General features: G+C 37.5%; 60 protein-coding genes (2 of these 60 only partly in view). 23 read left to right on the forward strand and 37 right to left on the reverse strand.

Features of this window, described 5'->3' with window-relative positions; all coding sequences use genetic code 11:
- The 5 genes from thrC to BUA97_RS13575 form a co-directional block, all read right to left on the reverse strand.
- Positions 1 to 1,192, reverse strand: partial view of a threonine synthase gene (gene thrC / locus BUA97_RS13555; RefSeq protein ID WP_072999135.1) — the 5' portion only. The gene continues 143 nt to the left of window position 1, outside the view; 1,192 of the gene's 1,335 nt are visible here — the first part of the coding sequence; it begins with the start codon at positions 1,190 to 1,192; its stop codon lies beyond the left edge, outside the window.
- A gap of 166 nt (positions 1,193 to 1,358) precedes the next feature.
- On the reverse strand, positions 1,359 to 2,285 hold the full coding sequence (locus BUA97_RS13560; protein WP_072999137.1) for a homoserine kinase: 927 nt from the start codon (positions 2,283 to 2,285) through the stop codon (positions 1,359 to 1,361).
- 67 nt (positions 2,286 to 2,352) lie between these two features.
- Positions 2,353 to 4,794, reverse strand: a complete 2,442-nt coding sequence (gene thrA, locus BUA97_RS13565; protein WP_072999139.1) for a bifunctional aspartate kinase/homoserine dehydrogenase I — start codon at positions 4,792 to 4,794, stop codon at positions 2,353 to 2,355.
- Between the two features lie 247 nt (positions 4,795 to 5,041).
- Positions 5,042 to 5,848 (reverse strand): AraC family transcriptional regulator, encoded by an 807-nt coding sequence (locus BUA97_RS13570; protein WP_072999142.1) that lies wholly within the window; start codon positions 5,846 to 5,848, stop codon positions 5,042 to 5,044.
- A 27-nt stretch (positions 5,849 to 5,875) separates the two neighbouring features.
- A complete protein-coding gene (locus tag BUA97_RS13575) occupies positions 5,876 to 6,865 on the reverse strand; it encodes an SDR family NAD(P)-dependent oxidoreductase (RefSeq protein ID WP_072999144.1) in 990 nt (329 codons plus the stop codon).
- Positions 6,866 to 7,195: 330 nt separating this feature from the next.
- On the opposite strand from BUA97_RS13575, the gene BUA97_RS13580 reads away from it, so the two are divergent.
- The 8 genes from BUA97_RS13580 (at position 7,196) to BUA97_RS13615 (ending at position 13,314) form a co-directional block, all read left to right on the forward strand.
- Positions 7,196 to 7,537 carry a PadR family transcriptional regulator gene (locus BUA97_RS13580; RefSeq protein ID WP_072999146.1) on the forward strand — a complete coding sequence of 114 codons (342 nt, stop codon included), beginning with the start codon at positions 7,196 to 7,198 and terminating at the stop codon, positions 7,535 to 7,537.
- Positions 7,538 to 7,541: 4 nt separating this feature from the next.
- Entirely contained in the window at positions 7,542 to 9,263 is a 1,722-nt protein-coding gene (locus BUA97_RS13585; RefSeq protein WP_072999149.1) for a PspC domain-containing protein, read from the forward strand.
- Positions 9,264 to 9,390: 127 nt separating this feature from the next.
- Positions 9,391 to 9,870, forward strand: coding sequence for a DoxX family membrane protein (locus BUA97_RS13590; RefSeq protein WP_245795929.1), 480 nt, complete (start codon positions 9,391 to 9,393; stop codon positions 9,868 to 9,870).
- 57 nt (positions 9,871 to 9,927) lie between these two features.
- Complete coding sequence (locus BUA97_RS17165) at positions 9,928 to 10,152, forward strand: hypothetical protein (protein ID WP_072999154.1); 225 nt, start codon at positions 9,928 to 9,930, stop codon at positions 10,150 to 10,152.
- A 53-nt stretch (positions 10,153 to 10,205) separates the two neighbouring features.
- Positions 10,206 to 11,036, forward strand: a complete 831-nt coding sequence (locus tag BUA97_RS13600; RefSeq protein WP_072999157.1) for a GLPGLI family protein — start codon at positions 10,206 to 10,208, stop codon at positions 11,034 to 11,036.
- 248 nt (positions 11,037 to 11,284) lie between these two features.
- Positions 11,285 to 11,860, forward strand: a complete 576-nt coding sequence (locus BUA97_RS13605) for a 1-acyl-sn-glycerol-3-phosphate acyltransferase (protein WP_072999427.1) — start codon at positions 11,285 to 11,287, stop codon at positions 11,858 to 11,860.
- 28 nt (positions 11,861 to 11,888) lie between these two features.
- Positions 11,889 to 12,320: a PaaI family thioesterase gene (locus BUA97_RS13610; RefSeq protein WP_072999159.1), complete on the forward strand. Its 432-nt coding sequence runs from the start codon at positions 11,889 to 11,891 to the stop codon at positions 12,318 to 12,320.
- Positions 12,321 to 12,336: 16 nt separating this feature from the next.
- Positions 12,337 to 13,314: a chorismate-binding protein gene (locus BUA97_RS13615; protein WP_072999162.1), complete on the forward strand. Its 978-nt coding sequence runs from the start codon at positions 12,337 to 12,339 to the stop codon at positions 13,312 to 13,314.
- 59 nt (positions 13,315 to 13,373) lie between these two features.
- On the opposite strand, the gene BUA97_RS13620 is transcribed toward BUA97_RS13615, so the two are convergent.
- The 19 genes from BUA97_RS13620 to BUA97_RS13710 all read right to left on the reverse strand — a co-directional run bounded on the left by BUA97_RS13620 (position 13,374) and on the right by BUA97_RS13710 (position 29,474).
- On the reverse strand, positions 13,374 to 13,937 hold the full coding sequence (locus BUA97_RS13620) for a hypothetical protein (protein ID WP_072999165.1): 564 nt from the start codon (positions 13,935 to 13,937) through the stop codon (positions 13,374 to 13,376).
- Between the two features lie 43 nt (positions 13,938 to 13,980).
- Positions 13,981 to 15,360, reverse strand: a complete 1,380-nt coding sequence (locus BUA97_RS13625) for a nucleoside permease (RefSeq protein WP_072999167.1) — start codon at positions 15,358 to 15,360, stop codon at positions 13,981 to 13,983.
- 25 nt (positions 15,361 to 15,385) lie between these two features.
- Positions 15,386 to 15,988, reverse strand: coding sequence for a bifunctional nuclease family protein (locus BUA97_RS13630; protein ID WP_072999170.1), 603 nt, complete (start codon positions 15,986 to 15,988; stop codon positions 15,386 to 15,388).
- Between the two features lie 177 nt (positions 15,989 to 16,165).
- Positions 16,166 to 17,113: an electron transfer flavoprotein subunit alpha/FixB family protein gene (locus tag BUA97_RS13635; protein WP_072999173.1), complete on the reverse strand. Its 948-nt coding sequence runs from the start codon at positions 17,111 to 17,113 to the stop codon at positions 16,166 to 16,168.
- Positions 17,114 to 17,138: 25 nt separating this feature from the next.
- Positions 17,139 to 17,885 (reverse strand): electron transfer flavoprotein subunit beta/FixA family protein, encoded by a 747-nt coding sequence (locus BUA97_RS13640; RefSeq protein ID WP_072999176.1) that lies wholly within the window; start codon positions 17,883 to 17,885, stop codon positions 17,139 to 17,141.
- Between the two features lie 268 nt (positions 17,886 to 18,153).
- Positions 18,154 to 18,855, reverse strand: coding sequence for an SDR family oxidoreductase (locus tag BUA97_RS13645; RefSeq protein WP_072999179.1), 702 nt, complete (start codon positions 18,853 to 18,855; stop codon positions 18,154 to 18,156).
- Between the two features lie 73 nt (positions 18,856 to 18,928).
- Entirely contained in the window at positions 18,929 to 19,930 is a 1,002-nt protein-coding gene (locus tag BUA97_RS13650; protein ID WP_072999181.1) for a T9SS type A sorting domain-containing protein, read from the reverse strand.
- Positions 19,931 to 20,017: 87 nt separating this feature from the next.
- Positions 20,018 to 21,394: a dipeptidase gene (locus BUA97_RS13655; protein ID WP_072999183.1), complete on the reverse strand. Its 1,377-nt coding sequence runs from the start codon at positions 21,392 to 21,394 to the stop codon at positions 20,018 to 20,020.
- 139 nt (positions 21,395 to 21,533) lie between these two features.
- Positions 21,534 to 21,788, reverse strand: a complete 255-nt coding sequence (locus BUA97_RS13660) for a hypothetical protein (protein ID WP_072999186.1) — start codon at positions 21,786 to 21,788, stop codon at positions 21,534 to 21,536.
- Between the two features lie 310 nt (positions 21,789 to 22,098).
- Complete coding sequence (clpP, locus tag BUA97_RS13665) at positions 22,099 to 22,776, reverse strand: ATP-dependent Clp endopeptidase proteolytic subunit ClpP (RefSeq protein ID WP_027382678.1); 678 nt, start codon at positions 22,774 to 22,776, stop codon at positions 22,099 to 22,101.
- Between the two features lie 127 nt (positions 22,777 to 22,903).
- Positions 22,904 to 23,473, reverse strand: coding sequence for a hypothetical protein (locus BUA97_RS13670; RefSeq protein ID WP_072999189.1), 570 nt, complete (start codon positions 23,471 to 23,473; stop codon positions 22,904 to 22,906).
- A 152-nt stretch (positions 23,474 to 23,625) separates the two neighbouring features.
- Entirely contained in the window at positions 23,626 to 24,498 is an 873-nt protein-coding gene (locus tag BUA97_RS13675) for a hypothetical protein (protein WP_072999191.1), read from the reverse strand.
- A 112-nt stretch (positions 24,499 to 24,610) separates the two neighbouring features.
- Entirely contained in the window at positions 24,611 to 25,063 is a 453-nt protein-coding gene (locus BUA97_RS13680; protein ID WP_072999194.1) for a hypothetical protein, read from the reverse strand.
- Positions 25,064 to 25,486: a hypothetical protein gene (locus BUA97_RS13685; RefSeq protein ID WP_072999196.1), complete on the reverse strand. Its 423-nt coding sequence runs from the start codon at positions 25,484 to 25,486 to the stop codon at positions 25,064 to 25,066.
- Positions 25,486 to 25,995: a hypothetical protein gene (locus tag BUA97_RS13690; RefSeq protein WP_072999198.1), complete on the reverse strand. Its 510-nt coding sequence runs from the start codon at positions 25,993 to 25,995 to the stop codon at positions 25,486 to 25,488. The genes BUA97_RS13685 and BUA97_RS13690 overlap by 1 nt, the downstream gene beginning before the upstream one ends.
- A 10-nt stretch (positions 25,996 to 26,005) precedes the next feature.
- Positions 26,006 to 26,497, reverse strand: coding sequence for a hypothetical protein (locus BUA97_RS13695; RefSeq protein WP_072999200.1), 492 nt, complete (start codon positions 26,495 to 26,497; stop codon positions 26,006 to 26,008).
- A gap of 97 nt (positions 26,498 to 26,594) precedes the next feature.
- Positions 26,595 to 27,458 carry a hypothetical protein gene (locus BUA97_RS13700; RefSeq protein ID WP_072999202.1) on the reverse strand — a complete coding sequence of 288 codons (864 nt, stop codon included), beginning with the start codon at positions 27,456 to 27,458 and terminating at the stop codon, positions 26,595 to 26,597.
- A gap of 20 nt (positions 27,459 to 27,478) precedes the next feature.
- Positions 27,479 to 27,880 (reverse strand): hypothetical protein, encoded by a 402-nt coding sequence (locus BUA97_RS13705; RefSeq protein ID WP_072999205.1) that lies wholly within the window; start codon positions 27,878 to 27,880, stop codon positions 27,479 to 27,481.
- 202 nt (positions 27,881 to 28,082) lie between these two features.
- Positions 28,083 to 29,474, reverse strand: coding sequence for an RCC1 domain-containing protein (locus BUA97_RS13710; protein WP_084081340.1), 1,392 nt, complete (start codon positions 29,472 to 29,474; stop codon positions 28,083 to 28,085).
- Positions 29,475 to 29,599: 125 nt separating this feature from the next.
- On the opposite strand from BUA97_RS13710, the gene BUA97_RS13715 reads away from it, so the two are divergent.
- Complete coding sequence (locus BUA97_RS13715) at positions 29,600 to 30,376, forward strand: VPA1269 family protein (RefSeq protein WP_084081341.1); 777 nt, start codon at positions 29,600 to 29,602, stop codon at positions 30,374 to 30,376.
- Here the strand turns inward: BUA97_RS13715 and dnaG are convergent, their stop codons facing one another.
- Positions 30,377 to 32,302 carry a DNA primase gene (gene dnaG, locus BUA97_RS13720; RefSeq protein WP_072999209.1) on the reverse strand — a complete coding sequence of 642 codons (1,926 nt, stop codon included), beginning with the start codon at positions 32,300 to 32,302 and terminating at the stop codon, positions 30,377 to 30,379. It abuts the gene before it with no gap.
- A gap of 119 nt (positions 32,303 to 32,421) precedes the next feature.
- Between dnaG and tsaE the strand changes: the two genes are divergently transcribed.
- The 7 genes from tsaE to BUA97_RS13755 all read left to right on the forward strand — a co-directional run bounded on the left by tsaE (position 32,422) and on the right by BUA97_RS13755 (position 39,406).
- Positions 32,422 to 32,829, forward strand: coding sequence for a tRNA (adenosine(37)-N6)-threonylcarbamoyltransferase complex ATPase subunit type 1 TsaE (tsaE, locus tag BUA97_RS13725; RefSeq protein WP_072999212.1), 408 nt, complete (start codon positions 32,422 to 32,424; stop codon positions 32,827 to 32,829).
- 58 nt (positions 32,830 to 32,887) lie between these two features.
- Positions 32,888 to 34,084, forward strand: a complete 1,197-nt coding sequence (locus BUA97_RS13730) for an alanine dehydrogenase (RefSeq protein WP_072999214.1) — start codon at positions 32,888 to 32,890, stop codon at positions 34,082 to 34,084.
- 9 nt (positions 34,085 to 34,093) lie between these two features.
- A complete protein-coding gene (locus BUA97_RS13735; protein WP_072999216.1) occupies positions 34,094 to 34,465 on the forward strand; it encodes a DUF4258 domain-containing protein in 372 nt (123 codons plus the stop codon).
- A 2-nt stretch (positions 34,466 to 34,467) separates the two neighbouring features.
- Positions 34,468 to 35,241 carry a histidine kinase gene (locus tag BUA97_RS13740; protein WP_072999219.1) on the forward strand — a complete coding sequence of 258 codons (774 nt, stop codon included), beginning with the start codon at positions 34,468 to 34,470 and terminating at the stop codon, positions 35,239 to 35,241.
- A complete protein-coding gene (locus tag BUA97_RS13745) occupies positions 35,216 to 35,917 on the forward strand; it encodes a LytR/AlgR family response regulator transcription factor (RefSeq protein WP_072999221.1) in 702 nt (233 codons plus the stop codon). The genes BUA97_RS13740 and BUA97_RS13745 overlap by 26 nt, the downstream gene beginning before the upstream one ends.
- 113 nt (positions 35,918 to 36,030) lie before the next feature.
- Complete coding sequence (locus tag BUA97_RS13750; protein ID WP_072999223.1) at positions 36,031 to 38,304, forward strand: cation:proton antiporter; 2,274 nt, start codon at positions 36,031 to 36,033, stop codon at positions 38,302 to 38,304.
- 256 nt (positions 38,305 to 38,560) lie between these two features.
- Positions 38,561 to 39,406, forward strand: coding sequence for a prephenate dehydrogenase (locus BUA97_RS13755; protein ID WP_072999225.1), 846 nt, complete (start codon positions 38,561 to 38,563; stop codon positions 39,404 to 39,406).
- A gap of 59 nt (positions 39,407 to 39,465) precedes the next feature.
- Here the strand turns inward: BUA97_RS13755 and purE are convergent, their stop codons facing one another.
- Positions 39,466 to 39,969 carry a 5-(carboxyamino)imidazole ribonucleotide mutase gene (gene purE / locus BUA97_RS13760; protein ID WP_072999227.1) on the reverse strand — a complete coding sequence of 168 codons (504 nt, stop codon included), beginning with the start codon at positions 39,967 to 39,969 and terminating at the stop codon, positions 39,466 to 39,468.
- A gap of 184 nt (positions 39,970 to 40,153) precedes the next feature.
- On the opposite strand from purE, the gene BUA97_RS13765 reads away from it, so the two are divergent.
- On the forward strand, positions 40,154 to 41,059 hold the full coding sequence (locus tag BUA97_RS13765; protein WP_072999229.1) for a DMT family transporter: 906 nt from the start codon (positions 40,154 to 40,156) through the stop codon (positions 41,057 to 41,059).
- Positions 41,060 to 41,141: 82 nt separating this feature from the next.
- Entirely contained in the window at positions 41,142 to 41,642 is a 501-nt protein-coding gene (locus BUA97_RS16930; RefSeq protein WP_084081342.1) for a hypothetical protein, read from the forward strand.
- Positions 41,643 to 41,682: 40 nt separating this feature from the next.
- Here BUA97_RS16930 and BUA97_RS13775 read toward each other — a convergent pair whose 3' ends face one another.
- The 3 genes from BUA97_RS13775 to BUA97_RS13785 are packed head-to-tail and all read right to left on the reverse strand — an operon-like array spanning position 41,683 to position 43,800.
- Positions 41,683 to 42,792 (reverse strand): 5-(carboxyamino)imidazole ribonucleotide synthase, encoded by a 1,110-nt coding sequence (locus BUA97_RS13775; protein ID WP_072999232.1) that lies wholly within the window; start codon positions 42,790 to 42,792, stop codon positions 41,683 to 41,685.
- Positions 42,793 to 42,820: 28 nt separating this feature from the next.
- Complete coding sequence (locus tag BUA97_RS13780; RefSeq protein ID WP_072999235.1) at positions 42,821 to 43,261, reverse strand: nuclear transport factor 2 family protein; 441 nt, start codon at positions 43,259 to 43,261, stop codon at positions 42,821 to 42,823.
- A 2-nt stretch (positions 43,262 to 43,263) separates the two neighbouring features.
- The gene (locus BUA97_RS13785) at positions 43,264 to 43,800 is read right to left on the reverse strand and encodes a DUF1543 domain-containing protein (RefSeq protein WP_072999237.1); all 537 of its coding nucleotides are present in this window, start codon (positions 43,798 to 43,800) and stop codon (positions 43,264 to 43,266) included.
- Between the two features lie 90 nt (positions 43,801 to 43,890).
- Between BUA97_RS13785 and BUA97_RS13790 the strand changes: the two genes are divergently transcribed.
- The gene (locus BUA97_RS13790; protein WP_072999239.1) at positions 43,891 to 44,721 is read left to right on the forward strand and encodes a sulfite exporter TauE/SafE family protein; all 831 of its coding nucleotides are present in this window, start codon (positions 43,891 to 43,893) and stop codon (positions 44,719 to 44,721) included.
- Positions 44,721 to 45,107 carry a DUF1634 domain-containing protein gene (locus tag BUA97_RS13795; protein ID WP_072999241.1) on the forward strand — a complete coding sequence of 129 codons (387 nt, stop codon included), beginning with the start codon at positions 44,721 to 44,723 and terminating at the stop codon, positions 45,105 to 45,107. The genes BUA97_RS13790 and BUA97_RS13795 overlap by 1 nt, the downstream gene beginning before the upstream one ends.
- Positions 45,108 to 45,115: 8 nt before the next feature.
- On the opposite strand, the gene gloA2 is transcribed toward BUA97_RS13795, so the two are convergent.
- The 6 genes from gloA2 to rpsA form a co-directional block, all read right to left on the reverse strand.
- Positions 45,116 to 45,493, reverse strand: a complete 378-nt coding sequence (gene gloA2, locus BUA97_RS13800; protein ID WP_072999244.1) for an SMU1112c/YaeR family gloxylase I-like metalloprotein — start codon at positions 45,491 to 45,493, stop codon at positions 45,116 to 45,118.
- A 5-nt stretch (positions 45,494 to 45,498) separates the two neighbouring features.
- Complete coding sequence (locus BUA97_RS13805; RefSeq protein ID WP_139258328.1) at positions 45,499 to 46,353, reverse strand: hypothetical protein; 855 nt, start codon at positions 46,351 to 46,353, stop codon at positions 45,499 to 45,501.
- Between the two features lie 108 nt (positions 46,354 to 46,461).
- Positions 46,462 to 47,328, reverse strand: coding sequence for a subclass B3 metallo-beta-lactamase (gene bla / locus BUA97_RS13810; protein WP_084081344.1), 867 nt, complete (start codon positions 47,326 to 47,328; stop codon positions 46,462 to 46,464).
- Positions 47,329 to 47,512: 184 nt separating this feature from the next.
- Positions 47,513 to 50,110, reverse strand: coding sequence for a T9SS-dependent M36 family metallopeptidase (locus BUA97_RS13815; RefSeq protein WP_072999252.1), 2,598 nt, complete (start codon positions 50,108 to 50,110; stop codon positions 47,513 to 47,515).
- 126 nt (positions 50,111 to 50,236) lie between these two features.
- Positions 50,237 to 50,995, reverse strand: a complete 759-nt coding sequence (locus tag BUA97_RS13820; protein WP_072999254.1) for a T9SS type A sorting domain-containing protein — start codon at positions 50,993 to 50,995, stop codon at positions 50,237 to 50,239.
- A gap of 80 nt (positions 50,996 to 51,075) precedes the next feature.
- Positions 51,076 to 52,872 (reverse strand): 30S ribosomal protein S1, encoded by a 1,797-nt coding sequence (rpsA, locus tag BUA97_RS13825; RefSeq protein WP_072999257.1) that lies wholly within the window; start codon positions 52,870 to 52,872, stop codon positions 51,076 to 51,078.
- A gap of 407 nt (positions 52,873 to 53,279) precedes the next feature.
- Between rpsA and BUA97_RS13830 the strand changes: the two genes are divergently transcribed.
- Positions 53,280 to 54,587 carry a DEAD/DEAH box helicase gene (locus tag BUA97_RS13830; protein WP_072999259.1) on the forward strand — a complete coding sequence of 436 codons (1,308 nt, stop codon included), beginning with the start codon at positions 53,280 to 53,282 and terminating at the stop codon, positions 54,585 to 54,587.
- Positions 54,588 to 54,624: 37 nt separating this feature from the next.
- Here the strand turns inward: BUA97_RS13830 and BUA97_RS13835 are convergent, their stop codons facing one another.
- A complete protein-coding gene (locus tag BUA97_RS13835) occupies positions 54,625 to 55,515 on the reverse strand; it encodes an SMP-30/gluconolactonase/LRE family protein (RefSeq protein WP_072999262.1) in 891 nt (296 codons plus the stop codon).
- An 80-nt stretch (positions 55,516 to 55,595) separates the two neighbouring features.
- On the opposite strand from BUA97_RS13835, the gene BUA97_RS13840 reads away from it, so the two are divergent.
- Together BUA97_RS13840 and BUA97_RS13845 are read left to right on the forward strand one after the other, a co-directional pair.
- On the forward strand, positions 55,596 to 55,928 hold the full coding sequence (locus BUA97_RS13840) for a MerR family transcriptional regulator (RefSeq protein ID WP_072999264.1): 333 nt from the start codon (positions 55,596 to 55,598) through the stop codon (positions 55,926 to 55,928).
- A gap of 72 nt (positions 55,929 to 56,000) precedes the next feature.
- The gene (locus BUA97_RS13845) at positions 56,001 to 57,341 is read left to right on the forward strand and encodes a helix-hairpin-helix domain-containing protein (RefSeq protein ID WP_072999265.1); all 1,341 of its coding nucleotides are present in this window, start codon (positions 56,001 to 56,003) and stop codon (positions 57,339 to 57,341) included.
- Here BUA97_RS13845 and rluF read toward each other — a convergent pair.
- Positions 57,338 to 57,671: the end of a 23S rRNA pseudouridine(2604) synthase RluF gene (gene rluF / locus BUA97_RS13850; RefSeq protein ID WP_072999266.1), read on the reverse strand. The gene runs 389 nt beyond the window's last position; the window shows 334 of its 723 coding nt (coding positions 390-723); its start codon lies off the right edge, out of view; it ends in the stop codon at positions 57,338 to 57,340. The two genes, BUA97_RS13845 and rluF, sit on opposite strands and share 4 nt — an antisense overlap.

A 57,671-nucleotide genomic window follows, 5' to 3' on the forward strand; every position in this document is an offset into this window, starting at 1 on the left:
CAAACTTTGCAGGATGAGCAGTTTCTAATAAAACCCCAACAAAATCTCCACTTACTTTGTCACTCTGAGCCAAGCCTGTCCTGAGCTTGCCGAAGGATCGAAGAGCCTCTAATCCCAAATAAGCAACCGCGCCGTGCGGATCAAGTATATAATTATATTCCTTCTTCACATTTTGCATTGCAATCTCAGTCTCTTTATCGGAAAAAGAATAAGATTCAATTTCTTTTCTGAACTCCGTAACATCATCATTGAACAAGCTTTTCATCCGTTCAAAATTACTAGGATTTCCAACGTCCATTGCATTACTGATGGTTTGTTTGGAAGGTTTTGCTTCGTAATTCCCTGTTACCAAGAACTTAGGAATCACATCATTTTCATTGGTCGATGCAATGAATTGATGAACTGGCAATCCCATTTTTTTTGCAAAAAGTCCAGCGGTAAGGTTTCCAAAATTCCCGCTTGGAACTGAGAATACAATTGGTTTTCCTAATTTTTGAAGTTGCGCAAAAGCCCAGAAATAATAAAACGATTGCGGAATCAGTCTGGCGATATTGATACTATTTGCAGATGTCAACGTGAATTTCTGATTCAATTCTTCATCGGACAAAATTTGTTTTGCCAAAGCCTGGCAATCGTCAAAAGTGCCGTCGATTTCCAGAGCTTTGATATTTCCGCCCCAAGTTGTCAACTGTTTTTCCTGCAACGGACTTACTTTTCCTTTAGGATAAAGAATAAAAACCTCGATTCCCGGAACATCAAAAAATCCTGACGCAACAGCACTTCCCGTATCGCCGGAAGTTGCGGCAATCACTTTCATAGGTTTTCCTTCTGAAAAATAAGACATCATTCTCGCCATAAATCTTGCGCCGACATCTTTGAAAGCCATCGTCGGACCGTGAAATAATTCCAGAGAATAAATATTCTCAGAGATTTTCACAGCCGGAATTTCAAAATTTAAAACCTCATTGATGATTTGTTTCAAATTATCGTCCGAAATGGAATCGCCGAGAAATTCCTTTGCTACACGGAAACCGATTTCCTGTAAAGTGAGATTCGGTAAATTTTCAAAAAAATCAGAATCCAATTTTGGAATATATTCTGGCATAAAAAGTCCGCCGTCATCGGCTAAACCTTTGAGAATTGCTGTTTTTATATCGGTTTCCTGTCGTTGTCTTGTTGATATATATTTCATTTGTTGATAGTTGATGGTGGATGGTTTTTAGCTTAAAATTTTAACACAAAGCACACTAAGGTTTTTTATTTTAAATTCTATAATTTTAAGTTCACAAGGATTTGACTTCGTCAAATATTATTTGTGATCTTTAAGAAAATCTTTGTGTCTTTTGTGGTTTAAATTTTCAAATAACTCTTGCGCCTTCGTCATTAATTTTCGTTACAAAGGATTCGCTTTCTATATTTTTTTGATTAAGTAATTTCTTGATTTTGAATGAAATTTCTTCCGCTGTTCCTTTGTTTTTGCACAATGCAAAAACGGAAGGACCGGAACCTGAAATCCCAAAACCAATCGCTCCGTTGTCCAAAGCGAGCTGTTTCATCTCATAAAAATACGGAATCAGCATCGCACGAACCGGCTCTATGATAACATCTTCCAGACTTCGGCTGACCAAATCCAGATCGTTGGTGCAGAATCCGGCAACCAAGCCTGCAACATTTCCCCACTGTTGAACAGCGGATTTCAAACTGATTCTATCCTTGATGATTTTCCTCGCCTCGCCTGTCGGAACATCCACGTGCGGATGAACGGAAACGACCGACAAATCTTTTGGATAAGGCAATTTCAGCGCATCCAAAGGTTCGTAACTTCTGACTAAAACCAAACCGCCCAAAAGTGCAGGCGCCACATTGTCGGCGTGAGCATTTCCACAAGCAATTCGTTCGCCTTCCATTGCTAGTGGCAACAATTCTTGTTTTGAGTAAGGTTTTCCCATCAATTCATTTATGGCGACCAAAGCAGCAACACTGCTCGCTGCGCTGGAGCCCATTCCACTGTTAAGAGGCATTTTTTTGTACAATTCAATATCAATTCCCTGGTTAGAATTTATTTTTTCGAGAAATAATCTGATCACGTGAGAAACCACATTTTTAGCAGGATCTTTGGGAAGTTTCCCGCCATCGCCTTCGATTTTTGTAATGATGATTTGATTGAAATCGTTCTTCCGCAGGATGATTTCATCACCCGGCTCTTTTATTGCGAAACCTAGAATATCATAACCGCAGACAACATTGGCAACTGTTGCAGGCGCAAAAACTTTTATAGAATCCATTTTTAATTATTAATTTTTAATGGTAAATTGTTAATTGATTCTTGTTAAAATTAATCATTAACAACTATTATTGTGCTGTAACTCTCACCAAATCTGCAAAGACTCCGGCAGCTGTTACTTCTGCACCTGCGCCCGGACCTTTTACAACCAAAGGTGTATTTCTGTATCTTGAAGTTGTGAATGAAATGATATTGTCGCTTCCAGACAATCCGAAAAAAGGATGATCCGAATTTACAATCTGAACTTCGATGTTGATTTTTCCGTGTTCCAAAACACCAATTAATCTCAGTTTTCTGCCAGAACTTTCTGCTTCGTTTTTGAAAGATGAGAAATAATGTTCGTGTTTTTCTAATTCTTCGTAAAAAGCAGGAATTGATTCTGCTTGGAGACAAGCTTCAGGAAGAAAATCCTTGATACTGACATCGGACATTTCCAATGGCAAGCCAATTTCTCGTCCAAGAATCAGCATTTTTCGGGAGAAATCCATTCCATTCAGATCATCTCTCGGGTCCGGTTCTGTATATCCTAATTCCTGCGCCGTTCTTACAACTTCGGCAAAAGTTTTTTCACCAACGTAATTATTAAAAATGTAAGAAATTGTTCCGGATAAAATAGCTTCGATTTTCAAAATTTCGTCACCTGAAATCCACAAATCATTTAAAGTTCTGATGATTGGAAGTCCTGCTCCAACATTGGTTTCATACAGGAAATTGACATTGTTCTTCTTCGCCAGTCTTTTGAATTTGCTGTATTGCTCAAACGATGAGGAATTTCCCTTTTTGTTGCAAGTGACAATCGAAATATTATTATTGAATAGATCAGGATAATGTTTCACAACGTCTTCACTGGAAGTATTATCGACGAAAACTAGATTCGGTAAATTTTTACTGGCAATTAATTTGATAAACGATTCCAAATCTGTTTTTTGAGAATTTTCATTTTCGATTTCTAAATTAAAAATGGATTCCGGATTATCAATTAGCTGCATCGTTCGGCTGTTGGAAATCCCAACCACATTGATTTTGATCTGATGATTTTCAGCCAAATTTTTCTTTTCCCTTTCCAGTTGCCTGAACAATTCCTTGCCAATATTTCCTGTTCCCGCAAACATTACATTGAAGGTTTTCACGTGCGAAAGTAAAAGTGAATCGTGAACAACATTTAGTGCTTTCGACAATTCATTTCGTTCAATGACGGCAGAAATATTAAGTTCAGACGAACCTTGTGCAATTGCGATAATATTGATCCCGTTTTTGCCCAAGGCACTGAAAAATTTACCACTAATCCCTCTTGTTTTCTTCATATTCTCGCCAACAACGGAAATGATACTTAGGTCGTTATCAAATTGCGGTTCATCGATTTTGTTGGAATCCAATTCAAATTCAAACTCTTCCCGGATGGCTTTTCCGGCCTTTTTCTCGTCATTAAAATTAACAACAAACGAAATACTATGCTCGGAACTGGCCTGTGTAATCAGGATGATATTCACGTCATATCTCGCCAGAGCATTGAATAATCTTCCGCTGAAACCCTTCATCCCAATCATCCCGTTTCCGGTGATATTGATGAGACAGGTTTTCTCGATGGAGACAATTCCTTTGATCAAACCTTTGGAAATTTCGGATTTCTGATGAATTAAAGTTCCTGGATTTTCCGGTTGAAAAGTATTTCTGATATATATCGGAATCTGATTTTCAATCGCCGGAATCATCGTTGGCGGATAAATCACTTTTGCCCCAAAATACGACATTTCCATCGCTTCCTGATAGCTGAGTTCGGGTTGAGAAAAAGCATTCTTTACCAATCTTGGGTCAGCCGTTAGAAAACCGTCAACATCTGTCCAGATCTGGATTTCATCCGCTTTTAACCCTGAAGCTAAAATCGCCGAAGTATAATCTGAACCGCCTCTACCTAGCGTTGTTGTATCTTGATTTTCATCTGATGCGATGAAACCTGTCACAACATAGATGTGATTACCGAGTGTCCAATTGTTTAGATTTTCGTTTGTTTTTTTGGAATCAACGTTAGCATTTCCGAAATGAGAATCGGTTTTGATTAATTCTCTTGCATCTTGGAAAACGGCAGGAAAACTTTCTGAATTGAGGAAAGCAGTGATGATTTTGCCGGACATTTGTTCGCCGTAAGACAATAATCTGTCTTTGATCCTGTCTGACAATTCGCCCAAATTTCTGATACTGAAAAGCAAATCTTCAATCTCATTGAAACTCACTTTCACCATCATCAATAACGGATTCTGGGCAGTTCTTGGCAATAATCCAGAGATAATCTGATAATGTTTCTCTTCTGCAGATTTCAGAATTCTTGAGAAATCATTTTGTTCTAAAGCTTGTTCTGAAGCTAGAAGAAGCATGTTGGTAATTCCTGACAAGGCAGAACAGACGACAATCAACGGTTCGTTTTGACTGAACTCCTTTTCTACAATTAGCTTTACATTTTGCAAAGCTTCCAAACTTCCGACTGAAGTTCCTCCGAATTTTAAAATTTTCATTGATTATATTTTAAAAACAAAAAAGCCTTTCTGAAATCAGAAAGGCTTTGTCATTATTGTTGTATTCAAATTCACAAACGCACCTTCCTGCAACCTACAGATGTTGTAGTTGTTGATGTAGAAGTGGTTGTTGTAAATGTGAAATTCATTATTATTTGTAAATCTTTAACGAATGTATGAAAACATTTCTTTACTGCAAATTTTTTGAACTATTTATTTTAATTAATTCGATTCAATTCAATAAATATTATGATTTAATCAAATGCGTTGGCGAATAACCGAACTGTTTTTTGAAAGCAAAAGAAAAATGTGAAAGATTCTCAAACCCGGTTTCATAATATACTTCGACAGGCTTTTTATTTTTCTCGACAAGTTCGTAATACGCCAATTCCAGACGTTTTTTTGTCAGCCATCTTTGTGGTGTGGAATTGAAAGCTTTATAAAAATCTCTTTTGAAAGTAGTCAAACTTCGGCCAGTCAAATATCCGAATTTTTCCAGAGACATATTGAACATAAAATTCTTTTCCATAAAAGCCACTAAGTCGATTTTTCCGGGTTCATCAAAGTTATTAAGAACAGAATCTATATTGACATCAATCGTTCTGAGGATATTGATCGCTTCATTTATTTTCAGAGAAGCAATATTTTCGGGGAAATTATTCTGCATTTCAAAATACGGAATCAGCGAAGCCAGGCAACTTTCCAATAACGGATGCTTCTCAAAACTGATGATTTTTTCTGTTTTTATTTTTGATTTAATCGAATTATCAGCATAAAATTCTCTAAGGCGTTTTGCTGATAAATGCATCGCAACCGCTTTGTGTGACATTCCGTCTTTCGGATAATTGATGATCGTTGCCAATTGATTTCGCGGAATCAGGAAAGTGCGGCCTGCACCGAAAACAAAGCGTTCGTCTGCCTGGATAATTTTGGTCTCACCGGAAATCAGCCAAACCAGCAAATGATCTTCAAATGCCGCTTCGGTTTTGAACAACTTACCTTCGTAACAGGAAAGCTTGATTTCCGGAGTGATATAATTAACTTTATAATCCATATTGCTCATATCACAAAGTTACAAATATCAATGGATGTCAAATGGAATTCCTGTCATTTCTTCACTTAGTTGCCATAATCTTTTGGCATTGGTTTCATCCAGAGAATAAGGTTTGATTCCGCCTATAGTTTTCACATCGGAACCCAAAGGTGCAATGTCGACATTCTCACAATAAATTCCTCCCAAATCATTTAGCAAAGGACTTGTTGCACACCAAACTGTTGTAGCTGCACCCTGGGGAATGGTTTTCAAAGATGCTGTAACTTCCGGCAACAACTGTCCTTCCGAATCAACGTAACCCAATTTTTGAAACAAATCCAACGGTGCTTCTCTCGACAAATCAGTTTCGCCGACTGCACCAGGACATAATGCATAACTTCTGACATTATATTCTTTTGCACGATTATCCAATTCCATCGAGAAAAGATTGACTGCGGTTTTCGATTGTCCGTAGCCGAGTAATGTTTCATATTCTCGATGGAGAAAATTCGGGTCTTCAAAATTGAAATCCGAAAACTGATGTCCGCCAGAAGAAACATTTACGATTCTGGCACCGTTTGCTTTTTTCAAAGCGGACCATAATCTTGCCGTTAACTGAAAATGGGCCAGATAATTTACAGCTAACTGGGATTCTAAACCACGATCATCTCTGCGAAGGGGCACCCACATTATGCCGGCGTTGTTGATTAATAGATGAAGTGGACGTTGGGATTTTAAAAACTTTTCTGCAAAAGTATCAACCGAATTTGGATTGGATAAATCTAATTCTTCCAATTCTACATTCGGGATTCCGGCGAGATTTTTTTTTGCTTTTTCGATGTCTCTTGCGGGAACGATGACTTTTGCACCAGCTCTTGATAATGTTTTAACTGTTTCCAATCCGATTCCTGAATTTCCGCCTGTCACGATAGCTACTTTTCTTTCGAGACTGATTCCTTTGATTACTTCTTCTGTTGTAGATCTTGCATTGAAGCCTGAGTTGATGGGTTTTTGTAATACACCTTGATAATTGTTCATTGCTTTAAATATTTATTGATACAAAATTATACTACAAAAACAGGATCAATTTTGTTTAAACGTCCGAATTAAGTTTGTTTAAAAGACCTATAAAAGATTTATTACTGATTATTTGAAATTTAGATTTTTTATTTGTAAAATTTTATAACTGGAAATCAGATAATTAACTATTATTTCTAAAATTATTTACTACTTTGTATTGCATAATACCATTCTATTTATATATCTTTGCAATGTAAAGTTAGAGAAGTATGTTCGGAGCTTAATAATAACTTAAAAAATAAAGCACGAGCAATAAACTTTAGAATTTAATTAAACCAAACAATTAATATGAATACGGAAAACACAAAAGCGCAAATGCGCAAAGGAATTCTGGAATTCTGTATTTTGAGCCTGATTCAGCAGCGCGAAATGTATGTTTCCGACCTGATAGAATCTCTCAAAAAAGGAAAACTGGATGTCGTGGAAGGCACTCTTTATCCTCTCCTCACAAGATTGAAAAACGGCGAGTTTCTCGCTTACAGATGGGAAGAATCTACAAGCGGACCGCCAAGAAAGTACTATCAGATTACTGATAAAGGAAGTCTTTTTCTTGCAGAATTGCAAACAACCTGGCAGGAACTGACAGACTCTGTGAACCAAATTACTACAAACTCTCACTCTCAAAATTAATACTATGAACAAGACATTATCAATAGCACTCGCTGGTTTCTCTTTTATGATAGATGAACAGGCTTACATCAAGCTTAGCGATTATCTGAATGCCTTGAGAAATTCTCTGGACGCACAGGAAGCAGACGAAGTTATGCACGATATTGAAATCCGAATGGTCGAGATTTTCAAGGAAACACTTTCCAAAAGAGAAGTAATCAACGATTCTGATGTAGAAAAAGTGATCGCTCAGATCGGAACGCCTGAACAGATTGATGAGCAGGAAGAAGCTTATTACTCAGAAGGAAAACAAAGTAAATCAAAGTCTTCTACAAGCTACAGCAGCTACAGCAGCAATTCTCAGAAACAACTGTTCCGTGACCCGGAAAGACAAAAGATTGCCGGTGTCTGTGCAGGTTTAGCAGCTTACTTCGGAATGGATATCACTTGGATGAGACTCATTTGGGTTGGCGCATTTTTGTTCCTTTGGATCGCTCCAGGATCCTCATTTTTAGTAGTCATTCTTTATTTCATTCTTTGGGCAGTTTTACCAAAAGCAGAATCAGCATCTGACTTTTTGAAGATGAAAGGAAAACCTTTAAACTTCGACAACTTAAAGGAAGAATCCAGCAAAATAGTACAGTTTGCCAATGAGACAACCACAAGAGCCGGTGAAATCTACACCGAAAACCGTCCGAAGATCGGTTCTGCAGGAGATTCCATTCTAAAAATCTTCAGATATTGTCTAGCTGTTTTGCTTGGATTATTGGCAGCGGGATGTTTCATCGGATTGTTCGCAATGACCTTTGCATACGGTTCTGACAAATTCGGGATGGACAATAACCTTGGATTCTATCTGGAAGAAAACAATCTTGGATATCTTTTGCTTGCTATTGCTGCTTTACCTACCATCATTTTTGGAGTAGCGTTCTTACTGCTATCGATCAAGCTGTTTTCGCCAAAAACCAAATTCAATTACATCGGACGCGTTTTGGGAACGTTGGGAATCATCTGGATTATTCTGGTCGGAATTTTCGCAGCAAGTGCTTCCAAGTTCAACTTTTCGTATAGTGGCGACAATCAGGATTATGAGAATATCTCCATCACAGCACCGAATGATACCATCTACCTGGATAGCAAGAAAGTGGCGATTCCTGAGAACTACAAAGCTTATTTTAATAATATTTATTCTGACAAATCCAGAATCTATAAAAGAGATTATGCGAGCGTAGAAATCACCAGAAGAGATGATATCAAAACCCCTTATCTGATTATTAAGAAAGAAGCAGATGGCTACAATCAGCCTCTTAAAATGAAAGTTCCTGTGGAAATCACAGGCAACAGAATCTTCTTTCCTAATTACTTTGAATATCCTTATGAATACAAATTCAGAGATTACAGATTGGATTATGAGCTGGTAGTTCCATCAACTATGAAAGTCATTAACGAAAAAGAATATGAAATTAATGTACGTGACAATTCTGATGACGATGATAATGATTTCAGCAGCAGCAATCATTCCGGAATAACAGTGGAGGAAAACAAAATTAAAATTAACGGAACGACTATCGAATATAATTCTGATGACAGCGATTCTGTTAAAATCAACGGAAAAAACTACTCCAAAGATTCTGCAGATGTAGTATTAGAAAGGATGAAAATTGACCAGCAGGTAAAAAAAAGCTTCAAAGATATGAACATCAATATCAAAGATGGTAAAAAAGAAATCCATATTAAAACTAACTAAAAATTGAGAGTGGATTAGTTGAAAAGCGGGTAAAAAAGTCTTCGGGCTTCCGCTTTTCTTCTAGTTCTTCCAAAGAAAAATTAAAACCATGTATTCGAGACTGAAAAGCAATAGCTTGCTAAATTTAATGATAATCGGCATTCGGTTTTTAGTTGGTTTTGCTTTTATTCCTTCAGGCCTCAAAAAACTTCTTGGAGAAAGATTCACAGCAATTGGAACGGATAATCCCATAGGCTATTTCTTCGAAGCAATGTACAGGACTGGCGACTATTGGGTTTTTCTCGGATTCTGTCAATTACTCACAGCGTTTTTGTTATTCACTCAGAGATTCGCAACATTAGGAGCAATGATGTTTTTCGGGATCACTCTCAATATTTGCGTCATCACGATCAGCATGCATTTTACAGGAACCTGGGTTATTACTTCCTTGATGCTTTTTGCCGGAGTAATCTTGCTAGCCTGGGACTGGGACAAATTGAAACCGATATTAGAAATTAGAACTGAGATCCAGAAACAGTACAACAGCGTTTCGATATATTGGCAGATCACAGGATTAATCCTTTTCATAATATTGATTACAGGTTCAATTCTTCTGAAAGCAAATTAAACTAATATGAAAATCTTTACTTTTTTATTTTTGCCAGCTTGCAATTTTTTTCGACCTATGCCTCGTACAATAAAAACATCGAACAGCCGGATAGAAATGAACAGGAATCTGCATCTAGGTATCAATTTTAAAGAATGGTGGAAAGGATATGACAATCTGAGGATTCAGCATTATTCTGACATGATCAAGGATAGTGACAACAGCATGACAGTGCCTTTGCCAAAAATATTTTCACGGAAATTATTACCAGAATCCTGGATTACTTGCAAAACTCATTGTTGAAGATTATCAAAGCTATAAGAAATAAACACTGAATCATAAAATAAATTATTAATATGAAAATCTATACTTTTTTACTCTTGATATTGCTCACCACTTTATCAAAAGCACAAACGCACCGCTTTATTTACGAATACAAATTCAAGCCGGATTCAACATCTGCAAACTACAGAAATGTGAATATGGCACTGGACATCAACCCGAAAGATGTTAAGTTCTATCATTACGAAAACATCATCAATGACTCGCTGAATAAAAAAGGCGGCAGGAACTACAACTGGAACGGAACACCAGCTATAAAAAGAAATAAAAATTCTTACCTGAATACCAACTACGAAATGATGATGGATTACTTTTCCTACACCACCACAGACAAGATGGACTGGAAACTGGAAAATGAAACCAAAACCTCCGGAAAATATACACTGCAGAAAGCAACTACGGACTTTGGCGGAAGACATTGGACAGCATGGTTTTGTAAAGACATCAGTATCTCCGAAGGACCATACAAATTCCGTGGATTGCCGGGACTGATTTTCGAGCTGAGTGACAGCAAAGACAATTTTATTTTTAAACTGGTAAAAAGTCAGAAGCTTGAGAAAACTTATGATACATCAGACTTTCTCGAAGTTTTCGGAGGGAAAAAACCTTTGAACCTGAAAATTGCCGATCTTCATAAAATGATGCTTCAGTTTTATAATGATCCTATGAAAGAGCTGAGAGAAAAATTCGATGATGTGCCGCCCGGAACGTTCCAGGTTGGCGGGACAAAAATAACGAGCAAAGACCAGTTCAAAGAAATGGCGAAAGTTATGCAGAATTTCATTGCAAAGAATTACAATCCTTTGGATCTAACCAACGCAGTGATATATCCGCAGATTAATTGATATTTTAATAAAAATTTAACCTTTAAATTATAAAGAAGGCAAAATTATTATTAAATTTATTATAGAAATAAAATCTAACCACCAAAATCTCCGACAATGATACAATTAGTTATCGAAATCGCCATCAAGATTGTAGATTTCATCAGCAACCTCTTCTAGACTGTCAAAGAATATTTTTTATATTTCTTAAAAAATAAACATATTTTGTAAATTTGTAAAGTATAACCGTTATGGTTGTACTTTTTTTTATGAAAAAACTCTTTGCAAAACTTATTCTAAAAATAATCGGATGGAAGGTTGTTCTCCAGGGCAATGTTGATAATCTAGACAGATGCATACTTGTAGTTGCTCCACACACCCATAACAGCGAATATCTTCTTGGAAATCTTGCCTATTGGTCTTTGGGAAAAAAGTTAAAAATAATCATCAAAGATGCTCATACCAAAAATCCTTTCTACGGCTGGATTGTAAAGGCAATTGGCGGAATCGGGATTGACCGTTCTCAGAAGAATAACCTTGTCAATTTTGTGGCGAATGAATTTAAGAAAGATGATTTCAGTCTCGTGATTACTCCGGAAGGTACGAGAAGCCGCGTAGAAAAATGGCGAAAAGGCTTCTACAATATGGCTTTGGCAGCAAAAGTCCCGATTGTTTTAGCCGGTGGCGATTACAAACGGAAAACCATTAATCTGGGTTATCAAATCCCTTATGAAAAACTGGAAACTCATTCGTATGAAGAAATCATGCAGGAAATTCAGGATTTTTATATAAAATTTGATATCACTCCGAAAATTCCTGAGAACTGGAATCCCCAGATTTACTAGTTGATAGTTGCAAAATTAATTTTACGAAATGGACGACACTAGAAAAAAAGAAATATTAGAGCAGTTGAATAAAGCCAATAAAAACACTTTGGGTGAAACTTTAGAAATCGTATACACTGATGTTTCCGATGATTTTCTGACAGCAACGATGCCTGTAAACTCAAGAGTCCATCAGCCTTATGGTATTCTTCATGGTGGTGCAAGCTGTGTTCTGGCTGAGACCCTGGGTTCCTGTCTTTCGCTGATCAATGTGGATATCAATAAAGTTGTACCCGTGGGGACTAACATCAACAGCAATCATCTCCGTGCAAAACGTGAGGGTGTTGTAACCGGAACAGCAACCTTCATCAGAAAAGGCAATACAATGCACGTTTCTCAGATCGAGATTCGGGACGAGAAAGGAAATCTTATCAACCATACGACAATGACGAACAATATTGTTCCGGTCGGGAAAGTTTAATCTACCTCGAAAATCAATGCTCATTTTCAGACTACCCGATTCAGATATTTTCCATACATTGGATCATTCCCAGCAAAAACCTGTTTCTTTCGTAAGCTTCGATACCAAAACGGTTTTGGATTTCAAAGGAAATATCAGAGAAATATCAAAACAAGATATTGATAGCCAAAATATTTCACCAAAAAGCAAAAGCCAGCTGATAGAAATAGCGAAAGAAACACCGGAATCCTATGCTCTGAAAATCGCCCAGGCCAAAGAATTCATCGAAAAAAATGAGTTAAAAAAACTGGTGCTTTCCAGACGGAAACTCCTGATGTATCTGGACATCACTTCTGAAAAGAAATTATCTTTAACAAAGAGTTTCCTGAAATTCTGTGACAGTTATCCTTCTGCTTTCTGTTATCTCTTTGAGAAAAATGGAGAGATCTGGATGGGCGGGTTTTCAGAAGTTTTAGGCAAATTTGATAAAAGAAATAATTCTTTCGAAACAATGAGTCTTGCAGGAACGCTTCCTCTCGCTGAGAGCTGGACTGATAAAGAAATCGAGGAACAAAAGGCTGTGACAGATTATATACAGTCTATTCTCAGAAAATTTTCTTCCAATCTGAAAGTTTCCTCTACAAAAGATTTGATTTCTGGAAATATCAAACACCTAAAAACTGATTTTTCTGCAGAGATCAGCCCGGAAAGCCTTGACAAAATAATATCCGAACTGCACCCTACACCAGCTGTATGTGGATTTCCAAAAGAACTTTGTGCACAGGGAATTAAAAGCATAGAACACTTTAACCGTGAATTTTACGCCGGTTACATTAAAGTCGAAACCGAAGATTTCATCTACTATTTCGTAAATCTAAGATGTGCCAGTTTTTTCAAAAATTATGCATTTCTTTTTGTTGGCGGCGGGATTACTTTGAAAAGTGATTCCGAAAAGGAATGGCAGGAAACCGAACTCAAATCTATGGCTGTTCAGAATAATCTGGTTTTCGAATGATATCGGATAATAAAAAAGATGACCATTCTAAGTCATCTTTTTTTATTTTAATTTTAAATCTAATTTAATCCGACCTGGATCTTAAAAGAAGAATTAATTTTTATTTTCATTTGATCCGCTTTATTTTCCGGTCCTTTAACTTCCAGATATATCGATGCCTGGGTTGACTTTAAGTAACTCATTATTTCAACATTCGGATCCGGAGTGAAACTGAGTGCGGTTTCACTTGTATTATTCGTCACATTAGCAATGACCTGATCAACCTGCCCAGGTGCAGCAATCCATAATTTTGCATCACTTACTGCTTTCAAAGTAATACCTCCGACAGAAGATACTTGGCTAATACTGAAGCTTGTCAATTTTGCGGACTTAACGGTTAAGTTACCCTGAAACCTATCTTTAATCTCTTTATCCAGGTCCAAATTCAGTGGAATATTTGGAGATTTAACATAGTCCGTAGAAACAACAAACGGAATATCAGAATCAATATTTACAGGAATATCAAACGGAACCGGAATGGTAATATCATTGATAATGTCCTCAACTTTGCTGCAGCTATTAGCGACACTAATGCCTGTCAGTAAGGAAGAAGCCAGAATTGTATTTGTTATTAACTTTTTCATATTCTTTTATTTCTTTTTTTACATTCAAATATATGCCAAAAAATTAATGAGAGATATTTTTAACGTCAGCTTCTGAATGTTTGTGCTTGAAAAATATTGCAAAAAGAATAGAAATCACCAAGGCATAAGCTGCAAAATAAAGCCAGATGTGTGGCCAGTTTTTGACCATCACAACATTAGACAAAGTTCCATCCGGATTGACTACAGCATTAAAAGAATTCTTCAAAATTCCTATAAATGTAGAATCCGAAGGCGTAGTTTCCAGATATGATGATAATTCGGCGGCTGTGGTAAACTTAAGCGTGAAGAATCTGTCAATGGCCCAACCGGCAATGTAACTTCCCAAAACGGCTCCAAAACCATTAGTCATCATCATAAATAATCCTTGTGCAGAAGATCTTATTTTTTTATCGGTGGTTGTTTCTACGAAAAGTGAACCGGAAATATTGAAAAAGTCAAAAGCCATTCCGTAAACTATACATGATAATATAATCATCCAAAGACCATTCACAGGATCACCATAAGCAAACAGTCCAAATCGCAGAACCCAGGCCAGCATACTGATAAGCATTACTTTTTTGATCCCGAACTTTCTTAAAAAGAAAGGAATAGCCAAAATAAACAATGTCTCGGAAATCTGAGAAATAGACATGATTATGGTAGATTTTTCCACTACAATTGAGTTTGCATATTTAGGAAAATGAGCAAACTCGCTCAGGAAGACATCGCCATAGGCATTGGTCAACTGCAAGGCTGCGCCCAAAAGCATCGAAAATAAAAAGAACAATGCCATTTTGTAATTCGCAAATAATTTGAAAGCATTGAGCCCCAACTGTTCTGTTAACGGAGCATCTTTGTCTATTAGCTTTTGTGGCGGACATTTGGGAAGCGTCAGCGCATAGATTCCCAGAAGGATTGCAACACCACCGGCAATATAAAATTGTCCTTCTGTGGCTTTATTTCCTGTAAGATTAGTGATCCACATCGCGACAATGAAGCCTACTGTTCCCCATACCCTGATTGGCGGGAAGTCTTTTACAACATCCAGATGGCTGTTTTTCAGAATTGTGTAAGAAATGGAATTGGTCAGTGCGATTGTCGGCATGTAAAAACACATCGCCAGCAGCATGATGTAGAAAAAAGAATTCGGTGTCTGTGTATGTGGCAATACGAAAAGAACCACGCCGTAAAGAATCTGTAAAACTGAATAGATCCGCTCTGCATTCACCCAACGGTCTGCAATAATCCCTGTGATAGTCGGCATAAAGATGGAAGCAATACCCATTGTTCCGAAAACAGCTCCGAACTGAGTTCCGTCCCAGTGTTTTGTTCCAAACCAGAAGTTAGCCATTGTGATTAGCCAAGCTCCCCAAACAAAAAACTGAAGAAAGCTGAGTATTGTTAATCGTAATTTTAGATTCATGTGTTTAAAATGATATAATTCGTTTTTATTCTATTTTTTTGTTCCTGCGTTTGATTTCCTCCTGTAATCTGAGAGCAGTGTCGTAATCCTCTTCCTTGACGGCATCACTAAGTAATAGATTCAGCTCTTCCAACGAGACGTCTGACAAATCATTGACATCAGAAACAGACTGATCTGCATTCTCAGTTTCCGTTTTTGGATTCTCATCAAGTTCCAGTAAAATCCCGGCTTCATTCAGCACCTCAGAAGTTGTGAATATCGGCGCATCAAATCGGACAGCCATTGCCACCGCATCAGATGTTCTTGCATCCAGAATAAGTTCATCTTCGGATAACGGATTTTTGAAATTTATATTTGAAAAGAACACACCGTCCTTGATCTGATAGATAATAACCGATTCCAGGTTATAACCTGTATTTTTTACGAACTGTGCGAACAGATCATGGGTTAGAGGTCGCGGCGGATTGATATCTTTTTCTAATCCTAATGAAATGGATTGCGCTTCAAAATTCCCAATAACAACAGGCAGTTTGACCGATGTTTCTTCATGTTCCAGTAACAGCGCATAAGCTCCTGACTGAGTCTGGCTGTATGAGATCCCTCTGATGATTAATTTTTTATAATCCATTTAGCAAATATAAAATTTTTTGTTAATTTTCATTTAGGATTTGTAGATTTTTACGCTGTTTCCGTTATAAAATCATTATATTTTTTAATTCTCGAAGCCAAAACTTCATCAGCTGGATTTTATAAAATAAAAAAACCTGAGTTTAAGGCTCAGGTTTTATATATTTTGAAAATATAATTAAGCTTTCAGAGCTTTTATTTTTTCTGTCAATGCAGGGATAATCTGGAAAGCATCACCCACAACTCCATAGTCCGCAGATTTGAAGAAAGGTGCTTCTGCATCATTGTTGATCACAACAATTGTCTTGGAACTGTTTACACCAGCCAAATGCTGAATTGCACCGGAAATCCCGACAGCAATATAAAGATTAGGAGAAATCGCTTTTCCTGTCTGTCCAACGTGTTCTGTGTGAGGCCTCCAGCCAATGTCGGAAACCGGTTTGGAACAAGCTGTTGCTGCACCAAGAACGCTGGCCAGGTCTTCTATCATTCCCCAGTTTTCAGGACCTTTCATTCCTCTGCCCGCAGAAACAACAATTTCCGCTTCTTTAAGATCAAGTTTTCCTGATGATTGTTCGTGGTTGATCACTTTTGTATCTTCGTTTGCAATGCTCAGTTCTTTGACTTCTTCTGAACCCGAAGCTGGATTTTCTTTGACTCCGAATGCATTTTGCGAAACGGTAACAATGACACCGGCCGCATCAGCTTTTGCATGCATAAATCCTTTCCCGGAAAACGCTCTTCTCTTTACCTGGAAAGGTGAAGTACTCTCGGGAACATCAATCGCATTGGTGATTAAAGAATAATTTTTCTGGATTGCCAACATTGGTGCTACAGAAGATGCATCTGTTGTATGAGGAAAAATGATAATGTTTCCGTCTGCAATCTGGTTAACTGCTTCTGCATAAGCCTTAGCACTGAAGTTTTTAAGACCTTCATCTTTTACGTTAACTACTTTATCCGCTCCATATTTGTAAAGTAATTCTGATGAATCCGTAGGATTGACAGAGATTGCGGTCACCGAATCTCCAGTTTTTGCTGCAATAGCTTTTGCATAAGAAACTGCCTCAAATGCTGCTTTTTTGTAAACTCCGTTTATATTTTCTGCATATACGAATACTGCCATTTTGTTTGATTTTAAAGGTTAAGAATTAAATTACTTTCGCTTCTTCGTGAAGTAATCTTACTAACTCGTCAAGATTGTCAGCAGAAACCAATTTCACAGCAGCTCTTGGAGCAACACTATCAAAAGAAACCGCTTCCACTTTCACTTCAGTATTCGAAGGTTCAACAACACTAAGAGGTTTTGTTCTGGCAGACATAATACCTCTCATATTCGGAATGATCAAATCTTTCTCATCAACCAAACCTTTTTGTCCTGCAACTACCGCCGGCAGCTTTACTGCAATTGTTTCCTTACCACCTTCGATTTCTCTGACGGCAGTTACTTCTGAACCGCTAACGTCCAGTCCGACAGCAGCATTTACAAAAGCATAGTTCAATAACTGCGCTACCATCCCAGGAACAGCTCCGCCATTATAATCGATGGACTCTTTTCCTGTAAGAATCAGGTCATAGCCACCATCCTGTGCTACTTTTGCAATTTCTTTGGCTACAGAAAAACTGTCTTTTGCTTCTGTATTTACTCTTTTAGCATCATTTGCTCCGATTGCCAAAGCTTTTCTAATAACAGCTTCAGTTCCTGCATCTCCTACATTGACAACCGTTACAGTTGCGCCTTGAGATTCCTGTAATTTTATTGCTTTTGTCAACGCAAATTCGTCCAAAGGATTTATAACCCACTGAATGCCGTTTTTATCAAAAGCAGATTTGTCCGCTGTGAAATTAATTTTACTTGTAGTATCCGGAACACTACTGATACAAACTAATATTTTCATCTGTTAAATATATTTTTAATTTAATATTCTGACAGCAAGTCGTCTTTAAAAACGGATTTCAAAATATCCAGACTCACTGTGTGGCTAATTTATATAAAAAATACTATGCATGCATAATTTATTGCTATTTTATAAATAACATTACAAAACTCTTTATACAAAGGATTTCAAAGAAGAATTCCCAAATAAATCCTTACCAGAAACATTACAAAATGATTTTAATCATTCACAATTTTCCGTCTTCAAAAAGCTGATTTCTCAAAACTAATTATTTCTTGACCTGACTTGGCCTGATTTCGATTTTGCTTGGCAACATTCTCGGGTTCATATTCAGCATATCAAGAATGAGATTTCCGATATCTTCCGGCTGGATTTTCCAGTCATCTTTATGCGAAGGAATATTACCATTAAAATGAGTAGCAACTGAACCCGGCATTATCGTAGAAACTTTGATATTGTATTTTCTAAGGTCAATCATTGCAGCCTGTGTGAAACCAACAACACCAAATTTGGAAGCGTTATAACCAGCACCGTTCTCAAAAAAATTAGTTCCGGCAAGACTGGCTATCGTGATGTAATAACCTTCAGTTTTTTTGAGTTCGTCAACAGAACTTTTTAAAGTATAAAAACAGCCGGTCAAATTGGTTTCTATCATAGCATTCCAATCTTCAATACTCAGTTCATCAACCGGACCAAATACCCCCAAACCTGCGTTGGCAATAACAACATCGATTTTTCCGAATTTTTCCGAAATTTTACGGACAGCATGTTGTTCATCTTCATATTTTCTGACATCAGAACTTACTCCGAAAACACTTTCCGAAATCCTGGCAAGCTCTTCGACTGCTTTGTCGACATCTTCCTGCTTTCTTCCGCTGATGGCAACTTTGTGACCATTTTTCAGTAGTACTTCTGCAACTCCGAAACCGATTCCTTTGGTTCCTCCGGTGATGTATATAACTTTTGACATAATTTTTTTTAGTACTAAAATAAAAAAAACGCTCTGGATCAGAGCGTTTTTTTTATGATTTTAAGAGATGTTATTACTTCTTTATGAATTTTTTAGTTTCAGTTCCGTTTTCAGTTTCAACATTAATTATGTAAGTTCCCTTAGTAAGGTTTCTTACATCAATTTGGTTGTCAGCAGATTTTTTAGAAGCTACAGATTTGCCAGAAACATCAATAACGTTTACGCTGATTACTCTTGAAGTAGATTTGATGTTTATATAATCTGCAGTAGGGTTTGGATAGACTGTAACATTCGCAGTTTTTTCAATCTGACCAACAGTTACCACTCCCAGAGTTGCTGCGTTTACAGCGTCTGCAACATAGTTATCAACCGCACTTGTTGTTGTAGCTGTATTACCTGTATTATAATTACTAAGAACATTAAACTGACTTCCATCAAGATTTTTTGTTACAGTTGCTCCGGCTATGGCAAGTGTAGTAGTTACTCCATCTATTGTATAAGTAATTACACCATTCACCTTATCGTAAGTGAAACCAACTTTAACCCATGTATTTGCAGGATATGTTACCGCACTAATTCCCGTGATATTATAAAAAGCTGGCGTACCATTAACTGTAAGGTTAGCCATTCCTTGAAAAAGTTTTGTAGCTGTGTTGTATTTCAAACCTACAAGTCCTGTAGTAGAGTTGGTTACGTTAACACCAGGCAAGTTAGTTCCTGTAGAAGTTCCCGTATAAAAATCAAAAGTAACTCTTAGGATGTCATTCCCGGTAGTTCTTGCTGCCCAAGCTGTGCCAAAACCTAATTTTACGGCTTGCCTGTTAGAAGCTGCAGTCGCTGTAGCACCACCCGTCAACTGAAAAGATTTATCGTGTGTGGCATCTATATTTACGATTTGATAATCAGGTGCAGTTCCACCACTGAGATACATACCACCTTGTCCGGGCGCACCAAATGCAAAATTGGATCCGACATCGCCTAATGTATAGGAATTGTAATTATCTGATTCGATAACCTGTGCAGATAAAAAAGTTGTTGAAAGTGCTATTGCACTTAATAGATAGATTTTCTTCATAATATATATTTAAAATTTATAAAGCACGAAATTATCAAAAAAATTAGACTATTTATCTTTTTTGCACTAAATTATTAAAAAAAATATTTATTTCGAATAAAATTCGAAGAAATAAGGAATACTTTCTATTCCTTTATAATAGTTGTACAAACCATAATGTTCGTTTGGCGAATGGATTGCGTCCGAATCGAGACCAAATCCCATTAAAACAGATTTTGCGCCCAGCACTTTTTCAAACAAGGAAGTGATTGGGATACTTCCACCACTTCTATATGGCAGGACTTCTTTTCCAAATGCTTTTTCCATCGCTTTTTTAGCCGCTAAAAATTCTTTTGTATCACTTTCCAGCACATAAGGCATTCCACCATGATGTGGCGTTACTTTGACTTTCACACTTTTTGGTGCGATCTTTTCAAAATATTTTGTGAATTTTTCTGTGATTTCTTCCGGCGTCTGATTTGGGACAAGCCTCATTGATATCTTCGCAAAAGCTTTGGAAGCGATAACCGTTTTTGCACCTTCTCCAGTGTATCCGCCCCAGATTCCGTTGACATCCAACGTAGGTCTGATAGAAGCTCTTTCCAGTGTGGTGTAACCTTCTTCTCCCTGGATATCATTCAGCGCGATTGATTTCTTATACGCTTCGGGATCATCTTTCAATTTGTTCATTTCTTTCCGGTCTTCATCGGAAACAATAAGGACGTTGTCATAAAATCCATCGATGGTGATGTGTCCTTTGTCATCAATCAAATCACCAATCATCTTTGAAAGAACATTGATGGGATTCGGGACTGCACCGCCATAAAGCCCGGAATGCAGATCGCGGTTCGGACCTTCCACCTCTACTTCTACATAGCTCAGACCGCGCAAACCTGTCGTGACTGTCGGCTGCTCATTAGAATAGATATGTGTATCAGAGATCAGAATCACATCACAACTCAGTTTCACTTTATTTTCTTCCAGGAAATCTGCCAGACTTGCCGAACCTACTTCCTCTTCCCCTTCAATCAGAAATTTGACATTACAAGGCAGCAAATCGGTTTTCATCATGGCTTCAAAAGCTTTCACATGCATGAAGAACTGGCCTTTGTCATCCGCAGATCCTCTTGCGAAGATGGCACCTTCCGGATGAAGTTCTGTTACTTTCACCACCGGTTCGAAAGGATCACTTGTCCATAATTCTAACGGATCCGCCGGCTGAACGTCATAATGTCCGTAAACCAAAACTGTCGGTAAACCATTATCAATTATTTTCTCTCCAAAAACGATTGGATATCCTTTCGTTTCAAGGATCTCTACATTGTCTGCGCCAGCAGTTTTAAGATGTCTCGCTACCTCATCGGCGCATTTCAGAACTTCTGATTTATAAGCAGGATCTGCACTGATGGACGCAATTCTAAGTATATCGAATAATTCGTCCAGAAAACGTTGTTTATTTTCCTGGATATATGACTGTGTATTCATTTTTAATATTTAATGATAAATGATTGATAATAGTTTAAAACTTTCAGAAGATTTGATCTTTAAAAGTAAGGTTCGTAAAAGTAAAAAATGTCCTGCAAACGCAAGACATTTTTTGTTATAATATTTTTATAAAATCTTATTAATGCTGGGTTTTCGGCTCTTCTGCTACAGCTGGCTTCGCTTCCGGCTTCACGGCTTTTGCAGAATCCATCACGACATGCTGAGCAGCTTTTGCCGTATCTGCAGCAGGTTTGTAAGTTCCGTGTGGCGCATTCTGATCATCATATCGTACAACATCACCTTCTTTTTTCAAACGGCCTTTGTTCCCGCCAACAGGCACGTCACAAGAAATTACAAGAATAGCAGAAGCTAACAATATCACTGATTTTTTCATGTATTTAAATTTGATGGGTCAAAAGTAGTAAAATTGAGATTTTCTACAAAATGTTTTTATTAATTATTAATGGGAGTTGGTAATTTGAAAGCTAATCTTCAATTTTGCGAAGCGCGCCCCGACTTGAACGGAGCTCTTTTTCTGTCATTGCGAGTGCCAAAATTTCTTTTGATCGCTTCGCGCCATTCGCAATGGCAGAAAAAAGCGGGAGTGGAAGGCGGATAAAGGCGCCCAAATTAATGATTTGAGAAAACTGAGAGTTTGAGGGGAAAATAAAAAACCTGACTCGGATGAATCAGGTTTATAAATTTTATTTTTTTCTTTCGAGAACTTCGTCTACCATCCCGAATTCTTTGGCTTCGGTTGATGTCATCCAGTAATCTCTGTCAGAGGCTTTTTCTACCCATTCGTACGTCTGTCCGGAATGATTTGAAATGATATCATAAAGCTCTTTTTTCAGCTTCAGCATCTCTCTCAGATTGATTTCCATATCAGAAGCTACACCCTGTGCACCACCGGAAGGCTGGTGGATCATCACTCGAGAGTGTTTCAAAGCAGAACGTTTACCTTTTTCTCCCGCAACCAAAAGTACGGCTCCCATAGAAGCGGCAATCCCTGTACAGATGGTTGCCACATCCGGCTTGATGATCTGCATGGTATCATAAATCCCTAATCCTGCATAAACGCTTCCTCCTGGAGAATTGATGTAAATCTGGATATCTTTCGCAGAATCTGAACTTTCCAAGAATAATAATTGTGCTGTAATAATGTTCGCAACCTGGTCATCGATGCCTGTTCCTAAGAAAATGATTCTGTCCATCATCAATCTTGAAAAAACGTCCATCTGTGCAACATTCATTCTTCTTTCCTCCATGATGTAAGGTGTAAGATTGGTCGGGTTGAACATACCCATATATTGATCGGTTACCAGACCATTGTTTCCCATATGTTTTACTGAGAAATCTCTGAATTCTTTTTTAATGTCCATATTAAGATGTGTCTAATTTTCTTTTTTATTTGACTAATATCGTTCCAAACAAATGTAAGGACATTATGGCAGAAAAGGAAAATTATTATTCGAAAAATAGTTAGATGCTAGTTATTTCACTCCATTTTTAGTTAAGACTTTGGTATTTGTGAAACTTTGCTCCTGCATTTTTTACAGTTTTATACATGTTCCACATCAGTTCTTCCTCTTTGGAGCCTGGGAACTTCTTAGTCCAGTATTCTTTTTCTTCATATACATAATCCATAATATTCATCCCATCAATATCATCTGCCAAATCCAATGGATAGTGATAAACCTGGATTGCTCTTCGTAAAAAATCCAAATTACCTGTTGCAACAGCGACTTTTAACAGAGAAATTTGTTCTTTTCTTGTCCGTAGGGTATTACAGATCATACAACTCATGCATTTGGTAACATATGCATTGATTTTCTTGATGTATAACTCTTCACTGTCCTTACTATAATCTGCTTTTGCGAGTCTTGCCAATTCTTCTTCATATTCATAAGTATAAGGCGATTCTTCATCTTCTACAGTAGAATTGACTTCCAACGTCCTGCAGAGTTTAGCATATCCTAAAAGTTTTTTTTCACAGGTATAATCAGGAATTGCATTTTCCTGAGCGTACAGATCACAAAATCCACTTATTAAAAACAGTATTGAAATTATTATTCTCATTTTTCGATCCCTGATAAATATAATATTAACCTATTGATGTATGACCGGTAAATTTATAATGTTTTCCTCCTAATCGTTTTATCAGAATATAAAATTCTTTGAGTTTCTTTTCTTTCTAACTTCCAGGGAATGTCATTGGGTAATATTATAATCTATTCCTTATTTGTTCTCTCCGTCAGTCTACATATAAATCCGCATTCACACTTTTGATTTAAAAACTTCATTGTTTTGAGTACATTATCATGTAATTCCGGATAAGCTTGTTTGACACCTACGACAGAGCGATAGCTTTCGGCATAAACCTTATCTTTATCGTGTGAATATTTATGAAATATTTCTTTACGTTCACTTCGAAAACAATTATCGTTGCCGGCAATTTCATTTGCATCCATATAAATTGTTTCGGTTACCGTTCCTACTTTTTCAGATTCGCCCCAATCAAAACCTGATTCGTAATAGTCACAGACGAACACTACTTTGCAACTATTTATCAACTGCACTCGCGGGCTGACGAAGTGTGAGTCCGCAGTGTAAGCATATTTTCTGAATGTTGACTCAAGCCAATTTATAGCTTCCTTTTCATTCCCTGCTTTCCAACTAAGCGTCTCGTTGTTCTTACAATAGGTGCTTAGCTTATCCATATGCATCAATACCTCATCGAAATAAGCATCTTTTATTTGCAAAAGATCCACGAAGTAATGTTCAAGGATACCATTCTTTCTCATTAAAGCTCCGTCTATATCATTATATGTGAACGATTTTCTGTCTTTTGTACTGCCTACATCTATATCTCGCGTAGCATAGGTAACCACATAATTATTGTTTTTGTTATCATTATAAGCTACTACTATATCACAATCATTTACAGACCTAATCTCCAGATCTTTATAAAACTCCGGGTTAAGTTTCAACACATTTGGAAGATTTTCCTTTAGCCATTTGCTGCTTTCTTCTCTGGTTTGGGCAATGCCATTTTTGGCAAAAAGGACGAGTAGCAGTAACGTCGTTATTTTTAATATTTTCATAGTTTGTACAATTTATTTTATGCCTTTGAAAACTTAATTGATCGGTTATATATAATTTTATAAGTGATTCACATTTTTTAATAAAGCCATCTCTATAAATATCTATTTCCTATTATAAATCTTTGTTTCTTAATTTCTGAATTACCTTCAAAAGTGATTCACGATTTTTTGATTCATGATAAAATCTGGGCAATTTTTCCAACAATGTAAAATGCGTTCTGTCTTTATGCTCCCGCAACGTTGCCGAAATATACTTCTCCAGATATTCCAGATGAGCTATATTATAAGCCCAGAAAACTTCATTTTTGAAAGGTGTTGTCAGCCAAAGTTCTGCATCAAAATAAGCGTTTGCCGACATTTGCCAATTACCCTTATGCCCAAATACAGAAACCTCCGTTGGCATTTGTTTGTTATAACCACAATTATCACAAAGCAAACGAGCCAGCTTAACTGTATGATCAACTTTTGCAGAAGCTCTGCTCTCACATCTAGGACAAACAACCAGAACTTCTTTTTGAAATTCTGAAATAGTTTTGTTATCGTCTTGGAATCGGTTTTGGGACATTTATTGTTGATATTTAGCGGAATTTACCATCCTGGTATGATAATAAATTTTGTTTATCAGAATCGGGATATTTTTGTTCAAATATAAAATTTCTGTACGATTTTCAGATCTATCTTTCAAATCCGACCTGTATAATACCATAGACTGAAGAATAAAATTAATCGCTGTCCGCAACTCAGTTTCTTCTTCCCGAATTTTGACAATAGCCCGGATATTTCTGTCAAATATCGTCTTGTATTTTGTTGCTGTACGAATAAGACTATCTAATTTTTCGGTTTTTTTCTGATTATTAATTTTTGAGTTGACCGTTGTACGAATGTTCTGCAAGTAATCCTTTACCAGAAAAAGACTGTCTATATTTTTGGATGCCTGAGAATACAAAGGGACAGAAACCAGCAGAAAGATAAAAAACAGATTTTTCATTATTTGGTAATGAATTGTGCGGTATTCAAATAAAAAGCATCACTCACAATATCATCTTTTCCATCATTATCCTGATCATGCCTTGACACTACGGAATAAATAACCTGGATGGATGCTTCCTTCCCCAATGCATATTGCGTTACAGGAAAACCATTGCGATCCCAGTAATTGGTAGCTTTGAATCCTTGTCCATAACGCAATTCAGAAAGTTCCCTATAAAAATCATCGCTGTAGCTATATATTTTGACTTGCATGATGCATCTTGTTTGTTCCGTTTCCTTTTCAAAAGTGAGCACGGATACCTCTCTCAAACCACCTTCATTATCGTATGAATTCATGATAAAACGCGAGTAATTCTCATCAATCTTTTCTTCCTCATATTTGATCTTCTCTAATTTAAAAAAAGAGGCTATATCGTCTTTTTTGCCACCCAGATATTCTTGTGAGAAGGAGTTAGAAAAATACAAAAAGAAAATAATGAAAAATAATTTGCCGTATTTTTTTTCCATAATATTATTTTTAGTCGTACCACTGTAATTTATTAACCTCGAAACCTGCTTTTTTGAAAGCCTTCACGAGATTATCACCAATATATTCGTTATCCGGAAAACGGATGTGAGTGAAGAACAAGTCATAATCAGAAATGCCGGTTTCCTGTTTCCCGTTTTTGTAGAGGTAGGTTCTGGTCACTTTTACCTTTCTTCCGATTGGTTCCAAAATGACGTTGATATCTTTGCTGATATATTTTATCTCCTTCAGAGGAATCTCCTGCTTTTCTATGATAAAACCATCTTCATTAGGATTCTCTCTTTTGATTTCCACACTCAGGATCTTATTTTCATCAATAGAAAAATCTTTCATCAAAATAATTGTATCACCTTCAAACAAAGGATGTTTGGTCTGCTTCCTGAGTTCAGATTTCAGTTCAGAATTGAGTATTCTGACAATTTCTTTTTCCTGGGAGAAAGCAAAAACCGATTGCAAAAGAACAAAAAACAGGATAGTTTTCATATCATATTCATCAAAGCATTGTCTTGAATCCCAAAAAAGTGTCTAATTCCCGTTAAAGTCATTTTCACAATTATCATCTGTTCCAACTTTTTAAGGATTACAGGATTGGTGTTGTTTTCTTTGTTACAGGATTGTATTCTTCTGTAAATTGATCTTGCCCTTTCTTCTTTAAAAGAAAAATTTTGTCGTCTTCCTTATAACGAATATGTTGTATATCTGGATTATCAAAAACGCAGTTTCCATGAATATCAACTAAATCATTCCAGCTATTTTCGACCGACATATTCTGAAATTCTATGATAAAAAATCCTGTTACCTGAAATCCCTTGTTTTCTGAATATCCTTTGTTATCAGCAAATCCCCCGAAAAATGAAGTGTATTGAAATTTTGATTTTATCTCAAAATTATCTTTCAGAATGATTTCAGTATCGTCTTTAAATTTTGTAAGAATAATTTTACCTGTATTTTTTATTACAGGAAAGACAATACTCCAATATGACCTTTCTTTTTCTGAACAATACCCGACAATCAATTTCTCTCTCTCTCCCAGAGTTTTAGCAATATCAATAATTTTTTGGTCATCAGCAGATAACTTAACAACTGTGGTTTTTTCTACTTTAGACTTCGGCGCAACTAAAATTGCTTCTTCGTTTTTTGCTTTTGAGGGAGTTTTAACAGTTGTATTCTTTTGTGGCACAGCATTTTTTTTCTGATTTGCTAATTCCTCAGCTTTTCTTTTCGCTTCTTTTTCTTTCTGTTTTTTGTCGCCACAAACTTTGCAGTAGCAATCTACGCAGGAAACTGAATTTTTCGTTTTACTTGTTTCTTTCAGATAAGCATCATGCAAGATGCAGTTGGGCGCCGACCTAGTGTGGCTTTGCGCCTTGACAGTGACACAAAACATTGAAATGAACAGGATTACAACCAAAAGGAATCTGTTCTTTTTGACATTATTTTTCATAATTAATATATTTTTAAAAATCAAAATGTATCTGTATTCAGTCTTGGTTGATCCAGATCAAAACTCAAAAGTATTATTTCATCTCCCAAATAGAACAAGCTAAGGTAATGATCAGTCCTGAATTTCCCTTTAACCGATTTGTAAAGTGGCTCGTCCAAAGAGGTACGAATTCCCGTATTTTCATAAGCTCCATTGTCAAAACCTGTCATAAAGCTAGTCCAAAATCGCTTTCCCTGGTAATTTTTGGGATCGTTAACAGTAATGCTTTCACAAATCATTTTATTGTTTCTTTTAGAAAAATAATAGACCTCATTGGTCTGATCAACATACGCATCATATTGGCTGAATGCTGTAATTGATAATCTTTCATTATCAAATTTTTCTATTCTATGCTCTATTTTGTTGGATTCTAATTCTTTCAAAACTGACTCATAAGTTCTTCCTAAAAAGGCTTGCCCATAAATAGTGGTAGAAAAATGAAGTAAGCGAAAAATAACATAGTTTTCATAAAATTGTTTTTTGGCTATATTATGATTGATATTTATAAGTTATCTATCAAATCTAAAAAAAGCCTGCCGACAAATTCAAACAGGCTCTTATATAAAATTAGTTATTAGTCATTTGTCATTGTTTCAAAAATCTGAAAACTTCTTTTCTATCGTTTTCAATTATTTCCATAAGATATAAACCGATTGATAGATCTCTGACATCTATAGTTGCGTTTTCCGATCTGTTTTTTATATTTTTTATGACTTTCCCACTGTTATCATATATCAAAAGCTGAGCATTTTTTGACAATACTCCAGAGATGTTAATAAAATCTTTCGTCGGATTCGGATACAAAACATTTGCTTTATTAGATCCTATTTCAAATGTATTGAGGACGGCACAACCAATATTGACAGGGGATTTTATATAATTTGTTACAGTACCGCTACCTACCTGGTTATAATTATTGAATCCCCAACCCATCAGAATCCCCCCCTGAATTCCGAAAACATGTCTTGTACCTGTAAAAATCGTTTTCCAATTATCTTCAAATCCTACTTTTGTAGGCTTTGTATAGAACCCAAGATTATTACCATTACCTTGTTCGGAATAAGTATTGGATCCCCATGACCATCTCGTACCATCACTTTTTATTGCATGGCTACTTGCTGCACCTGCAAAAATATCTTTCCAATCAGATTCGGAAGAAATTTTTTCTGGCAATACAACATCGGCATAAGTAACAGTATCGTTTCCAACTTCTCCAGAGTAGTTGCTTCCCCAGCCCCATATTGTCCCATCATTCTTTAGTGCAAGCGTGTGATTGCTCTTTGCAACAATTTTTTTCCAGTCAGATGAAGTTCCGATTTTTGTTGGAATATTTTGATTGATTTTGTTCCCGATGCCCAATTGTCCATATAAATTGTAACCCCAAGACCATATGGTTCCGTCGGATTTCATTGCTAGCGCATGCTGATAACCAGCAATCACATACACCCAATTATTGTCGGAGCCTATCTTTTTCGGGATTAAAGATTCTGTATTGCTACCATTGCCCAATTGTCCCTGAGAGTTATTTCCCCAAGACCACAATGTTCCGTCATTTTTAATCGCTAACGTAAAATCATAACCCGCCTCTACCAATTTCCAGTCCGTTGATGTTCCAATTTTTACAGGACTGCTTCTAGAAGTCTGAGTTCCGTCACCCAAAACGCCCTTGTAATTGTCTCCCCAACCCCAAAGTGTACCGTCTGTTTTGATAGCCAAATTAAATAATTCGCCTGAAGTGATTTGAGACCAGCTATTGTCATTCCCTATTTTAATTGGCAGAGACTGATTATTGCTCGTACCATCCCCCAACTGATAAGAGTAATTTTGTCCCCAGGCCCACAATGTCCCGTCAGATTTTATTCCGATGGTGTGAACACCACCACCTTCGATTAATTTGAAGCATTGCGAGTGTACCAATGATCCAGTCATCATGCAACCGAGGTTGAATAACGAGATAAAAAATAGTTTTGTTTTCATAATTAGTTATTTTATAAAATTATCACCTTCTATCTTTGTCAAAATTATATCGATAAAATATAAAAGAACTCACTACAATTAGCGATTTTTTATTATTTTTAAAGCAGCAATAAAATCATTTTATTATGAAATTGATAAAGTTTGATGAAATGAAAAAGACTTGGTTTGAGATTTCAAAATCAAGTGATGGCAATGTTGACCCTACTTTTGAGTTGGAAGTTCATAAAAAACTTCTGAATATCTTTCAAGTTGGTGATTACTATTATTATATTTTTAACATTCCTAAGCTGGAGATGGAATACATAAGTGACAGTACTGCCGAAATACTTAAATTAAAAGATAAAAACATGTTCTCTGTACAGTATATTTTCGAGAATATGCATCCCGATGATACGAGAAGCTTTTTGCTAAACGAAAGAAAGGTAACGGAATTTTTCTCAAAACTGACACCGGAAAAAGTTCTGAAATACAAAGTGAGTTACGACTACCGAATAAAAAAAGCGGACGGAACCTACATCTGGGTTTTGATGCAGACAACCACATTACAAACTGACGAAAATGGTGCTGTAATAAGAGTCATGGGTGTTCAGACAGACATTTCCCATCTTAAAACGAGCAATCAGATTTCCGGGCTTTCCTTCATAGGTCTGGATGGAGAGCCGTCTTATTACAATGTAGATGTAGAAGATCCATTTCTACTGCCATCACAGGAACTTTTTACCGGGCGGGAAAAGGAAATTATGAAATTGATTATCGAAGGTTTTACCACACAGGAAATAGCTGTAAAACTTTCTAGATCTGTCCATACCATCAACACACATCGCAAAAATATTTTTCAAAAAACAGAGTCAAAAACTATTGCTGATTTGGTTGCAAATTGTCTTAAAAATAATTGGATCTGATTATAAAATCCGAAAAAGAGATTCGTCCAATCTGTTCTTGAGTTGGGTGAGAAGGATAATTTTCTGGTAAATCTCCATTTTTTCTTCTGTCTGATCCAGAGTATTCTTAAGGTCAGTAATCAATTTTACAACATATTCTCTTTTGTGTCTCAGAACAATGTCAGAAACCAGTTTCGGAACAACATCCTCTTCTGTGCTGAAATAGATATTATACTTATTCCAGTTGCTGGTCTGGTAATTTTCTATCAATGCATTCGCTAATTTGCCGGAAACTTCTTCATCCATAAAATCAAAGAAAAAATTGCCTGAGCGCAATTCATTTTTAAGAATTCCTTCTTTAATTTCAGAAATAATTTTTTTGTTGATATCCAGTTGGATTTCGCAATCATCTTCATCCAGGTGACTGAGAATCTCTTCGATAACTGTTATTTTGTAATCTTTGCCCTCGGCATCTTTCCTGTCCAGAACAAAATCACCATATTTCAGCATCAGATCCACCAGCTTTTCTTCCTGCACCAAAAGCGGATTGACAGAGAAGCCGGTTTCATGGACGATTTCTAATTTAGTAGTCGCTTTTTTCTCTTCAAATTTCGGTTTTGATTCTTGCTGATGGGCAACATTTGTCTGGATCTGAAGTTCATTGAACAAACTCTGCTCACTCAATCCGAATTTATTAGAAACTTCTTTCAGATAAACCTCACGCTTCAAAGCATTCTGAACGAACGCAACCGATTTTACAATATCACGAATGGATTCTGCTTTTCTAATCGGGTCATTTCCGGCATCTCTGAGTAAAATCTCTGCTTTGAAATCAATAAAATCCTTCGCCTCTTTATCAATGAAATTCTCGACAAATTCCTGCGGATGTTTTCTCGCAAAAGAATCCGGATCATCACCATCCGGAAAGAGAAGCACACGGATGTTCATCCCTTCGGACAGTAACATATCGATGCTTCGGAAGCTTGCTTTGATCCCTGCATTATCGCCATCAAAAAGGATTGTTACATTTTCCGTTAATCTTTTGATGAGTTTGATCTGCTCAGTCGTTAAAGAAGTTCCGGAACTCGCCACAACATTTTCAATCCCCGACTGATGAAGGGAAACCACATCCATATAACCTTCTACCAAAAGGCAGAGATTCTTTCTGGAAATAGCTTGTTTACCTTGATTCAGGCCGTAAAGAACATTGGATTTATGATAGATTTCGGTTTCTGGAGAGTTGAGATATTTTGCAGTTTTGACATTATTCTTGAGAATCCTGGCTCCAAAACCCAAAACCCGGCCCGAGAAACTGTGAATCGGAAATACAACTCTGTCCCGGAATCTGTCAATCCCTGAAGGCGAATTTTCCGGAAAAATAGAAAGACCTGATTTTTCTAAAATATCTTTCGAATAAGCCTTTTCTAAAGAAAATTCAGTAAAAGCATTTTTCTTTTCAGGCGAATATCCAAGCTGGAACTTCTTGATAATATCATCCCGGAGTTCTCTCTCTTTGAAATAAGAAAGCCCGATCATCTTGCCTTCCTCCGATTCCCAAAGCTGCTCCTGAAAATAATCATTAGCAACCTCGTGGATCTTGTACAGCAGATCGCGCTCGGTCTGGGTTTGCTTTTCTTCTTCAGAATATTCGCGGACATTTTCTTCCACTTCTATCCCGTACTTCTTCGCAGCATGGCGAAGTGCTTCAGGATAAGTAAAATTCTCGATTTCCATCAGGAATGAAATAGCAGTCCCGCCTTTCCCCGTAGAGAAATCCTTCCATATCTGCTTACTTGGAGAAACAACAAAACTCGGCGATTTTTCCTCGTGAAAAGGGCTCAGACCTTTGAAGTTGGAGCCGGCTCTTTTCAGCTGAACATATTCGCCGACAATCTCTTCCACACGTATCGTAGAAAATATTTTGTCTATGGTTTCCTTTGTAATCAAGCCTGTATAAAATTTTCAAAAAAAATTTAATTTGTAAAGTTAACACAAGTTGATTAATTATTGTTAAAAACATTTAATAATTGAATTCCCAAAAGCCTATTTTTGCAAAAAAATAAGAGATGCAATTTACAATTCATCAGCCTGAAGAATGGAAAAATGTTGTGAACCAAATCATTCCAAATCTCCAGCACAATATCCTTCTTCTCCGGGGAAATCTTGGAGCCGGCAAAACCACGTTTTCCCAATTTTTACTGAAAGAATTGGGAAGTGACGATGAGATATCTTCTCCCACATACTCTATAGTGAATGAATATAATACACCAAAAGGAAAAGTATTTCATTTTGACCTTTACCGGCTAAAATCTGTGGACGAAGCTTATGATTTCGGGATCGAAGAATATCTGGACAATGCTTTCCTGTCGATTATCGAATGGCCGGAAATCTACAAGGATGAACTGGAAAGCTATGATTTTCATGAAATGACCATCACAAATACAGAATCCGGAAGAGAAATCGAATTTAATTAAAGCTTTCTCCAAATTGTTTTTATCTTTGTCAGATATTTTTGATTAATGTTTTGATTTTATGAGCAGCACATCAACCATATTCACGCCTTTTTCCGAAGAAGAACTTATTCCTAAAGAAGAGAAGCTGGAAGTTGTAAAAAAAGGAAAAACCTTCAGCATTGGTGTTCCGAAAGAAACCTGCCTGAGCGAAAAAAGAACGTGTCTCATCCCTGATGCTGTTCAGATCCTGGTCGATAACGGCCACAAAGTGATTATAGAAAGTGGAGCCGGTGAAGGTTCTCATTTTTCTGACATTCTGTATTCCGAAGCCGGCGCAGAGATAACAAATGACCCGAAAGTTGCCTTTTCTCAGGATCTGGTTCTGAAAATCAATCCGCCAACGGAAGACGAAATCGAATACCTGAGACCGATGACCTATTTGATCTCCGCACTCCAAATCAACCTCAGAGATAAAGATTACTTCATAAAACTTGCGGGAAAAAAGGTCAATGCAATTGCTTTTGAATTTATCCTGGATGAGTATAAGCAGCTTTCGCTTGTAAGATTGATTGGCGAGATCGCAGGAAGTGTCTCGATTCTCTATGCATCGGAATTACTGGCCATGTCAAACGGATTGATGCTTGGCGGGATCACAGGTGTCCGTCCTACGGAAGTTGTGATTTTAGGCGCAGGAATTGTGGGCGAATTTGCAACAAAAGCGGCAATCGGGCTTGGCGCGAGTGTCAAAGTTTTTGATAATTCGCTTTCAAAACTAAGGAGACTCCATACGCTGGTAGACAGCCGCGTCCCGACATCAATTATCGACCCGAAAGAACTTACAAAATCTCTCAGAAGAGCAGACGTCGTTATCGGTGCTTTGCCAAGACTGAATCTCCCTCCAATCGTTACCGAAGATATGGTGATGAAAATGAAAAAAGGAAGTGTCATCATCGATATAACAATAGACAACGGAAAAGTCATAGAAACATCAGAACTCACATCTACGGAAAAACCGTTTATTATCAAACATGATGTCATCCATTGCGGACTTCCCAACCTGACTTCAAAAATGCCGAGAACGACTACCAAAGCCATCAGCAACTTTTTCCTGAGCTACCTTTTAGGCTACGACGAAGAAGGTGGGTTTGAAAACATGCTGGTCCACAAAAGCGAGATCAAACAGTCCCTTTATATGTACAAAGGAAGACACACGAAACTGATGATCTGCAATAAGTTTGACTTACCTTATCACGACATCAATCTTCTGATTTTTTAAAATCAAATAATGCTCAAAAAACTAAAATTTTACCTGATCGGACTTGTTCCGGGATTACTGATTGTATTTTTTATCCTGAATCAAAAAGGGACAAGCTGTTCCTATTTTCCAAACGACAGAGTGATTGCAGAAACGCTGACAAAAGATTTTTCTTATTCTGAAAAATTTAAAAAGGAAATGAAAACCGGACAAATCTCCGAAAAACAGCTGAAAAACAATATTATACCTAACGGGAAAATTGATTTTGACAGGAGCAACGCCCAAAAACAACCTTGCCCCGAATATATTCTGATCTATCCAAAAAGCAATCCGGATTACGAAATCCATTATTCCAAATGCAAGGAAAAAGCGGAGTTTATTAGCTTGAAAAAATTGAAATAATCATGAACGGCAAAAATCTCCTTCTACCCGATTATCTTTTATTTGGTGGGATTTTTGTCATATTTCTGCTGATCGTTTTAAGCTTTTTTCTTTTCGGAAGATACAGATCGGTTATTACAAAAAACAAGATTCTTGAAGATAATTACAAAACGATTGAAAAGAAACTTGATAACGTGCGGCTGGAACATATCGAGACCAAACTCAATCAGCATCTTTTCAAAAACATCCTGAACTCGGTTCAGTCGCATGCTTATCAGACGTACATTTCATTAGATAAACTGGCTAGTATACTCGATTATATTCTATATGAAAGCAGCAACAGATTCGTAACGCCGAAAGAGGAATTGGATTTCGCACTGAATCTTGTGGAAATCAATAAAATCAAAATCAATCCGTTATTCGATTTCAGGATTAAAACCAGAATCAATAATCAAGACCCCATCTATCAGGAGAAAGTTTTCGCTCCGTTGATTTCTGTCGATCTGATCGAAAATGCTTTTAAACATACCGATTTTCTGGCTCAGGATTCCTTTATATCTGTAATGATCACACTGGATAGCGGAAAATTCGAGATGAAAGTTTCCAATAAAGTTTCAGAGAAAACACCATTACAAAAGGAGCACAGCGGATTCGGAAGCCAGTCGTTTGACCAAAGACTGAAGCTGATTTACAACAGTCATTATAAGCTTACAAAGAGTAGCGCGAATGGCAATTTCGTGGCGCATCTAACCATCAATCTTTCAGAATTCTATGATAAAATGCGTTATTCTGGATGATGAATTGCTGGCTATCAGCTATCTGAAACTCCTCTGCGAGCAGATCGAAGGCATAGAAGTGGTGAAAGCCTTTAACAATCCCAAGACTTTTTTACAGGAAGTTGAAAATACAGATTGTGACGTCTGCATACTTGATATCGAAATGCCCGGAATGAACGGACTTCAGGTAGCAGAATTAATCCCGGGAAAAAAAATAATTTTCACAACAGCTTATAAGGAATATGCAGCGGAAGCCTTCGACCTGGATGTCGTAGACTATGTCCGGAAGCCTATCCGGAAGGAGCGTTTGGCCCAGGCTTTTGATAAAATCAGGAATATAATTCCGGAGAAAAAAGATTTTATAGAATGGCATACGAATCTTGGCAAAACCATCATCTTTACAAGTCAGATCATTTACATAAAAGCTTCTGGTATAGACAGCAGAGACAAGGAAGCAATGCTGGATGACAACACCAGAATTATTCTGAAAAACCTCAGTTTCAAACAATTACTGGACATGCTTCCTGAAAAAAACTTTGCTCAGATCAATAAAAAAGAAATGATAAATATTCAGCATGTTAAAGTCTTTTCTTCAGCTGAGATTATTATGGATCTTGCATCATCTGAAGGCAATCCTGTAAAACTGTTTGTCAGCGACGTTTTCAGAGTGCATATTTCCGAGAGACTGACCAGATAATTTCAGTACAAAATTCGGTCATTTCATTACATTTATCAATTCAGGATACATTTTGTAACCAAAAAACTTCCCACATTTACATTCTGAAATCAATAAAATATAAATTGATGACTATGAAAAAGTACAGGAATATTATCTTTTATGTACTCACCATCGCCTTTTTCTCCTGCTTAATGTATTGGTTTTTCATCGAAGGAAAAACGTTGGAAACCGGCGAAAAAATCATGCCCGGCAAAGCTGAAGATGCCACAATGTGGGACACCTTCTCAGCATCGTTCCTGGAAAATCTCCATCATCCCCTGGCGCTTCTTTTAGCTCAGGTTGTTACAATAATCCTTGTGGCCAAACTGTTTGGCTGGATCTGCGTCAAGCTAAAACAACCGTCCGTCATTGGTGAAATGATCGCCGGTATCGTTCTCGGTCCATCACTTGTAGGATTATATTTTCCGGAGTTTTCCGCCTTTATGTTTCCTAAAGAATCACTTCCGAACCTCCAGTTCCTGAGTCAGATCGGACTGATTCTTTTTATGTACATCGTCGGGATGGAGCTGGATCTTAGCGTTCTCAGAAAAAAAGCGCACGATGCTGTGGTGATCAGCCATGCCAGTATCATTTTTCCATTTGCCCTGGGCGTCGGACTTTCTTACTTCATTTATAAGGAGTTTGCACCGGACGGCATCCAGTTCAGTTCCTTTGCTTTGTTCATCGCCATTGCGATGAGCATTACCGCTTTTCCTGTTCTGGCGAGGATCGTTCAGGAACGGAATCTTCATAAGACCAAAATCGGGACTATCGTGATCACCTGTGCAGCCGCGGATGACATCACAGCATGGTGCATCCTTGCAGCCGTGATTGCTGTTGTAAAAGCAGGATCGTTTTCGGGTTCGATATTCGTTATCCTGATGGCGATCGTGTATGTTTTCCTGATGATAAAACTGGTGAAACCCTTCCTGACACGCATCGCCGAGTCCCAGAAAGGAAAGGGCTTTATCAACAAAGCCCTGGTGGCAGTTTTCTTTTTAATATTGATTATTTCGTCCTATTTAACAGAAGTTATAGGGATTCATGCACTTTTCGGCGCATTCATGGCTGGTGCGATAATGCCTGAAAATATAAAGTTCAGAAACCTTTTTATTGAGAAGGTGGAAGATATTGCATTGGTTCTGCTGCTTCCTTTATTCTTTGTCTTCACAGGGCTGAGGACGCAAATCGGATTGCTGAATGATCCTTATCTCTGGAAAATCGGTGGGCTAATAATCCTGACAGCAGTTATCGGAAAATTTGTCGGGAGTGCCTTGACAGCAAGGTTTCTGAAACTGAGCTGGAAGGACAGCCTCACCATCGGTGCACTGATGAATACGAGAGGTCTGACGGAGCTTATCGTCCTGAATATTGGCTATGACCTGGGCGTTCTCGGTCCCGAATTATTTGCGATGCTGGTGATAATGGCTTTGTTCACAACCTTTATGACGGGGCCTTGTCTCGATATGATCAATTACTTCTTCCGAGGCAAAAAATCAAGCTTGGAGGAAGAAGAAAATGATGAGAAATACAAGGTTCTCCTGTCCTTCGAAACGCCAGAATCCGGAAGTACATTACTGAAGCTGGCAGACAATTTTACTAATAAGATGAACGGAAACAAAAGTGTAACAGCAATGAACATTGCACCTGTGGATGAGCTGCACACTTTTGATATAGAAGATTACGAAAAAGAACTGTTTGAAGCCGTGATCGACACGTCCCGGGAACTGAAGCTGGAAGTCACCACCCTCTTCAAAGCCTCTACCGATATAGAAAATGATCTCATAAGCATCACCAACAAAGGCAACTATGACCTGCTGCTGATTATGCTTGGAAAATCGATCTATGAAGGGACTTTGCTCGGTAAACTGCTTGGCTTCACTACCAAGATCATCAATCCGGAAAAGCTGCTGAATACCGTAAAGGGCAAATCCTATATCTTCAACACCTCCCCTTTCGATGATTTTACCTTAAGCATCCTGGACAGAACCAAAACACCTGTCGGTATCATGATGGATAAAAACTTCGAAAGTGCCGACAGGATCTTCATCCCTATTTTTGACCTGAACGACTTTTACCTGGTTGAATATGCCAAACGGCTGATCAATAACCACGATTCCCAGGTCATCATCCTGGATGCAGCCGGACAGATCCGGAAAAACACAGAAATCCGCGAACTGATAAGAAACATAGAACATATCGCCCCGAATCACATCACGCTCTATAATGAAAGAACCATTGAAAAAGACTTCCTTCTATCCCAGGATCTTATGTTGATCAGCAGCAAAAGCTGGAAAAACCTGATTGACACCAAAAGCCTGTGGTTATCGGATATTCCATCGACTTTAATTGTCTCTAATCCGTAGGTATAAAAGATATACGGACAGGACATTTTTCAAATAATGAATATTGAGCAGAAAATATCCTTATTTCTAAAACATAAAAACCAATATGACAGAATTAAAAAAATAATTTCTATCTTCGTCTGGTGAAAACAATAAACAGAACATATTATTACGCAATTCAGACCCTGAAACAGGATTAGGATTCGTATATATCAATATAAAACCTCGTCCTGATGACGGGGTTTTCTGTTTTAAAATTTAAATAAAATTATTATAAATGAAGATAGGCATTATAGGAACCGGGCTGATTGGGGGTTCCATCGCACTGAAGCTAAAAGAAAAAAACACTGCAACGCACATTGTCGGAATCGACCAAAATGATGACAATCTGAATAAAGCACTTAAGCTCAAGATCATTGATGAAAAAGCTGATTTCGAAACCGGAATCAGAAGCTCTGAGCTTCTTATCATCGCCATTCCCGTAGATGCTGCGAAGAAGATCTTACCTCAGATCCTGGATCTGATTAATGGAAACCAGACCGTGATGGACGTCGGCTCTACCAAATCGGGCATTGTTGAAGCCATCCGGAATCACCCGAACAGAAAACGCTTTGTCGCCTTCCACCCTATGTGGGGAACGGAAAACTCCGGCCCGGAAGCGGCAACCAGGGACAGTTTCACGGGAAAAGCGGGTGTCATCTGTAATCAGCAGGAGTCTGACAAAGACGCTCTGGAAAAGGTAGAAAAGGTCATTGAAAATCTGGAGATGCATCCCATCTATATGGATGCAGATGCGCACGATGTTCACACGGCTTATATCTCACATATCTCGCATATTACATCTTATGCTCTGGCCAATACAGTCCTGGAAAAAGAACGGGAAGAGGAAACGATCTTTCAGCTGGCAAGTTCCGGTTTCTCCAGCACGGTCCGTCTGGCAAAATCCCATCCGGAAATGTGGGTTCCTATTTTCCGCCAGAACAAAGAAAATGTTCTGGATGTTCTGAATGAGCATATCTCGCAACTCAGAAAATTCAAATCGGCACTGGAAAAAGAAAATTTTGATTACCTGGAAGAACTGATCGTCAATGCCAATAAGATCAGAGGAATTCTTGATAAGTAATTATCCATGAATTATCACTATCAGACATACGACAGTCTGACGCCTACCGGACGGACAATCTATTTATCAAACTGATTGGGATGCATTTTTTTGATATCATCGACGGTTCCCAGGACTTTATCCTTCAGTGAGTTCTGGTAAAGTTCCAGTTTCTGAGACACACCGGAATCGGAACATCCGATGATTTTGGCTGCAAGGATGCCGGCATTGGCAGCGCCATTCAGCGCAACGGTCGCAACAGGAATCCCGGAAGGCATCTGCAGAATCGACAAAACAGAGTCCCAACCATCGATGGAATTGCTGGACAGGATCGGTACACCAATCACAGGCAACGTGGTACAGCTGGCGACCATGCCCGGAAGATGCGCTGCTCCGCCAGCTCCTGCTATAATGACTTTCAGATCTCTTTCTTTTGCTGTCTTGGCATAATCAAACATACGTTCCGGTGTTCTGTGTGCAGAAACAACCGTCAATTCATAAGGAATTCCCAGAGATTTGAGAAAATCAGCCGCTTGTTGCATTATTGGCAAATCGCTTTGACTGCCCATTATTATTCCTACCATTTTAATTGGATTTTAGATTTCAGATTTAGATTTTTACTTCTAAAATTAAAGCCAGATTATACAGATCGGACAGCCAACTGCCAATCTTTTTCAGTTTCATTTTTCAGTTTCAAAGATAAAAATTTATGCGCAGAATCGGACTTTTTGGAATACCTTTGGCTGTAATTTTTTCAATAAATAAGCTTTGAGTTCAAAAACAATAATTGCCATCTGCATCGTTGCCATAGTCTGGGGAACAACATTTCTTGGCATCAAGATCGGCGTAGAGACCGTTCCGCCCTGGTTTGTCGCAGGCTTCCGCCAGCTTCTGGCTTCGTTAGTTCTGCTTCCTATCCTGCTCTATTCCAATAATCTGAAGTGGATCGGATGGAAAAATTTGAGAATTCAGATCACACTTTCCACTTTGATGCTGATCGGTGCAAACGGGCTGACCACGGTTGCTGAAGAAAACCTCACCAGCAGCCTCACGTCGCTGATCAGTGCGCTGTCACCGGTTTTCATCTTCATTGCAAGTATGGCAATCGGGATGGAAAAATTCACCTATCGCACCCTGGGTGGTCTGCTGATGGGTTTTTTCGGTGTGATTTTTATTTTCTGGGATGGTATCGATGACCTTATGAATCCGGACTACAGGCTGGGATTATTGATTCTGATTATTGCCTTGATGAGTTGGGGACTGGGAACGATCTATACGAAAAAGCTGCAGGTAGAAAACCATAACCTTTTTCTGAATCTCTTTTACCAGTTTGCATTTGCCGGGATCATTCAGCTGATCTTTGCTTTTTCTTTTTCGGATGCTATTGATGTTTCCACCTGGTCTGTCAAAAGTATCTCGGCCATCGTTTACCTGGCTGTTTTCGGTTCTGTGCTGGCGTTCTTCTCATATCATTATCTTTTGAAAACATTACTTCCTACACAGGTTTCGATTCTTTCTTATGTGAATACAATTATCAGTATTTTCCTCAGCTGGCTGATCCTGGGAGAAACGATTTCGACAAAATTCATCATTGCTACAGCCTGCATCATCAGCGGGGTTTTTATCATCAATTATAAACCCGGGATGCTGAAAAGGAGATTCAGAAGAAAATAATTTATTTATCATAATTATGGCAATCAAATTGATAAGTAGATATTGTGAAAATCAATCACACTTATAAATTAAATATTTTACTATGAAAAAAATTCTTATTACAGCTTCCGCAGCTGCATTACTATTCACAGCATCCTGTAAGAAGCAGGAGAAAACAGTAGTTACTGACGATAACAAAGATACTCTCGCAGTAGTGACTACAGAAACTTCCACCTTATCGGAAACCGATGCCAAAACTGCAGTAGACAAAGCGCAGGCCGACCTGGACGCTGCTATCAAAAAAGGTGATAAAGAAGCAGAGGCCGCTGCCAGAAAAGCATTAGCAGATGCTAATATGGCTTGGGATAATGCAAAATCGGCTATGGGAAATGCTGCCCAGGATGTGAAAGAAGGTGTCGACAATGCTGTTGACAAAACTAAAGTCGCTGCAGAAAATGCCAAGCAGGACATGAAAGATGCTGCAAAAGATACAAAAGAAGCCATCAACAAAACGACTGAAGACGCGAAAACGGCTACAAAAAAAGCAGCCGGAGATGCAAAAGATGCTTATAACAATGCTTTGGAAAAAGCCAAAGCAAAATAAACTTACTAACGCAAAACGGCCAGTATTTCTGACCGTTTTTTTATGCTATAACCCTTACTAAAGATTTGATGTGGATCAGTTTTTTCATGAGTTCTTCTCTCGAATCTGCCATAACATTGATGTGTCCCATTTTCCGTCCGGGTTTGGTTTCGGTTTTTCCATAAAGGTGGACATAGGTTTTTGGCAGTTTCAGAACATCTTTCAACCCTTCATACTTCACTTTTCCCGAGTAGCTTTCTTCACCAACAAGATTCAGCATGCCTGAAAATCCGAAATTATCAGTATCGGCCAAAGGCAGATTCTTTACCACCCTGTAAAACTGTTCAAACTGTGAATTGGCATTGCCTTCCTGTGACTGATGGCCGGAGTTATGAAGTCGCGGTGCCGTTTCATTCACCCATACTTTTCCGTTTTTATCAAGGAACAATTCGATAGCGAAAAGTCCGGGAGAATCTGCACTTCTGATAAATTGACTGGCTATAAGATCAATCTGATCCTGAGTTTCAGAAGAGATATCAGCCGGACAGATATTAAAATCGAGAAGATTCAGCTTTGGGTCGGCCACCATTTCTGTTACCGGAAACGCTTTGGTTTCTCCATTTTCGTTCCTGGCAACAATAACTGATAATTCTTTATCAATATCAACAAGATTTTCCAGAACCGATTCCTGAGTCCAGAGGTTTCTCCAGTCCTGAGTTGTCCGGATCAATTGTACGCCTTTCCCATCGTAGCCGCCAGTATTGAGCTTTTGAACAAAGGGTAGCTGGATTTTGATCTCTTCTTCGCTTCCGTCCATAATTTCAAATTCCGGAGAAGGAATCCCGTTTTCTTCGTAGAATTGTTTCTGAAGAATCTTCTGCTGGATTGTTTTGATGATTTTAGAATTCGGGACTACTTTTATGCCTTGATGTTCCAGCTCTTCCAATGCATCTGCATTCACATGTTCAATCTCAATCGTTACCACATCTTTATCTCTTCCAAATTCCAGAACGGTATCATAATCATTAAAATCCCCTCTTGTGAAATGAGAAATATGGGCGCAGGAACATTCCGGATTCGGATCCAGCACATAGAATTCGTCGTCATATTTCAGTGCTTCCTGAATGAACATCCTTCCGAGTTGTCCTCCTCCTAAAATTCCGATTTTCATTTTTTACTTTCTTTTATTTTTAGATTTATTACTTTTTACAATTATCTTTCCTTCTTGTATCGATGATGTACTGGATTTTCCACGCATCATTCGATTTTACCAATTGGAAGGAATTGACGCCACAATGCGAGAACTGACCTTTATAATAAAATTCATACGGCGTCCAGACAGAAGCAAGATTGCCATCAATCAGGATATTCGAAAAACTGATTCTTTCTTCCATACTTTGTTTATCAGCTTTGGAAATACTGACCGCAAAATCATTGATGCTTTCATTTTTGACTTCTCCATTTTTAGTGATAGTCTGCAAAACGGCATTTTTAGAAAACGATTGTTTTATAAGGAGCGAATCAGAATTTCTCATTCCAATAAACAACTGATTGACTGTCAGTTTAACCAATTGTTCTTCAGTCTTCTGAGCGAACAGAAGTGAAGAAATAAGAATCAGAATTAAAGATGTAATTTTCATTATTATTTGATTTTGAGATAACCTATTTTCAATACATTTTCCTGATTTTCGGAATCTGATTTTTCAAGGATGATTGAATATTGATTTTTGGTATTTTCTGACAACAGATCATTGACATTATAAATATCATCAATATCGACACCGTGCTTGTCGTCAATATGACTCGCAGCATTGGCAAAACCCATTGTTTTATAAAAAGTAGTCTGCTTCGCTTTTTTGATGACATCGCTTAGAGATTGCCCGACTAAAAGATGCTGTTCATGAAACTCTTCAAAATATCCAGGTTTGTAACCGCCAAGATTGACGAAAAACAGTTTATCATTACTTACAACAGAACTTCTTTCCATAATTTTCACTTCAAAACCATCTGCAAATCTAACTTCGTGATAGCAATCGATATGGATTTTTTCATCTTTCCAAAAAGCTTTCATTTGTGGGATCAGACTTTCAAGATCTTCTGCAATTCCGAAGAAAACATCGTGCTGTTCGATGTTTCTGTGTTTTGGTGTAGCGCCTAAAATGACGTAGAATAATTTCATTCTAAGAAAACGTTTCACAAAAATAGTTAATTAATCCAGCTTTTTAAACATAAAATTGGCTATAAAACACAATAATTTTATATTTGCGATATGTCTGAAATCATAATTCTATTTATTGGAGCTATAGCTGCCGGATTGATGGGTTCTCTCACAGGCTTGGGTGGCGGTGTCATCATTATCCCCCTTCTTACACTTGGTTTTGGCGTGCCGATGCATTATGCGATTGGTGCATCGCTGGTTTCCGTCATCGGAACATCTTCAGGCGCAGCTGTTGCCTTTGTCAAAGAAGGCTTCACCAATATGCGGATCGGGATGTTTCTGGAAATTGCAACCACAATGGGTGCAGTTGTTGGTGCTTTGGTTTCGGGGTTTCTGAATCCGAATACCATCGGGATTATTTTCGCAAGTATCCTGATCCTTACAGTGTTGCTGAATCTGAGAGGAAAACCCGATCATCAGGAAGAATTAATAAAAGGCAGCCTGGAACACAAACTTAAACTCTACGGCACTTTTCCGGACAAAGACGGCATCAAAAGTTATGCGGCAAGAAACAGCATTCCCGGATTTTTCATGATGGTATTTGCAGGTGCAATGTCTGGTCTTTTAGGGATCGGATCCGGTGCTCTGAAGGTTCTCGCCATGGACAACATGATGAAACTGCCTTTCAAGGTTTCTACAACAACAAGTAACTTCATGATCGGGGTAACAGCCGTTGCAGGCGCATTGATCTATTTCCAGAGAGGTCAAATTATTCCTGTCATCGCAGCACCAGTTCTTATTGGCGTTGTCGTAGGAAGTTTTATTGGCTCGAAAACGTTGATGGTGTCCAAGACAAAAAAGCTGAAGGTATTTTTCGCCATTGTGATTACCCTGCTTTCGATTTATATGATGTATAACGGTGTTGCCAAAAATTTCCATTAATGAGAACAAAACAATTTACAGATGTCGACCTCAACCGTTCTGTGGGAAATTTGCTGAGATTAGGCGTTATTCTCTCTGTCATCACATCTTTGATCGGATTTATAAAACTTTTTACGGAAGGATTCAGAATGCCAAAAAAATACAACCTTCTGGAGATGGGAGATTCTTCGGAAAAAGTATGGGGTAGCTTCTGGGATTCTCTTGGTAAAGGAGAAGGTATGGCGATTATTCAATTGGGTATTTTGCTTTTGATCTTTACACCACTGGTTAGAATTATTTTCGCACTCATTGGTTATCTGAAAGAAAAAGATTACACCTACGTTATTATTTCTATGATCGTTCTGACGATTATGATTGTGAGTTTCCTGACTGGTTATGCACATTGATGATCCATCTAATTTTCATAAAACTCCAATGGCAAATCATCTGGATCTGAGGTAAAAAAGAATTTTTTGTCCGTGAATTCATCGATTCTGATTTCTTCGCAACTTAAGCCTTTTTGGATTAATTCCTTTCTTTTTTTCTCGACATTATCCACAGAAAAAGCCAAATGGCGAAGTCCGCAACTTTCCGGCCTTGACGAACGTTTTGGAGGATCCGGAAACGAAAATAATTCGATGACGTAATGATCTCCGATCGCTAAATCCAGTTTGTAAGATTGCCTCTCTTCACGATAAACTTCACGAATAATGTTGAGCCCTAAGACTTCTGTATAGAATTTTTTGGAAACTTCGTAATTAGAACAAATGATAGCGATGTGATGGATTTGCATTGGAATCAAAATTTAAATTCTTCTTTTATGGCTTCTTTATAAAACCTTTTCAATTTTCTTTGAACAGAACCTTGAGATAAATTTTTGTCCGTTGTCAAATATCTTAAGTGAATTTCTGCTGAAACTTCTTTTTTAGGATTTGTGACATCGAACATCCAAAAACGAACATTTTTCACTTTTTCATCTCCAAATTGCAGAGAGTCTATAATATAATTATCACTTGAAGCAACCGTTTTAAAAATCTCCTGTTTCAATGAGTCCTGATTAATTTTATATATTTCAGTTTCAGATTTAAGATTCTTTTCAATCATTTTTCCGTTTAAAAGCTGATAATAATGTTCATTAATGATATAGGCTGTATCTTTGTGAACTGAGATATTTCTTTTACTGAATTCTGAAATTACCTCGTCTTTATTCTTCCCTTCAACCAAAAAAACAAAATTACTACTAAACGAAATATTTCCACGATTTGGATTATAATGGTAATATCTTGGTGGCGAAGTTGACATCAGAATAAGCAGACACGGAATTAAAATAAATACAGGTGAGGTTTTTCTGATTTCAAATTTTAATAATTGTTCTTGATTTTTAATGAAATAATATGGAACAACTAGAAAGATCATCACAAACAAATCCGTATAATCAACAGCTCGATGAATAGAAATCGGCGAAACTGAATTATAAATTTCAATCAATTTTCCGGAATAGGAAGATTTCCATAAAATGAAAAATAAGGCTGTGAAATAAACAGAATTCTGCTGAAGTTTTGGGACGAGAAAAGTCAATAAAAAAGGAAGTAAAATAATTCCCGCAATATCAGAAAGTTTTCCTGTAAACCAATTGTGAAATTGTAATTTCAAAAAATGGTCATTCAGAAAAAGAATAATTAGGCATAAAATAAAAATGATGTTACATAGCAGAAATTTATTCCTCATTCTTTTTAATTTAAAAACGACTGAAAAAATATTTTATTTTGATTCCTGTCTCAATTTTTCAAAATAATCATCTTCCAATTCCTTCAGATATTTGAAATAATTTTCTTTGTCCATAAACAATTTCGGACTGTAAGCGTCTCCCGGTTTACGTTTCTCATGCAAATCGAATTGGCTGGCGTGTGAAGCGACCCAAACATCAAAATCCAGTTTTTTCATCGCATCGAAAGTAAATGCATAATCTTTTTGCATATCGGGGTAAGCATGAACATCAGAAAATTTGTGATCGATGATAATGGACGGCATATTGGCAATCAATACTTTGTAAGTCCTGTCTTTGTCCTTGGTTTCGAAGAGGAAACTGCAAGAACCTTTCGTATGTCCGGGATGATGAAGCAAAGTCAAAGTTGTATTTCCTAACTTGATTTTGTCATTATTTTTCAAAAGAAAATCAGGCGTAAGCGGTTTAAACGTCACACCATATTTTCCTAATTCGTAGTCAGATTTTCCTCCGGATTTTATTTCTGCCAGCTCTTCCTGATCAACATAAAGTTTTGCACCGGTTTCTTTTTTGATGTCTGCCATTGCGCCCATATGATCAAAATGAGCCTGAGTCAAAGTGAGGATTTTGATGTCTTTAAATTTGAAACCTAATTTCTCAATATTAGCTTTGATTTGCGGATAAGAATCTGCTAATCCTGTATTGATAAGGATGCTTCCTTTATTCGTAACAACAAGATAAGATGCCAGGTCATTAGTTCCGACATAGTACAGATTACCGACAATCCTGAAAGGTTCATAAGACTGCGACCAGTTTTCAGGGTTATTTTTTGGCTCTGTTACTGTTTGTCCATTTCCGAAAAACGAAATGACTATGAGAAATAGAAATGTAATTTTTTTCATAATGTATGATGTGTAGGAAGAATGATAATTTAGTTTACTCAAATGAATCGCTAATACAAACATAATAGATTAATAAATATCTTGAAAATCATATCGGATTTATTTGATTAAAATATAAGACTTACTAAAAAAAATACCCTCCAGAAATATTCCGGAGGGCAAATTTTAAATTATCAGATAAATATTATTTATTAATAATCAATTTTGAACTATAGTTTAGCCCAATTCCTGAAGCTTTTACAACGTATACACCATTCGCAAGCTTTTGAGTATTGACAGCTTCTTTTGAAGAAGGATCAATCTGTTGCTGAGAAACTAATTTTCCAGATGCGTCATAAATCTCTACATTAACTTTCCCCAGAATGGTATTTTTGAAATTAAGGAAAACTTCATTTTTGGCAGGGTTAGGATAGATGCTGAATCCTTTTACGGATGTCACTTCATTAGTTGCCAAAGCACACTCTGCAGGAACAGTGAAATCTTCTACCTGATCATTGATATTTGTTTTAGAGCCGGCATTTGCGTTCACACCCACACCTCTCTTAGCAAAGACATTCCAGATTGTACATTTATTAGAACCGCCTGTCGACGCCTGATCAGCAGCAATGATAGCATCTCTTCCCATGATGAAAGTCGGGTAACAGCCTTGCAGTTTAAGCCCATCAACAACAGCCTGGAAAACCCTGGCCGAGCCGGAGTTAGGGTCTGCGGTAATATCATTATTGAAACCATATTTTTCAACATATTTCCAATGGAGATCCCAAAGAATAGTCGCCCAGACAAACCCGATCGAGTGAACATCCGGAACAAGAGCTCCGTTGGCATTGGTGTATTCCATACCATTGGTATCTCCATAAGTAAATCCGTTGATCGCAGGATCCGGAGAATATTTTGCGGGACGGATGCCAACACCTGTTGTTGGTTCACCCGATGCAAAAGTTCCGATGCCTCTCGGAACAGAAGCATTGTCTGTGGATTTCATGGTTAACATCAATGCCAGAAAATCTGACCATCCTTCACCCATTTGTTCTTTATCTGCGCTAGAGCTAAGACAGCTTACAGATGTTCCTGTAAGTCTTGTGGATAATCCGTGCCCATACTCGTGGCTGATGATTCCATTATCCAGACTGCCGTCTTTTACAGGAATGCTCAGCGTGACATTAACATTCTGACTGCCGTTGATCAAGTTAGTGATAGCTTCTCCCCTGGACTGTGGAAGAAAAACAGAAGGAATATTGATTGGTGTAGTTCCGTCTCCGGACATATTGCTGATTGCTTCTCCAGGATTGGTTTCTGCATTTGGAGAGTTATAGATAATGCCTGCAATAGCACCTGCATCTTCCAGATTTTTTACTTTTACAATGAAGTTACAGTTTCCTCTTTGTGCAATTCCAATTTTACCTGTCAGAGAACCTGTCGGAAGTGCAGTACACGCATCCAAAATCGGAGAAATTGCTACATCTCCAGTGACAGACTTTTTCCATAAAGGCGGTCCGAAATATCCTAAACCAACTGAAGGAATTGAAGTTCCTGCAAGACCGGACGGAGCGTTATATGAAAAATAAGGCTGCGCTCCCAACCAGATGTACATCTGCATCCTTGGTCTTGTACCATCGGAAGGCGTAGAAAAATTGGCATTGTTATAATAATTCAATGATAGATCAGCTACCCCTGCTCCATCTCTTGCCTCAGCCAAAACATAATCGTTCTGTCCGCCACCTTTTCCAAAATTATAAGCCTGGAAATTTTTAGAAGTTTCGGTGAAGCCGAATTTATAAAGAACATCATGAACCCTGTTATTCACATAAAACAAATTGGTGATAGAAGCATCTTTATAGCTGTCCAGACCATTTGCAGTATTCAGCGGGAAATCAAATATGTGAGAGTTGCCTCCATCAGCAGATAAACCTATTGCGTTGGTACTGTTCTCATCGGTATAAGCGTATACGTTGTTTCCTCTGGTGATGTTATACTCTGTAGCATTGTCATTTTGCCAGCCCAGCGAAGATGCACTAAGATCCCATGGATTGGTAACAATGCTTCTATTGCCAAAAGTTGGTGCTTCTATAGGAAATGGATAAACATTGTAAGATGCATTATTGACCAGAAATGGTGTAGTTGGCGCTCCAATTGTTTTGTCAGGAATATTTGCGGAATTATGATTGTGTTCATGTGTTCTTCCGAAAGTTCCGTCTGCAAAGTTGCATGAAAGCGTCAGGTTATCTTTGCTATAAATTGTTCCCGTTTTTGCATCTGCAATGATGTGCCACAGATTGCTGGACTTCTGCTCATAGAACTCCATTTCATAGGAAAGCACAAGTTCCGATCCATTATCATAATACACAAGAGCAGGTTCCTTTATTTCGCCTTTTGTCAAAGATTGTTTATAAGACTGTGCATCTGAAAGTTTAAGATTTTCAACAACTTTGATAAAAATTTTTGATGCGTCCTGAGCTTGGGAAGTTCCGGATAATTTTGCCGTTCTGGAGCTGAAATCACCAGTGAAGTTAAGGACATTATTATCTCTTATTAAAAGTGTGGATGAGTTTCCGAATACCGGAATCCCATTATAGGTCTGTTGTATTTTCACCACTGTAGCCTTCAGAGATTCCGAAGGATCTTCTGATGAGATAATAAAGTCTGTGTTAGCAGCATTTTTTCCAATAGCCAGATTCGATCTCAGATAATTTTCGACAACATTTTTGTGTTGTTGTGCAAAAACAGAATTGACAGTGAGCAAGGAAAAAACAGCAACAAGAATTGGTAGTTTTCTGTTCTTCATAAATAATTAATTTAGATTTAAAAATTTTCACTAAATTATTAAAAATAAAATAAATGCACACCAGCAATAAAAAAACATCTCAAATATTTGAGATGTTTTCATTATCATACAAGCAAAAAGCAACTATTACTGTTTTTTTACAATTTTAGTAGTTTCGGTTTTGCCATCCTTATAATTTATAGTGATTAGATAGATACCTGCTTTCAGATCATTAAGTTTCAATTCTTTGGAAACATTACTGGTAGTTTTAATCATTCTTCCTGATAGGTCTGTAATCAAAACATTATTTACATTTTCCGGATTATTTAAGAATACCATATTCATAAAAGGATTAGGATAAACACTATTACTTTTCTTATCCATGTCGGAAACTGCCAAAACATTACTCTGAGACATCACGATATCATCAATAATAACATTATAGTCTCCACTAATATAATTACCTTCTATTCTGAACCTAAAATCAGAAGTAGGTATAAATCCTTGTGGAAAAGATGTAGCCCAAGTGTTACAAGACAGGGTGGAATTAAGGTTAATAGTATCATAAAGGACAAAATTATTACCTCCATCGACAGAGTAATAGATTTTAAGATTTCCATTCACAGTATTCTGGCCGTAGACATAGACTTTATATTTGAAAGAAACATCAAGTTTCCCACCGTTTGATGCTGTGGTGACATAAGAAATTGTACCCGTAGTGCCGCCGGACCAGAAATTTCTGGTTGCACCATAAGAGCCTGTGCAAGGAGAAACCACGCTACTCCTGTAAAAAGATGTATAAGAAAACCCTGCATAAGAAGATGTTTCGAAACCCTGATTGACATTAATCTGAGCAGACAGATACAGTCCCATAATCATGGCAAAAAGAGATAAAGCTTTTTTCATATTGTCAATTTTATAAGTTATTAGGTTTAAAAAAGCCACCTCAATAAAAAGGTGGCTAGATATATGAAATGAAACTGGGATTATTTACCGCCTTCCATTTTCTTTTTAAGTTCTGCTAATGCATCGATATCTCCAAGAGTAGATCTTTCTTCGTTGTTGGAAGAAGAAGCTACGTTTCCTGATCTGTTAGAATTATCTCTTACATTCTTTTTCTCCTCATCTCTGAAGATACCTGTATGAGATACTACTACTCTTTTGAATTCTTTGTTGAACTCGATAACTTTGAACTCAGCAGTTTCTCCTTTCTTGATTTTGGATCCATCTTCTTTCTCCAATAATCTTGATGGGCAGAATGCTTCAACCTCAGCATCTTCGAACTGTACAGAAGCCCCTTTATCGTGAACTTCTACTGCGGTTCCTGTATGTACAGTTCCTTCAGCATATTTAGTTTCGAATTTATCCCAAGGATTCTCTGTCAATTGTTTGTGACCCAAAGACAATCTTCTTGCCTGAGTATCCAGTTCAAGAACTACAACATCCAGTTTATCACCAACGTTGCAGAATTCTGATGGATGCTTGATTTTCTTAGTCCAGGAAAGATCTGAGATGTAGATCAAACCGTCGATACCTTCTTCTAATTCTACGAAAACACCGAAGTTTGTAAAGTTTCTTACAGTTCCAACGTGTTGAGAACCTACAGGATACTTAGCTTCGATATTTTCCCAAGGATCTTTGTTCAATTGCTTGATACCCAAAGAGATTTTCCTGTCTTCTCTATCAAGAGTAAGAACTTCTGCTTCTACTTCATCACCAACTTTTACAAAATCTCCGGCACTTCTCAAGTGAGTAGACCAAGACATTTCAGAAACGTGGATTAATCCTTCTACACCTGGAGCGATCTCTACGAAAGCACCATAGTCAGCAAGAACTACTACTTTTCCTTTTACTTTATCTCCAACTTTTAAGTCAGCAGAAAGCGCATCCCAAGGGTGAGCTTCCAATTGCTTCATACCCAACTGGATTCTTGTTTTCTCATCATCAAAGTCAAGGATAACCACTTTCACAGTCTGTCCGTCTTCAAGGATTTCAGATGGATGGTTTACTCTAGACCAAGAAAGATCTGTAATGTGGATCAATCCGTCAACACCTCCAAGATCTACGAATACACCGTAAGAAGTAATGTTCTTAACAGTACCTTCAAGAACCTGACCTTTTTCAAGCTGTGCGATGATTTCTTTTTTCTGACCTTCGATATCTGCTTCGATCAATGCTTTGTGAGATACCACTACGTTTTTGAACTCAGGGTTGATTTTCACAACTTTGAACTCCATAGTCTTACCTACGAACTGATCGTAATCTTTAATTGGCTTAACGTCAATCTGAGAACCTGGTAAGAATGCTTCGATGCCGTGTACGTCTACGATCATACCACCTTTAGTTCTTGATTTCACAAAACCGTTTACGATTTCTCCTGTTTCGTGTAGCTCATTTACTCTATCCCAAGCTTTAAGCGTTCTTGCTTTTTTGTGAGATAACTGTAACTGACCTGTTTTGTCTTCTCTTCTGTCTACCATTACTTCAACTTCATCACCTACTTTCAGGCCTTGGTTGTAACGGAATTCGTTAAGAGAAATAACACCTTCTGATTTGAAGTTGATATCTACGATTGCTTCTTTGTCAGTTAATCTAACAACTTTACCAGTGATAACATCGTTATCCGTAAGGTCGTTCAAAGAACCATTATAGATCTCTTCCAATTCTTTCTTCTCGCTTCTGTCTTCTGCATTAAGTCCTGATTCGAAAGATTCCCAATCAAATTGTTCTGGTGCTACGTTTTGGTTCAAAAGAACCTCTGCTGAATTTGTCTCTTTTGACATTTTCTAATAAAATTTGTATTCCTAATTTATTCAGACTTTGGCTTTGCTGTGACTCCTGAAAAATATGGAAGATGTTAATTGTTAATGTTTTACTCCGCCTAAAGTACGTTCACAAAAGTGGTGCAAAAATAGGCATATTATTTGAAATGGACAACAAATTCAATTTAAATATAACACACTGAAAATCAAACCAGAACAATACAATACTTAGGAGCTGTTGGACTTTGTTGAACAATTCCTTTATTCAATTTTAATCAGAAGCTGTTCCTGCTTCCCCTATTACTCCTCGCGTCAAAGCTTTTCTTTCGCTTGCTGTAGGATAACCGTTTCTATCGGCGCTATTGATAATGCAGTAATCAAAGCTAATCTAAGAACTTGAACGAGCCAAAAATAATTACCTTTGCAGAATGGAATTACAACCAATCTTCGAAAAACTGCATATTCAGGACATGAATCAGATGCAGAAATCCACATACAATGCTTCTGAAAACGAAACCGACATCGTTCTTCTTTCGCCAACAGGTTCCGGAAAAACTTTGGCATTCTTATTTCCCGTTCTCAGAAATTTAAAACCGGATGTGAAAGGCATTCAGGCTTTGATTCTTGTTCCGGCGAGAGAACTGGCTTTGCAAATCGAGCAGGTTTTCAAATCGATGGGAACAGATCTCAAAGTTTCTGTAGCTTATGGCGGACACGATAAAAAGATAGAAATCAATAACCTAATCGAGGCGCCAGCAGTTTTAATTGGGACGCCGGGAAGAATTGCCTATCATCTTAAAAATGAAAATTTCAATCCGGAAACCATTAAGACTTTGGTTTTGGATGAGTTTGACAAAGCCCTGGAATTAGGCTTCCAAGAAGATATGGAATATATCATCGGTTCGCTTAATAAACTTTCGCAACGTATTTTGACTTCTGCAACTGTGATGGACAATATTCCGAAGTTTGTAGAACTCAGCAACGAAAAGAAAATCAATTTCCTCAAAGAAAACGAGTCAAAACCGAATATTCAGCTGAAAAAAGTGATGACAACACCAGAGGAAAAACTAAACACACTTTTTCAACTCATCTGTAAAATCGGGAATAAAAGAACCTTGATTTTCTGTAATCACAGAGATGCAGTGGACAGAATTTCTGAATTATTAAGAGAAAAAGGAATCCAGCGGGAAACTTTCCACGGCGGAATGGAACAGGACGAGAGGGAACGTGCACTTCTGAAATTCAGAAACGATTCTGCCAGAATTTTGATTACGACAGATCTGGCTTCGCGAGGTTTGGATATTCCTGAGGTTGAATCGATTGTACATTATCAATTACCGCCGAAAGAAGACGCTTTTATTCACAGAAATGGCCGAACAGCTAGAATGAATGCGAAAGGTTTTGGCTATCTGATAATGACCGAAGACGAAAATTTTCCTTTCATCAAAAGCAATATACCGGAAGAAAATGTTTCTGAAAGTAATCGAGTTCCGGAAAGAACACCTAATCAGACAATCTATATCAGTGCAGGAAAAAAAGACAAAGTCAACAAGGTTGATATTGTTGGCTATCTGATTAAAAAAGGTGGCCTTGGGAAAGAAGACATTGGTTTAATCGAAGTAAAAGACACGACTTCTTACGTTGCTGTCAACCGAAAAAAAACCATAGAATTGCTCAAACAATTGACCAACGAAAAGCTGAAAGGTAAAAAGGTAAAAATAGAAATCGCTTATTAAATCGAGTTGATAGTTGATGGTTGTCTGTTGATGGAATTTATTCGATTCCAGAAACATTCATTTTTAAAGTATAGACAGAATGCGACGCTGTTATAAATAAAGTTGATTTATTTTCCCCACCGAAAGTCACGTTGGAAGTCCAGTCTTCATCAACCGGAATATTGGTTAGTTTTTCACCTTTACTGTTGAAAATCGTCACTCCTTTTCCTGTGAGGTAGAGATTTCCCTGCTTGTCCAGAGTCATTCCGTCCGAACCCATTTCGCAGAATAATTTCTTTTCTGATAATTTTCCTTCGCCCAAAATGTTGTAAACATAAGTTTTTCCTGCATCGATATCGGAAACATAAAGCTTTTTGAGTTTTTCGGAACCGATAATTCCGTTTGGCTGAACAAAAGTTTCAAGCTTCGTAATTTTGCCATTCTGATTTCTATAATAGAGATTTTTATCTTTGATTTCTTCTTTGAAATATTTCCAGTAATCCCTTTTGTAAAGCGGGTCTGTGAAGTACATTCCGCCAGATTTATCAATCCAAATGTCATTAGGACCATTCAATCTTTTACCTTCGAAACCTCTCGACAAAACTTCTATCTTTTTATCTTTTGAGATTTTCCAGATTTCGCCATTGTCATCAGAGCAGGTAATCAGATTATCATTTTTATCGAAATAAGTGCCGTTGGCTCTTCCTGTTTTGTCAAGAAACAATTCGACTTTATCAGTTTTCCAGTTCCAGAAATAGATTTTATCATTCGGCTGGTCTGTGAAATAGACATTCCCTTCCTTGTCAGAAGCAGGACCTTCCGTAAATGTGAACTGATCCGAGATCAATTTTGGCTTACCGATAAATAATTCATTATGCTTACTCTGAACATTACAATTAATCAGGAACAGCAGTAATCCTGTTATCCAAAAACTCAAATACTTTTTCATTCTTCAAATTATAAAGTTGCAAGGTACAATTTGTAAAAAAGAATTAAAAATAATTATCTTTGGAAATTCGATTTTAATCAATGAAACTTAATCTTCCGGACAAGCTCTATTACTCTATCGGCGAAGTTGCCAAGGCTTTTGATGTGAATACGTCTCTCATCCGTTACTGGGAGCAGGAATTCCCCATTATCAAACCCAAAAAAAACAAGAAAGGGAATCGGTACTTTACGCCGGAAGACATTAAAAATCTAAAGATAATTTATCATCTGGTAAAGGAAAAAGGTTATACGCTGGACGGCGCAAGGGTCGCATTGACCACCAATTCCAAAATATCAGAAACGATCACCCTTATCGATCGGCTGGAGTTTGTGAAAGCCGAGCTCATCAAATTAAAAAATTCATTAAACGACTAATTCAGTCGTTTATTTTTTTATTTTTTTTCGAAAGTAATTCGTTTTATTTTTTAATTTTACTAAAAACACAACATGAAACCTAAATTAGCTTTCCAGATCCGGAAAAGGCAATTTTACAGCCTGGCCATTTTCGGGATTCTCATTATCGCCTTACAATTGTCTTTTTCATTTTATAAGAGCAGACAAAAGCCACAAATTCCTGATATTCAATTTATTTCAAAATCCGACAAACCTCTTATCCTGACTGATTTCGATCCGAATGACCTGGACGAAAGCCAATGGAAGAATCTTGGTTTCACAGAAAAGCAAATTAAAACGATTCTCAAATACAAGGAAATAGTTGGTGGAAATTTTAAATCCAAAGCACAGTTCAAAAAGTGCTATGCCGTTTCTCCGGAAAAATACAAGTCATTGGAAAAATATATTTTGCTTCCGGAAAACAATTCAGATTTTAAAAATAATCACTTTAATTATAAACCTTACGAAAAGAAAAAGCTCAATATCAAAGGGAAATTTAACCCGGATTTGTATACTCAAAAAGATTGGGAAAATTTGGGATTTTCTGAGAAACAAGCTGGTGCGATCCTGAAATATAAAAATTATCTCGGCGGAAGTTTCATCAGCAAAGAAAAGCTGAAAGAATGCTTTATGATTAATGATGAACAGTTTTTGCAGATGTCGCCTTATATTATTTTACCAGAAAAAACACCGGAAAATCTGGCAGGCAAATCCGAGAAGAAGAGAGAAAAAGAAGCTGTGAAGATCAGTCATTATTTTGACCCCAATGAGTTGAATCAACAACAATGGCAGGATTTGGGATTTTCGGAAAAACAAGCTATTTCGATTTTGAAATATCGGGACAAAATACTCCGAGGCTCTTTCAAATCTTTGGAAGATATTCAAAAATGCTATATGATTTCTCCGGAAAAATTTGAGGAAATGAAACCCTGGATCAAGCTCTCAGTTTCTGACCAGCTCAAACAAACCGAAGAAAAAATCACAGTCGCAGAAAAAACTGATTTTTCAAAAATTAATCTGAATCAGATCACCTTCAGACAATTACAGGAATTTGGATTTTCTGAAAAAGATTCAGCCGGAATTTTAGCTTTCAGAAAGAAACTCGGTGGTTTCATCAATAAAAATCAACTGCTCGAAACTTATGAAGTCGACAGAGCGCTTGCTGAGAAGTTAATTTACGCTGCAAAACTCGACAATTCTAATGTCGCCAAATACACGCTTGCCAACGCGCCTGAAGACTGGCTGAAAACCCACCCTTATTTCCGATACTCTGCAGACCGGATCATTTTTTATCGCATCTCAAATCCTGATAACAAAAAGATTCTCAAATTCTTAAAACTTAAACCGGAGTATGAAGAAAAAATGAAGCTTTACATTATTAATGACAAAAACTAATCGAATGTCTTGCTGGAATCGGAAAGAAGGCCACTCAGCTGCGACATTTCCTCAGCAGACAGATCCCGCCATTTCCCGACAGGCAAATCGAGTTTGACGTTCATAATCCTGATGCGCTTTAATTTCTTCACTTCATAACCAAGATGTTCGCACATTCTTCGGATCTGGCGGTTGAGACCTTGTGTCAGTACAATCCGGAAATTCATGGTGTCGATTTTCTCCACTTCACATTTTTTGGTAACCGTATCCAATATAGGGACACCATTTCTCATTTTCTCCAAAAATTTTTCGGTGATCGGTTTATCTACACGAACCAGATATTCTTTCTCG

Origin of the sequence: Epilithonimonas mollis, assembly GCF_900142325.1 — a bacterium.
Classification (GTDB): domain Bacteria; phylum Bacteroidota; class Bacteroidia; order Flavobacteriales; family Weeksellaceae; genus Epilithonimonas; species Epilithonimonas mollis.

Excerpts from the sequence above, each read along its gene's own strand:
- BUA97_RS13790 (WP_072999239.1), top strand. The coding sequence starts at position 43,891 with ATGTCTGAAATCATAATTCTATTTATTGGAGCTATAGCTGCCGGATTG.
- BUA97_RS13830 (WP_072999259.1), top strand. The coding sequence starts at position 53,280 with ATGGAATTACAACCAATCTTCGAAAAACTGCATATTCAGGACATGAAT.
- BUA97_RS13710 (WP_084081340.1), bottom strand. The coding sequence starts at position 29,474 with ATGAAAACAAAACTATTTTTTATCTCGTTATTCAACCTCGGTTGCATG.
- BUA97_RS13775 (WP_072999232.1), bottom strand. The coding sequence starts at position 42,792 with ATGAAAATCGGAATTTTAGGAGGAGGACAACTCGGAAGGATGTTCATT.
- BUA97_RS13560 (WP_072999137.1), bottom strand. The coding sequence starts at position 2,285 with ATGGATTCTATAAAAGTTTTTGCGCCTGCAACAGTTGCCAATGTTGTC.
- BUA97_RS13600 (WP_072999157.1), top strand. The coding sequence starts at position 10,206 with ATGAAAATCTATACTTTTTTACTCTTGATATTGCTCACCACTTTATCA.
- BUA97_RS13610 (WP_072999159.1), top strand. The coding sequence starts at position 11,889 with ATGGACGACACTAGAAAAAAAGAAATATTAGAGCAGTTGAATAAAGCC.
- BUA97_RS13835 (WP_072999262.1), bottom strand. The coding sequence starts at position 55,515 with ATGAAAAAGTATTTGAGTTTTTGGATAACAGGATTACTGCTGTTCCTG.
- BUA97_RS13690 (WP_072999198.1), bottom strand. The coding sequence starts at position 25,995 with ATGGAAAAAAAATACGGCAAATTATTTTTCATTATTTTCTTTTTGTAT.
- BUA97_RS13735 (WP_072999216.1), top strand. The coding sequence starts at position 34,094 with ATGCTCAAAAAACTAAAATTTTACCTGATCGGACTTGTTCCGGGATTA.
- gloA2 (WP_072999244.1), bottom strand. The coding sequence starts at position 45,493 with ATGCAAATCCATCACATCGCTATCATTTGTTCTAATTACGAAGTTTCC.
- BUA97_RS13750 (WP_072999223.1), top strand. The coding sequence starts at position 36,031 with ATGAAAAAGTACAGGAATATTATCTTTTATGTACTCACCATCGCCTTT.
- tsaE (WP_072999212.1), top strand. The coding sequence starts at position 32,422 with ATGCAATTTACAATTCATCAGCCTGAAGAATGGAAAAATGTTGTGAAC.
- purE (WP_072999227.1), bottom strand. The coding sequence starts at position 39,969 with ATGGTAGGAATAATAATGGGCAGTCAAAGCGATTTGCCAATAATGCAA.
- BUA97_RS13575 (WP_072999144.1), bottom strand. The coding sequence starts at position 6,865 with ATGAACAATTATCAAGGTGTATTACAAAAACCCATCAACTCAGGCTTC.
- BUA97_RS13755 (WP_072999225.1), top strand. The coding sequence starts at position 38,561 with ATGAAGATAGGCATTATAGGAACCGGGCTGATTGGGGGTTCCATCGCA.
- BUA97_RS17165 (WP_072999154.1), top strand. The coding sequence starts at position 9,928 with ATGCCTCGTACAATAAAAACATCGAACAGCCGGATAGAAATGAACAGG.
- BUA97_RS13620 (WP_072999165.1), bottom strand. The coding sequence starts at position 13,937 with ATGAAAAAGTTAATAACAAATACAATTCTGGCTTCTTCCTTACTGACA.
- BUA97_RS13675 (WP_072999191.1), bottom strand. The coding sequence starts at position 24,498 with ATGAAAATATTAAAAATAACGACGTTACTGCTACTCGTCCTTTTTGCC.
- BUA97_RS13640 (WP_072999176.1), bottom strand. The coding sequence starts at position 17,885 with ATGAAAATATTAGTTTGTATCAGTAGTGTTCCGGATACTACAAGTAAA.
- BUA97_RS13815 (WP_072999252.1), bottom strand. The coding sequence starts at position 50,110 with ATGAAGAACAGAAAACTACCAATTCTTGTTGCTGTTTTTTCCTTGCTC.
- BUA97_RS13730 (WP_072999214.1), top strand. The coding sequence starts at position 32,888 with ATGAGCAGCACATCAACCATATTCACGCCTTTTTCCGAAGAAGAACTT.
- BUA97_RS13570 (WP_072999142.1), bottom strand. The coding sequence starts at position 5,848 with ATGGATTATAAAGTTAATTATATCACTCCGGAAATCAAGCTTTCCTGT.
- BUA97_RS13740 (WP_072999219.1), top strand. The coding sequence starts at position 34,468 with ATGAACGGCAAAAATCTCCTTCTACCCGATTATCTTTTATTTGGTGGG.
- BUA97_RS13635 (WP_072999173.1), bottom strand. The coding sequence starts at position 17,113 with ATGGCAGTATTCGTATATGCAGAAAATATAAACGGAGTTTACAAAAAA.
- BUA97_RS13680 (WP_072999194.1), bottom strand. The coding sequence starts at position 25,063 with ATGTCCCAAAACCGATTCCAAGACGATAACAAAACTATTTCAGAATTT.
- BUA97_RS13655 (WP_072999183.1), bottom strand. The coding sequence starts at position 21,394 with ATGAATACACAGTCATATATCCAGGAAAATAAACAACGTTTTCTGGAC.
- BUA97_RS13580 (WP_072999146.1), top strand. The coding sequence starts at position 7,196 with ATGAATACGGAAAACACAAAAGCGCAAATGCGCAAAGGAATTCTGGAA.
- clpP (WP_027382678.1), bottom strand. The coding sequence starts at position 22,776 with ATGGACATTAAAAAAGAATTCAGAGATTTCTCAGTAAAACATATGGGA.
- BUA97_RS13700 (WP_072999202.1), bottom strand. The coding sequence starts at position 27,458 with ATGAAAAATAATGTCAAAAAGAACAGATTCCTTTTGGTTGTAATCCTG.
- BUA97_RS13670 (WP_072999189.1), bottom strand. The coding sequence starts at position 23,473 with ATGAGAATAATAATTTCAATACTGTTTTTAATAAGTGGATTTTGTGAT.
- rpsA (WP_072999257.1), bottom strand. The coding sequence starts at position 52,872 with ATGTCAAAAGAGACAAATTCAGCAGAGGTTCTTTTGAACCAAAACGTA.
- BUA97_RS13840 (WP_072999264.1), top strand. The coding sequence starts at position 55,596 with ATGAAACTTAATCTTCCGGACAAGCTCTATTACTCTATCGGCGAAGTT.
- BUA97_RS13715 (WP_084081341.1), top strand. The coding sequence starts at position 29,600 with ATGAAATTGATAAAGTTTGATGAAATGAAAAAGACTTGGTTTGAGATT.
- BUA97_RS13650 (WP_072999181.1), bottom strand. The coding sequence starts at position 19,930 with ATGAAGAAAATCTATCTATTAAGTGCAATAGCACTTTCAACAACTTTT.
- BUA97_RS13795 (WP_072999241.1), top strand. The coding sequence starts at position 44,721 with ATGAGAACAAAACAATTTACAGATGTCGACCTCAACCGTTCTGTGGGA.
- BUA97_RS13630 (WP_072999170.1), bottom strand. The coding sequence starts at position 15,988 with ATGGATTATAAAAAATTAATCATCAGAGGGATCTCATACAGCCAGACT.
- BUA97_RS13785 (WP_072999237.1), bottom strand. The coding sequence starts at position 43,800 with ATGAAATTATTCTACGTCATTTTAGGCGCTACACCAAAACACAGAAAC.
- BUA97_RS13625 (WP_072999167.1), bottom strand. The coding sequence starts at position 15,360 with ATGAATCTAAAATTACGATTAACAATACTCAGCTTTCTTCAGTTTTTT.
- bla (WP_084081344.1), bottom strand. The coding sequence starts at position 47,328 with ATGAAAAAAATTACATTTCTATTTCTCATAGTCATTTCGTTTTTCGGA.
- BUA97_RS13745 (WP_072999221.1), top strand. The coding sequence starts at position 35,216 with ATGATAAAATGCGTTATTCTGGATGATGAATTGCTGGCTATCAGCTAT.
- BUA97_RS16930 (WP_084081342.1), top strand. The coding sequence starts at position 41,142 with ATGAAAAAAATTCTTATTACAGCTTCCGCAGCTGCATTACTATTCACA.
- BUA97_RS13645 (WP_072999179.1), bottom strand. The coding sequence starts at position 18,855 with ATGTCAAAAGTTATATACATCACCGGAGGAACCAAAGGAATCGGTTTC.
- BUA97_RS13605 (WP_072999427.1), top strand. The coding sequence starts at position 11,285 with ATGAAAAAACTCTTTGCAAAACTTATTCTAAAAATAATCGGATGGAAG.
- BUA97_RS13590 (WP_245795929.1), top strand. The coding sequence starts at position 9,391 with ATGATAATCGGCATTCGGTTTTTAGTTGGTTTTGCTTTTATTCCTTCA.
- BUA97_RS13685 (WP_072999196.1), bottom strand. The coding sequence starts at position 25,486 with ATGAAAAATCTGTTTTTTATCTTTCTGCTGGTTTCTGTCCCTTTGTAT.
- BUA97_RS13780 (WP_072999235.1), bottom strand. The coding sequence starts at position 43,261 with ATGAAAATTACATCTTTAATTCTGATTCTTATTTCTTCACTTCTGTTC.
- thrA (WP_072999139.1), bottom strand. The coding sequence starts at position 4,794 with ATGAAAATTTTAAAATTCGGAGGAACTTCAGTCGGAAGTTTGGAAGCT.
- BUA97_RS13820 (WP_072999254.1), bottom strand. The coding sequence starts at position 50,995 with ATGAAAAAAGCTTTATCTCTTTTTGCCATGATTATGGGACTGTATCTG.
- BUA97_RS13845 (WP_072999265.1), top strand. The coding sequence starts at position 56,001 with ATGAAACCTAAATTAGCTTTCCAGATCCGGAAAAGGCAATTTTACAGC.
- BUA97_RS13615 (WP_072999162.1), top strand. The coding sequence starts at position 12,337 with ATGCTCATTTTCAGACTACCCGATTCAGATATTTTCCATACATTGGAT.
- BUA97_RS13585 (WP_072999149.1), top strand. The coding sequence starts at position 7,542 with ATGAACAAGACATTATCAATAGCACTCGCTGGTTTCTCTTTTATGATA.
- BUA97_RS13660 (WP_072999186.1), bottom strand. The coding sequence starts at position 21,788 with ATGAAAAAATCAGTGATATTGTTAGCTTCTGCTATTCTTGTAATTTCT.
- BUA97_RS13695 (WP_072999200.1), bottom strand. The coding sequence starts at position 26,497 with ATGAAAACTATCCTGTTTTTTGTTCTTTTGCAATCGGTTTTTGCTTTC.